Annotated in this window: 53 protein-coding genes and 2 tRNA genes (2 of these 55 running past the window's edge); 5 read left to right on the top strand and 50 right to left on the bottom strand. The window is 54.3% G+C overall.

Annotation, left to right across the window (positions count from 1 at the left end; genetic code table 11):
• From hydE to DW089_RS01020, 11 genes are all read right to left on the bottom strand, one after another.
• Positions 1-534, bottom strand: partial view of a [FeFe] hydrogenase H-cluster radical SAM maturase HydE gene (gene hydE / locus DW089_RS01070; protein ID WP_105326801.1) — the 5' end (the start) only. Its footprint begins 585 nt before the window's first position; 534 of the gene's 1119 nt are visible here — the first part of the coding sequence; it begins with the start codon at positions 532-534; its stop codon lies off the left edge, out of view.
• A gap of 27 nt (positions 535-561) precedes the next feature.
• The gene (locus tag DW089_RS01065) at positions 562-1935 is read right to left on the bottom strand and encodes an MATE family efflux transporter (RefSeq protein WP_105326800.1); all 1374 of its coding nucleotides are present in this window, start codon (positions 1933-1935) and stop codon (positions 562-564) included.
• A gap of 152 nt (positions 1936-2087) precedes the next feature.
• Positions 2088-3395, bottom strand: coding sequence for an APC family permease (locus DW089_RS01060; RefSeq protein ID WP_105326799.1), 1308 nt, complete (start codon positions 3393-3395; stop codon positions 2088-2090).
• 1 nt (position 3396) lies between these two features.
• Entirely contained in the window at positions 3397-4131 is a 735-nt protein-coding gene (locus DW089_RS01055) for a gamma-glutamyl-gamma-aminobutyrate hydrolase family protein (RefSeq protein ID WP_105326798.1), read from the bottom strand.
• Positions 4132-4222: 91 nt separating this feature from the next.
• The gene (locus DW089_RS01050; protein ID WP_105326797.1) at positions 4223-6640 is read right to left on the bottom strand and encodes a homocysteine S-methyltransferase family protein; all 2418 of its coding nucleotides are present in this window, start codon (positions 6638-6640) and stop codon (positions 4223-4225) included.
• Entirely contained in the window at positions 6637-7335 is a 699-nt protein-coding gene (locus DW089_RS01045; protein ID WP_105326796.1) for a vitamin B12 dependent-methionine synthase activation domain-containing protein, read from the bottom strand. Before DW089_RS01045 ends, DW089_RS01050 begins: the two co-directional genes overlap by 4 nt.
• A gap of 12 nt (positions 7336-7347) precedes the next feature.
• Positions 7348-8214 (bottom strand): methylenetetrahydrofolate reductase, encoded by an 867-nt coding sequence (locus DW089_RS01040; protein ID WP_105326795.1) that lies wholly within the window; start codon positions 8212-8214, stop codon positions 7348-7350.
• A 146-nt stretch (positions 8215-8360) separates the two neighbouring features.
• Entirely contained in the window at positions 8361-8912 is a 552-nt protein-coding gene (locus tag DW089_RS01035) for a phosphoribosyltransferase family protein (protein ID WP_105327417.1), read from the bottom strand.
• A gap of 398 nt (positions 8913-9310) precedes the next feature.
• The gene (locus DW089_RS01030) at positions 9311-9619 is read right to left on the bottom strand and encodes a hypothetical protein (protein ID WP_105326794.1); all 309 of its coding nucleotides are present in this window, start codon (positions 9617-9619) and stop codon (positions 9311-9313) included.
• Between the two features lie 152 nt (positions 9620-9771).
• Complete coding sequence (locus DW089_RS01025) at positions 9772-11883, bottom strand: RNA degradosome polyphosphate kinase (protein ID WP_105326793.1); 2112 nt, start codon at positions 11881-11883, stop codon at positions 9772-9774.
• The gene (locus DW089_RS01020; protein WP_105326792.1) at positions 11880-13442 is read right to left on the bottom strand and encodes a hypothetical protein; all 1563 of its coding nucleotides are present in this window, start codon (positions 13440-13442) and stop codon (positions 11880-11882) included. The genes DW089_RS01025 and DW089_RS01020 overlap by 4 nt, the downstream gene beginning before the upstream one ends.
• 135 nt (positions 13443-13577) lie before the next feature.
• Here DW089_RS01020 and DW089_RS01015 point away from each other — a divergent pair, with 135 nt between their 5' ends.
• A complete protein-coding gene (locus DW089_RS01015; RefSeq protein WP_105326791.1) occupies positions 13578-15188 on the top strand; it encodes a Ppx/GppA phosphatase family protein in 1611 nt (536 codons plus the stop codon).
• 110 nt (positions 15189-15298) lie between these two features.
• Here DW089_RS01015 and DW089_RS01010 read toward each other — a convergent pair whose 3' ends face one another.
• The 15 genes from DW089_RS01010 to DW089_RS00940 form a co-directional block, all read right to left on the bottom strand.
• On the bottom strand, positions 15299-16216 hold the full coding sequence (locus DW089_RS01010) for a LysR family transcriptional regulator (protein ID WP_105326790.1): 918 nt from the start codon (positions 16214-16216) through the stop codon (positions 15299-15301).
• Positions 16217-16276: 60 nt separating this feature from the next.
• Entirely contained in the window at positions 16277-17536 is a 1260-nt protein-coding gene (locus DW089_RS01005; protein WP_105326789.1) for an ABC transporter permease, read from the bottom strand.
• Entirely contained in the window at positions 17533-18192 is a 660-nt protein-coding gene (locus DW089_RS01000; protein WP_105326788.1) for an ABC transporter ATP-binding protein, read from the bottom strand. The genes DW089_RS01005 and DW089_RS01000 overlap by 4 nt, the downstream gene beginning before the upstream one ends.
• A 63-nt stretch (positions 18193-18255) precedes the next feature.
• Positions 18256-18690, bottom strand: coding sequence for a hypothetical protein (locus tag DW089_RS00995; protein ID WP_105326787.1), 435 nt, complete (start codon positions 18688-18690; stop codon positions 18256-18258).
• Between the two features lies 1 nt (position 18691).
• Positions 18692-20557, bottom strand: a complete 1866-nt coding sequence (locus tag DW089_RS00990; RefSeq protein ID WP_199614409.1) for an alkaline phosphatase — start codon at positions 20555-20557, stop codon at positions 18692-18694.
• 227 nt (positions 20558-20784) lie between these two features.
• Positions 20785-21453: a phosphate signaling complex protein PhoU gene (gene phoU, locus DW089_RS00985; RefSeq protein ID WP_231085779.1), complete on the bottom strand. Its 669-nt coding sequence runs from the start codon at positions 21451-21453 to the stop codon at positions 20785-20787.
• A 10-nt stretch (positions 21454-21463) separates the two neighbouring features.
• Positions 21464-22249 (bottom strand): phosphate ABC transporter ATP-binding protein PstB, encoded by a 786-nt coding sequence (gene pstB / locus DW089_RS00980; protein WP_105326785.1) that lies wholly within the window; start codon positions 22247-22249, stop codon positions 21464-21466.
• Positions 22242-23114 (bottom strand): phosphate ABC transporter permease PstA, encoded by an 873-nt coding sequence (gene pstA / locus DW089_RS00975; protein ID WP_105326784.1) that lies wholly within the window; start codon positions 23112-23114, stop codon positions 22242-22244. The genes pstB and pstA overlap by 8 nt, the downstream gene beginning before the upstream one ends.
• 2 nt (positions 23115-23116) lie before the next feature.
• A complete protein-coding gene (gene pstC, locus DW089_RS00970) occupies positions 23117-24049 on the bottom strand; it encodes a phosphate ABC transporter permease subunit PstC (RefSeq protein ID WP_105326783.1) in 933 nt (310 codons plus the stop codon).
• Positions 24042-24947, bottom strand: coding sequence for a phosphate ABC transporter substrate-binding protein (locus tag DW089_RS00965; protein WP_118286655.1), 906 nt, complete (start codon positions 24945-24947; stop codon positions 24042-24044). The genes pstC and DW089_RS00965 overlap by 8 nt, the downstream gene beginning before the upstream one ends.
• A gap of 218 nt (positions 24948-25165) precedes the next feature.
• On the bottom strand, positions 25166-26305 hold the full coding sequence (gene nspC / locus DW089_RS00960; protein WP_231085777.1) for a carboxynorspermidine decarboxylase: 1140 nt from the start codon (positions 26303-26305) through the stop codon (positions 25166-25168).
• Positions 26306-26370: 65 nt separating this feature from the next.
• The gene (locus tag DW089_RS00955) at positions 26371-27630 is read right to left on the bottom strand and encodes a saccharopine dehydrogenase family protein (protein WP_105326780.1); all 1260 of its coding nucleotides are present in this window, start codon (positions 27628-27630) and stop codon (positions 26371-26373) included.
• A 28-nt stretch (positions 27631-27658) separates the two neighbouring features.
• Positions 27659-28528: an agmatinase gene (gene speB / locus DW089_RS00950; protein ID WP_105326779.1), complete on the bottom strand. Its 870-nt coding sequence runs from the start codon at positions 28526-28528 to the stop codon at positions 27659-27661.
• Complete coding sequence (gene speE / locus DW089_RS00945; protein ID WP_105326778.1) at positions 28515-29384, bottom strand: polyamine aminopropyltransferase; 870 nt, start codon at positions 29382-29384, stop codon at positions 28515-28517. Before speE ends, speB begins: the two co-directional genes overlap by 14 nt.
• Before the next feature lie 18 nt (positions 29385-29402).
• Positions 29403-30863 (bottom strand): aminotransferase class I/II-fold pyridoxal phosphate-dependent enzyme, encoded by a 1461-nt coding sequence (locus DW089_RS00940; RefSeq protein WP_105326777.1) that lies wholly within the window; start codon positions 30861-30863, stop codon positions 29403-29405.
• A gap of 549 nt (positions 30864-31412) precedes the next feature.
• Between DW089_RS00940 and DW089_RS00935 the strand changes: the two genes are divergently transcribed.
• Positions 31413-31928: a polyketide cyclase gene (locus tag DW089_RS00935; RefSeq protein WP_105326776.1), complete on the top strand. Its 516-nt coding sequence runs from the start codon at positions 31413-31415 to the stop codon at positions 31926-31928.
• Between the two features lie 68 nt (positions 31929-31996).
• On the opposite strand, the gene DW089_RS00930 is transcribed toward DW089_RS00935, so the two are convergent.
• The 18 genes from DW089_RS00930 to DW089_RS00845 form a co-directional block, all read right to left on the bottom strand.
• A complete protein-coding gene (locus DW089_RS00930; RefSeq protein ID WP_105326775.1) occupies positions 31997-33232 on the bottom strand; it encodes a [Fe-Fe] hydrogenase large subunit C-terminal domain-containing protein in 1236 nt (411 codons plus the stop codon).
• Between the two features lie 155 nt (positions 33233-33387).
• On the bottom strand, positions 33388-33576 hold the full coding sequence (locus DW089_RS00925; RefSeq protein ID WP_105326774.1) for a ferredoxin: 189 nt from the start codon (positions 33574-33576) through the stop codon (positions 33388-33390).
• Between the two features lie 209 nt (positions 33577-33785).
• A tRNA-Ala gene (locus tag DW089_RS00920) sits at positions 33786-33861 on the bottom strand.
• Positions 33862-33903: 42 nt separating this feature from the next.
• Complete coding sequence (locus tag DW089_RS00915; RefSeq protein WP_105326773.1) at positions 33904-34347, bottom strand: Rrf2 family transcriptional regulator; 444 nt, start codon at positions 34345-34347, stop codon at positions 33904-33906.
• 121 nt (positions 34348-34468) lie between these two features.
• Positions 34469-35125: a hypothetical protein gene (locus DW089_RS00910; RefSeq protein WP_105326772.1), complete on the bottom strand. Its 657-nt coding sequence runs from the start codon at positions 35123-35125 to the stop codon at positions 34469-34471.
• A 96-nt stretch (positions 35126-35221) separates the two neighbouring features.
• Positions 35222-35297, bottom strand: a tRNA-Ala gene (locus DW089_RS00905).
• Between the two features lie 44 nt (positions 35298-35341).
• Complete coding sequence (locus DW089_RS00900; protein ID WP_105326771.1) at positions 35342-36250, bottom strand: S1 RNA-binding domain-containing protein; 909 nt, start codon at positions 36248-36250, stop codon at positions 35342-35344.
• Positions 36247-36600 carry a ribosome silencing factor gene (gene rsfS, locus DW089_RS00895; RefSeq protein ID WP_105326770.1) on the bottom strand — a complete coding sequence of 118 codons (354 nt, stop codon included), beginning with the start codon at positions 36598-36600 and terminating at the stop codon, positions 36247-36249. Before rsfS ends, DW089_RS00900 begins: the two co-directional genes overlap by 4 nt.
• Positions 36601-36640: 40 nt before the next feature.
• Positions 36641-37621 (bottom strand): LCP family protein, encoded by a 981-nt coding sequence (locus DW089_RS00890; RefSeq protein WP_105326769.1) that lies wholly within the window; start codon positions 37619-37621, stop codon positions 36641-36643.
• Between the two features lie 2 nt (positions 37622-37623).
• Entirely contained in the window at positions 37624-38211 is a 588-nt protein-coding gene (gene yqeK, locus DW089_RS00885) for a bis(5'-nucleosyl)-tetraphosphatase (symmetrical) YqeK (protein ID WP_105326768.1), read from the bottom strand.
• 37 nt (positions 38212-38248) lie between these two features.
• Positions 38249-38860 (bottom strand): nicotinate-nucleotide adenylyltransferase, encoded by a 612-nt coding sequence (gene nadD / locus DW089_RS00880; protein WP_105326767.1) that lies wholly within the window; start codon positions 38858-38860, stop codon positions 38249-38251.
• Between the two features lie 143 nt (positions 38861-39003).
• A complete protein-coding gene (locus DW089_RS00875; RefSeq protein WP_105326766.1) occupies positions 39004-39780 on the bottom strand; it encodes a histidinol-phosphatase HisJ family protein in 777 nt (258 codons plus the stop codon).
• 14 nt (positions 39781-39794) lie between these two features.
• Positions 39795-40904, bottom strand: a complete 1110-nt coding sequence (gene ychF / locus DW089_RS00870; RefSeq protein WP_105326765.1) for a redox-regulated ATPase YchF — start codon at positions 40902-40904, stop codon at positions 39795-39797.
• A 151-nt stretch (positions 40905-41055) separates the two neighbouring features.
• A complete protein-coding gene (locus DW089_RS00865; RefSeq protein ID WP_105326764.1) occupies positions 41056-42228 on the bottom strand; it encodes a type III PLP-dependent enzyme in 1173 nt (390 codons plus the stop codon).
• Between the two features lie 297 nt (positions 42229-42525).
• Entirely contained in the window at positions 42526-43800 is a 1275-nt protein-coding gene (gene serS / locus DW089_RS00860; protein WP_105326763.1) for a serine--tRNA ligase, read from the bottom strand.
• Positions 43801-43865: 65 nt separating this feature from the next.
• Positions 43866-44606 (bottom strand): NAD-dependent protein deacylase, encoded by a 741-nt coding sequence (locus tag DW089_RS00855; protein ID WP_105326762.1) that lies wholly within the window; start codon positions 44604-44606, stop codon positions 43866-43868.
• Positions 44607-44757: 151 nt separating this feature from the next.
• Complete coding sequence (locus tag DW089_RS00850; RefSeq protein WP_105326761.1) at positions 44758-45063, bottom strand: DUF4387 family protein; 306 nt, start codon at positions 45061-45063, stop codon at positions 44758-44760.
• An 11-nt stretch (positions 45064-45074) separates the two neighbouring features.
• On the bottom strand, positions 45075-46430 hold the full coding sequence (locus tag DW089_RS00845; protein ID WP_105326760.1) for an acyclic terpene utilization AtuA family protein: 1356 nt from the start codon (positions 46428-46430) through the stop codon (positions 45075-45077).
• Positions 46431-46568: 138 nt separating this feature from the next.
• Between DW089_RS00845 and DW089_RS00840 the strand changes: the two genes are divergently transcribed.
• The gene (locus tag DW089_RS00840) at positions 46569-47486 is read left to right on the top strand and encodes a LysR family transcriptional regulator (protein ID WP_118286654.1); all 918 of its coding nucleotides are present in this window, start codon (positions 46569-46571) and stop codon (positions 47484-47486) included.
• On the opposite strand, the gene DW089_RS00835 is transcribed toward DW089_RS00840, so the two are convergent.
• From DW089_RS00835 to DW089_RS00810, 5 genes are all read right to left on the bottom strand, one after another.
• The gene (locus DW089_RS00835) at positions 47451-48716 is read right to left on the bottom strand and encodes a hypothetical protein (RefSeq protein WP_105326758.1); all 1266 of its coding nucleotides are present in this window, start codon (positions 48714-48716) and stop codon (positions 47451-47453) included. The two genes, DW089_RS00840 and DW089_RS00835, sit on opposite strands and share 36 nt — an antisense overlap.
• Positions 48717-48866: 150 nt before the next feature.
• Positions 48867-50294, bottom strand: a complete 1428-nt coding sequence (locus DW089_RS00830; protein ID WP_105326757.1) for an FAD-binding oxidoreductase — start codon at positions 50292-50294, stop codon at positions 48867-48869.
• Between the two features lie 361 nt (positions 50295-50655).
• Entirely contained in the window at positions 50656-52095 is a 1440-nt protein-coding gene (locus DW089_RS00820) for a carbon starvation protein A (RefSeq protein ID WP_105326755.1), read from the bottom strand.
• 189 nt (positions 52096-52284) lie between these two features.
• A complete protein-coding gene (locus tag DW089_RS00815; RefSeq protein ID WP_105326754.1) occupies positions 52285-53541 on the bottom strand; it encodes a hypothetical protein in 1257 nt (418 codons plus the stop codon).
• 126 nt (positions 53542-53667) lie between these two features.
• The gene (locus tag DW089_RS00810) at positions 53668-53970 is read right to left on the bottom strand and encodes a LysM peptidoglycan-binding domain-containing protein (RefSeq protein ID WP_199614407.1); all 303 of its coding nucleotides are present in this window, start codon (positions 53968-53970) and stop codon (positions 53668-53670) included.
• 214 nt (positions 53971-54184) lie between these two features.
• Here DW089_RS00810 and DW089_RS00805 point away from each other — a divergent pair, with 214 nt between their 5' ends.
• Both DW089_RS00805 and DW089_RS00800 read left to right on the top strand, forming a co-directional pair.
• Positions 54185-54856: a response regulator transcription factor gene (locus DW089_RS00805; protein ID WP_105326753.1), complete on the top strand. Its 672-nt coding sequence runs from the start codon at positions 54185-54187 to the stop codon at positions 54854-54856.
• A 23-nt stretch (positions 54857-54879) separates the two neighbouring features.
• On the top strand, positions 54880-56637 hold the full coding sequence (locus tag DW089_RS00800) for an ATP-binding protein (protein ID WP_105326752.1): 1758 nt from the start codon (positions 54880-54882) through the stop codon (positions 56635-56637).
• A gap of 334 nt (positions 56638-56971) precedes the next feature.
• On the opposite strand, the gene DW089_RS00795 is transcribed toward DW089_RS00800, so the two are convergent.
• Positions 56972-57671, bottom strand: the 3' portion of a protein-coding gene (locus DW089_RS00795) for an ATP-grasp domain-containing protein (protein ID WP_118286653.1). The gene runs 77 nt beyond the window's last position; only the last 700 of its 777 coding nucleotides appear in the window; its start codon lies off the right edge, out of view — the gene reads right to left on this strand; it ends in the stop codon at positions 56972-56974.

Genomic DNA, 57671 nt, shown 5'->3' with positions numbered 1-57671 from the left:
GTGCCCGTCCTGGGGATGCAGGGTGGCGTACAGCCGGGGATTGCTGGTTTCAATCCGCAGCAGGTACCGGTGGGCGCCGGCCTCAAACCAGCGCTGATACGTTTCCGGGGACTGCTCCCCTACGCACAGGGTCAGCCCCAGTTCTCCGTGGGACAGGTCCTTGATGGCATGAATCAGGTCTTCCACCTCTTTGGTAAATTCCTCATCCTGCCGCTCTCCGGATTGGAGAGTCAGAGAGCCGTACCGGTTGTCGTAAGCCCATTTGGCCATGGCCAGGATATCCTCCCGGCTGGTGGTGAACCGCTCCACCTGGGTGTTGTCCCGGCGGATGCCGCAGTACAGGCAATTTTTGATGCATTGGTTGGAAAACTCCAAAAGCCCCCGATAATAGGCCACCCGGCCCACTTCTTTGGCTTTCACTGCATAGGCCGCATTGTACAGGGCCTGGCGCTCCTGGGGTTCCAGGGTGCCAATCAGGGCACTAAGGTCTGCCCGGTCCAGGCTGGGTTTCTTCAAAATCTTTGCAACGGTCATACTTTTCCTTTCGTGTAAACAGCAAACTTAAATCAATTTATGTTTCAAATAGGTACCTTTGAGATAACGGGGCACGTAAATCAGGGCCCGGATCACCCAGTCCAGGAACATGGAAATCCACGCCCCGAACATGCCGGTGCCGCAGTAGGTGCAGAGCACATAGGCGCCGCCCACCCGCATGAGCATCATGCTGGCCACGCCCACCACCATGGCAAAGCGGGCATCTCCTGCCGCCCGGAAGGTTACCGGAAGGGTAAAGGCAAAGGGCCAGATCAGGGTTTCCAGGGTGCCGTGCCAGAACATGATTTCCCATACCAGGTCCATGGTTTCCTTGGGGAACTGGTAGATAAAGAGAATCAGGGGCCAGGCCGCAAAGCTCAAAAGGCTGGTGCCCAGGTTTGTCATCATAATAAGACAAATTATCTTCCGTGTAAAGTACTTGCTTTGGGGAACGTCCCCGGCCCCCAGGCAGCGGGCCACCACAGTGGTCATGCCGGCGTTCATGGCAATCCCCGGCAGTACCTGAAAGTTGGTAAACACGGTGCCTACGGCGTTGGCCGTAATGGCGTTCAGGCCAAAGGTGGTGACAATGCTGACCACCACCACTTTCCCCAGCTGGAACAGCCCGTTTTCCACGCTGAAGGGAATGCCCACCCGGAGCATCCGGCGAATCAGGTCCCAATTGGGCCGCACCTTGAGCAGCGGCGGCAAAGTCAGGGAAAACTTGGCGTGGGTGGCCCCGTACAGCACCACAAATACCGACAGGATTCGGCTGATTACGGTGGACAAAGCCGTCCCTGCCACGCCCCAACCCAGTATATAAATAGCCGTATAGTTCCCAAACACGTTGAAAATATCGGAACCTAGCACAATGAGCATGGGAAACTTGGTATTGCCGGCGGTCCGGAAAACAGAACTGCCTGCCTGGAACAGGGCCACAAAGGGAATGGACAGCCCGATAACCTTGAGATAGGAGTCCGCACTGGAGAGTACCTCCGGGTCACTGCTGCCGTAGAGCTTGTACAGGATCAGAGGCCGGCAGGCGTAGAACAGGGCCATGAGCCCCAGGGAAATGGCTCCCACCAGCCATACCAGCTGCCGCCCAGCCTCTTTGGCCCGCTCCGGTTCCCGGTGGCCCAGGTATTGGCCCATAATGACGGCGCCGCCGGTAGCCAGGGCCACAAAGACCATAATCAGCAGCAGCATAATATTATCAATCAAAGAAATCCCGGATACGGCGGCCTGCCCCAAGGCCGCTGCCATCAAGGAATCCGTAAAACCGGCCAGCACCACCAGGAGCTGCTCCAAGACCAGCGGCAGGAACAGGTGCAGCAGGCTCTGGTTGTCAAACAGCAGCTTGTGCCCCTTAGGGGGTGCCAGCAATTTTTTCACCAAACCCATACTTTTCCTCCCTGCAAAAAAAATAAGCATATCAAAAGGCTCTGCCCAACTGGGCAGAGCCTTCCGTTTTACCGAAAGCAAGGGTGTGTAAAAACGAGTTTTACACACCCACTTTCTTACATTGTATCGGGTAATTCCCAAAAGAGCAAGTCTTACTCTTCCTTTTGCTCCGGAATCAGGCCCATTTTCTTCTTTTTGGCATAGACGAAGTAGTAGGGCAGGATTACCAGGCAGCCGCCCAGACCCCAAACCAGCTGCATGGGTTTGGCGTTGGAAAGCATCCACAGGCTGGTCACCAGGGCCACTACAGGAATCAAGATACCCCCAGGAATGGTATAGCTCCGTTCCCGGTCGGCCCATTTCTTCCGGAATACGATAACGGCCAAAGCCGTAGGCAGGTACTGGGTGAAACGGGATACGGCGGAAATGGCCGCCAGGGTGGTAAAACTGCCGCTCCAGGCCAGCAGGATGCTGCAAACCGCAATGAAGATACTGGCTACGTACGGGGTACCCCAGGGAGTCCGTTTGCTCAGGGCTTCCGGCAGCATGCCGTCTTCAGCCAGGGCCGTGCAGGCCCGGGGAGCGATGAAGGATTCCGCCATGTTGATGCCGCCCATGGACAGCAGGGTCCCGATCAGGATAAAGTAGGAACCCACAGGTCCCAGGATTTTCCCAAAGGCGTCCTGGATAGGAGCCTTATCCGTGGCCAGGCTGGGTCCCAGGATACCGATAGAAATGCCCAGTACCAGCATATAGATAACCGTTACGATAATCATGGTCAGGATAATGGCCCGGGGCAGGTTCTTTTTGGGATCTTTGAAGTCTTCAGCCCCTACAGCAATGGCTTCAAAACCAGTGTAGGCAAAGAACAGGGTAATGGCCGCATTGGCAAAGGCCCCTTCTTCCACGTGAGCCGGGACAAAAGGCGTGAAATTGGCGCCGTTGATGAAGAAAATACCAATGGCAATAAACGCAATTAAGGGCACCAATTTGGAAATGGTCATAATATCGTTCAGAATTTTGGAAGTCTTGACGCCGGCAATGTTCAGGGCGCTGAGGCCGCCAATCAGAATAGCTGCAATGGCATTTTTGGCAAAGTTCCCGGAAACCGCAGGGAACGCAGCCCCCAAGGCAGTGGCAAAGCCTACGGCCATGGTGGACCAGGCAATGATGGTGACCACCAGTTTCAAAACGCCCACCTCGTAGCCCCAGAAGTCGCCGAAAGCGGCTTTGGCATACAGATACGGACCGCCGTTGCGGGTAAAGAAGCCGGAAGCCTCTGCAAAGCACAGGGCCAGGCAGCCAGCCAGAAAGGCGTCAAACAGCAGGATGCCCAAGCTGGCGGGCCCCATCAGGGCGTAGGCCCGGTTTGGCAGCAGGAAAATCCCGGTGCCGATGATTCCGTTGATGCCCAGCAGCACAATGCTGGACAGACCGAATTTTACTTTTTTGTCTTCCATGTTAGTTGTTCCCCTCTGCAGCATGAATAAAATCAGCAAACAATTTCTTGGCATCCCCATTGTTGATGGACATCATTTCCGGATGGAACTGGTACAGCATCAGGTAGGGATACTCCGTGCCTTCCATCGCTTCCACTGTGCCGTCCTTGGCCCGGGCCGTTACGGTAAGGCCCTTGCCCACCGCGTGAACGGTCTGATGATGGTGGGAATTGGTGACCCACTCCGTTTTTCCCAGGATACGGCTTAGCCGGCTGCCTTCGGCAATTTCCACGGTGTGGGTAGCCGTAGCCGGGTCCTGGTTCTGGGAATGTTTTACGTAGGAATTCTTGTCCAGGCTCAGGTCCTGGTACAGGGTGCCGCCCAGGGCCACGTTCACAATTTGCAGGCCCCGGCAGATGCCCACCACGGGAATGCCCCGCTTTTGGGCTTCCTGAAACAGCAGTTGGTCAAAGGTGTCCCGTTCCGGCCACACCGGACCAATCTGCCGGCAGGGTTCTTCCCCGTAGTTTAGGGGGTACACATCCTGGCCGCCGCTAAAAAGTACGCCGTCCACCCGGGCCACCATTTCGGCCACCGCTTCTGCGTCCTGGGTAAAGGGCAGGATTACAGGCACGCCGCCTGCTTCCACTACGGACCGGATGTAGTCATCGTTCACGTAGGCCCGATGGTACCCGGCAAAGGTGCCATGGTCATCCACCATATGGCTGCCGGATACACCAATCAAAGGTCTTTTCATTGTTTTGCATCTTCTTTCTGGTTAGATTTTTTATGCATAAAAGCTGTAAATATGTATTATAGTAACACGGAATGTTATAGCTATCCAACTATTATTTTTTGCCAAACAGGGCATTGGCATAGTGGACGCTGGCCACCGCATTGGCCCCATAAAAGTCGGCCCCGATGCTCTTGGCATACTCTTCCGTCATGACGGCGCCGCCCACCATCACCTTGCAGCCAGGCAGGGCTTTCCGCAGCTGGCGGATGGTTTCTGCCATGGAGCTGACAGTTGTAGTCATTAGGGCGCTAAGCCCCACCAGTTTGGCGCCATTTTCCACGGCAGCCGCCACCACCTTTTCCGGCGGCACGTCCTTGCCCAGGTCGATAACCCGGTAGCCATAGTTTTCCAGAAGCACCTTCACAATATTCTTGCCGATATCGTGGATGTCCCCCTTTACCGTGCATACCACAATGGGTTCCCCGTCTTCGCTGGCGTTCCCGGTCTTCAGGGACTGCTTTAAGATCTCAAAGCCGGCTTTGGCAGCATCTGCGCTGACCAGCAGCTGAGGCAGGAACAGCTTTTTCTTTTCGAACTGCTCTCCCACCACATTCAGGGCAGGAATCATCCATTCGTTGATAATGGACAGGGCGGTCTTGCCGTCCGCCAACAGCTGGTTTACGTCCTTTTCCACCACACTGGGCAGACCCCTGATGATGGCTTCGTCCAGGGCCAGCTCCTGACTGCCGGCGGCTGCTGCCTTCCCGGTGCTTTGGCTTTTGGAGGCCAGGGTCACCTGGGGCAGGTCGGCAAAGTATTCCACATATTTCTTGCAGCCGCTGTCCAAACCGCTTAAAGCCCCGTAGGCGTAGTAGGCCTGCATCATGGCACCGCTGTTGGGATTGATGATACCGGCACTGAGCCCGGCTTCCATAGCCAGAGAGAAGAAGGCACTGTTTACCGCATCCCGGCTGGGCAGCCCAAAGGAAATGTTGGACACCCCCATCACCGTTTTCAGCTGGCGGCTTTTCAGGTTCCGGATTACGGCCAGGGCAATCTGGGCATTTTCCCCGCCGGTACTGATAGTCATGGCCAAAGGATCCAGAAGCATATCCCGGGGCCGGAGGCCGGCCTTTTCCGCCTCCCCGACAATCTTGTCCGCCACCTTTAGGCGCCCTGCGGCAGAGTCTGCAATGCCGTTTTCGTCCAGACACAGCCCCACCAGAGCTGCCCCGTATTTGGCCGCCAGCGGCAGCACTTCTGCCAGATTCTCGGCCTTGCCGTTTACGGAGTTGAGGAGCGGCCGGCCGTTATAGATGCGCAGCCCCCGTTCCATGGCCTCAATATTAGAGGTATCAATCTGCAAGGGCACGGAGGTAATGGACTGGAGGGTCACAATCACCCGCTCAATCAGTTCCGGTTCGTTGACCCCGGGGACCCCTACGTTCACGTCCAGGACCTGGGCCCCCTTGTCCAGCTGTTCCAGGGCCAATTGGCATACGTAGTCCATATTTCCGCTTTTCAGGGCTTCCTTCAGCCGGGGTTTCCCGGTAGGGTTAATCCGTTCCCCGATGATGACGGGCATACCGTCAAAGCCCACGGCACTGCCATAGCCGGCAATGACGCTGGGGGCGCTGTTTCTCCTGGGGGGCAGGGGTAGATCCCGGCAGGCTGCCACCAGCTGGGCAATATGCTGGGGCGTGGTGCCGCAGCAGCCGCCCAAAACAGCTACTCCCAGCTCTGCCACGGGCACCATCAGCGGCGCATAATCCTCCGGCCCAATATGGAATACCGTGTGGCCGTTTTCCTCCACCGGCAGTCCGGCGTTGGGATTCATAACTAACGGAATATCCACGGCCTGCAGGGCCTGGGGCACCAGCTGGATCAGCTGGTCCGGACCCAGGCCGCAGTTAAAGCCCACAGCCGCAGCCCCCAGGGCTTCCGCCGTGGCCAGGGCCGCCGTTACGTCGGCACCGCTTAGGAGCTTCCCATCCTGGTCAAAGGTAAAGGTACACACAAAGGGCAGGTCCGCATTTTCCTTGGCCGCCAGCATGGCCGCCTTGGCTTCGTAGGCATCGCTCATGGTTTCAATCAGGATCAGGTCCGCTCCCGCAGCCGCTCCGGCTTTCACCTGCTGGGCATACAGGGCCACCGCCTCCTCAAAGGGCAGGTCCCCAAAGGGCTGGAGCAGCTTGCCCGTAGGCCCCAGGTCCAGGGCTACAAAGCCTTCCCGGCCTTCCGCCGCAAAAGCAGCCCGGGCATTTTCCACCCCCGCCCGGACCAGTTCTTCCACGTTGGGGGTGCCGTGTTCCGGCCCAAACTTCAGGGCGTTGGCCCCAAAGGTATTGGTCTTTAGAATATCCACCCCAGCCCGGACGTAGGCCCGGTGAATGGCCTGGACCTTTTCCGGGTGAAGCAGGTTCCAGGTTTCCGGCAGTTCCCCCGGTTTAAGACCAGCTTCCTGAAGCATGGTACCCATGGCTCCGTCAAAAAACAAACGCTTCGTATATAATGCTTCCTGAAATTTCATAGTTCCTCCTGACGGAAAGGACAGGTCACGTTGCTGCAGCTGCTGCACTTGCTTTTTTTGCCGCAGGCAGCGGTTTCTTCCCCGCTTTCCTTTCCTGTTTCATCAATGCCAATGACAGCCGTAACCGATTTGGTGGGAGCCATAATGCCCCCGGTGGTAAGGGTCAGGCCAATGGTTTTAGCGCAGTGGAGCAGCCGGAAAATTTTTTCCTGCTCCTCCAGGGCCCAATCCCCATAGCCCGGGGAAAACCGGCTCCGGTAGGTATAGCTGCTGGGCAGCTTACTTTTCCAAACCACTTCCTGGTCGTCACAGTAGGTTTCAATCAGAGCCGCCGCCACAGCCTGGGCTGCAGCCCCCTCGGCAATGCTGCGGACACTGATCCGTCTCAGCCCCGTATCCACCCGAGGCCCCAGGGTAGCCCCAAACAGCAGAAGCGCCGTGCAGCCCGTCAGATGCCGGGCCAGCCCCGAGCTGATAAATTCGGTGCCCCCTTCCAGGACCACCCGTCCCGGCCGGCCTTCTGCTTCCTGGATTACCTGGCAGTTCCATTTCTGGCACACAGAGCGGGGCTGCACCTCGTTGCGCAGCTGCAAAAACGCCCGGTCCACCGTAGCCTGAGCCTGCTGGTCCCCGGGCCGGGCGCCAAAGTAGCGCAGGGCTTCCTTTTCATCAAACCGGATCCGTAACTCCCCCATAGGTTCTCCTTCTTATAACTTGATGATTTCCGACAAATTGTCCCGGATGCCGCCGATGATTTCCGGCTTGTTCATGGTGTAGATGTGGATATTGGTAAACCCATTGGCAATCAGGTCCACAATTTGGCCGATGGCGTAGGCCATCCCTGCCTGTTTCAGGGCTTCCGGATGGTCTGCAAAGCGTTCCACCATAGCCCGGAGGGAAGCCGGCACCGGGGTGCCGCTTAAAGTAAAAATCCGTTCAATCTGCTTTACGTTGGTCACCGGCATAATGCCCGCCACCACTGGCACCTGGATGCCCTTGGCCAGCAGCCGATACATGAAGTTGTAGAACATACTGTTTTCAAAGAACATCTGGGTTACCAGAAAATCACAGCCTGCTTCTACCTTGATTTTCGTATGCTCCAGGTCTTCATCCAGGCTGGCAGCTTCCGGATGGCCTTCCGGATAAGTGGTGCCGCCTACGCAGAAATCCCCGTAGCTTTTGATTTTCCGTACCAGGTCACTGGCGTGGGCATACGCCCCTTCCGGCATGGCGTCCATACCCTGGGGCTTGTCCCCCCGCAGGGCCAGCACGTTTTCCACGTTGACCTGCTTCAGGCTGTCCAGTACCCCTTCAATCCGATCCTCGGTAGCCCCCACACAGGTAAGGTGGGCCAGGGCCGGCACCCCGCAGCGTTCAATTTCTCCTACCAGGGCCACGGACTTGCCCACCGCAGAACCACCGGCGCCGTAGGTCACACTCATATAATCAACGCCATGGTCCGCAATAGTATGAACAATATTCAAAGCATTTTTCAGGTCATTTCCTTTTTTTGGAGGAAACAACTCACAGGATACACAAATCTTAGGACTTTTCAGCAGATCAACAATTTTCAACTTCTTTTCCTCCCTTGTTCCCGAACGATATAATACTACTATTTTATAGTAAAGCCCACCGTTCGTCTAGGAAAAGGTTAAAAAAACAGAGCAATTCCCAAAAGAACTGCTCTGTTGTATGCTTCTTTACAAATCAATGCCCGGCCTTATTCCGCAGGGAACAATGGCAGGTTGGCCAGCACCGTAATATCTTCCCGGCCAATGGAATCCCCTTCAGCCAAAATGGCTATCTTGCCCACCACTTTGCCGCCAGCATGGTCCACCAGCTCTTCCAGGGCTTTCATGGAGCCCCCGGTGCTGATTACGTCATCTACCAGCAGGACCTTTTTGCCCCGGACCAGATCAATATCTTCGTCCTGGAGGCAGAGGATCTGCTTACCCTGGGTGGTAATGGATTCATCTTCCACCACCAAAGGATGTTCCATATACGCTTTTATGGATTTCCGGGCCACCACATACCGGTCCATTTTCAGGATCCGGGCCATGGCATGGACCAGGGGAATCCCTTTGGTTTCTGCCGCCATCAGGACATCCACGTCGGCCGGCACCTTTTGGGCCAGGGCCTCCGCAGTTTTTTCCACCATTTCCACGTCTCCCAAAATCACAAAGCCGGCAATAGCCAGGGTAGAAGAAATGTTGATTACCGGAAGACGCCGGGTAAGTCCTGCTACCTTTAATTCATAAAAACGATCTGCCACAATACAGCCTCCTTGCTGGTATTTGATTCCCGGGCAAGCCCGGTTTTTCACTGTTTATCTGCTGTTTTCCCCAAGTTTCCACCGGGTTATCCACAAGCTTTATCCACAGTGCCAAACCCCCGCTGTGGATAAAGGCGCCCGCCGCCAGCCCTTTTTCCGGCCCCGTACAGGGCAAAAGGAAAAGTGGCCAAAAGCCGCATACAGCGGGGCTTTTTCCCAAAATCATTCAGGTTTGTTTCCCTTTTTGCAGGTCAATTTCCCTCTGGGAAAACAAACTTTCCCCAGGCTTTATCCACAGCCTGTGAATAAGAGCCCAGGGACTTTTCCACATTTTCCCCAGAAGTTATCCACTGATTCCACAGGCACAGTGCTTATAGTGGATAACTCTGTGGATAAGTTCATAAATCGTTGGTCATACGGGGCGGCATGCTCCATTCCACCAAAACACCTGTATGTACCCACAGACGGGTCAGCACCTGTTCACATTCCTGCCAGCTGTTTTTGGCATCCACCGTTACCGGTCCAAAATGGTAGGTACATTCATCTGTGGGAACTTCCATGGTCTTGGGTTCCGCCAGGAAGTCCCGGACCCGCTGGGCCGCTTCTTCCGCGTCGGGAATGAAGACCGTCATCTCCTTGGTTTCTTCGTTATAATCCAAATAGCCGTAATGGCCTTCGTAGTTAAGTGTTACGCTTTGAATTGCCATAGCTTGTTTCGCACCTCTTTCTATGATGGGGACATTATATCACATTTTTTGGTCAAAAGAATAGAGGTACTGCCCCAGGCGGCCGCTCCAGGCGCTTCTGGCCCAAAAAGAGAGCTGCACCAACGGGGGTGCAGCTCCTGGAAGGTTTCCTGCTATACATTTTCCTTATGGTACATGGGCTTCAGCCGCTGTTCCATGGGCATTTCCTTTTTGGGGGCATTGTCCTTGGCCCGCTTCATCAGGGCCGCCTGCACGCTGATTTTCTGTCTGCCGTGGGGGTAAGCCCGGCGGTAGGTGCCATTGGAGAGCATAACATGGGCCCCTACATTGTCCCTGAGGCACAGGTCCAGGAAGCTCTTGATCCGGTCAATATGGACCCGCCGCTCCACCGGGAACAGCAGTTCCACCCGGTCGTTCAGGTTCCGGGGCATCATATCCGCACTGGACAGGTACAGTTCTTCTTCCCCGCCGTTGGCAAAATAGTACACCCGGCTGTGTTCCAGGAACCGGCCAATAATGGACCGGACGGTGATGTTTTCGCTGACTCCGGGAATCCCCGGTCTCAGGCCGCAGATACCCCGGACAATCAGATCGATTTTCACCCCGGCCTGAGAGGCCTCATAGTACTTCTGGATAATGGGCTGGTCAATCAGGGAGTTCATCTTGGCCACAATGTGGGCTTCTCCCCCTCTTTTGGCCACTGCGATTTCCCGCTCAATCAGTTCATTCATCTTTTCTCTCAGGCCCAGGGGTGCCATCACCAGCTTGTTCATGGCCGGAGGCTCCGAATAGCCGCTGATGACGTTAAAGAAGCTGGAAGCGTCCTGGCCGAATTGGTCATTGGAGGTCAAGAGGCCCAGGTCCGTGTACAGCTTGGCCGTCTTGTCGTTGTAGTTGCCGGTGCCCAGATGGACATACCGCTTGATGCCGTCCGCTTCTTTCCGGACAATCAGGATAATCTTGGAGTGGGTCTTCAGGCCCATGAGTCCGTAGATAACGTGGCAGCCGGCCTGCTCCAGGCGTCTTGCCCAGACAATGTTGTTTTCTTCGTCAAACCGGGCCTTCAGTTCCACCAGGGCCGTAACCTGTTTGCCGTTTTCTGCTGCCCGGGCCAGGGACGCTACCAGGGGCGAATTGCCGCTGACCCGGTACAGGGTTACCTTGATGGCCAGGACCGCCGGGTCCTCTGCCGCCGTGGCCAGGAGTTTTACAATGGGGTCAAAGCTTTCATAGGGGTGGTGGAGCAGGATATCGTGCTCCCGGATTTTGCCAAACAGGTCCTCATAATCCGGCAGTTCTTCCGGCTGCTGGGCCGTATACGGGGAAAATTTCCACTGTTCCATCCCCGGCAGGTCGATGAACTTATTGAGGAAAGTCAGGTCCAGAGGGCCCTTGATTTCGTACACATCGTCCCGGTCCAGTTCCAGGTTCTGCATCAGGAATTTTTGCAGGAACTGGCTGTCCGTGGGGTTGATTTCCAGCCGGACGGCCGCCCCTCTTTTCCGTTTCCGCAGGGACCGTTCGATTTCCTTCATCAGGTCCTGGGTGGCATCTTCTTCCACTTCCAGGTCCGAGTCCCGGGTAATCCGGAAGGGAACCATATCCACAATGGTCAGGCCTTTGAACAGGTCCTGGCAGTGGGCCATGATCAAATCTTCCAGGAACACAAAGCTCCGGGCATTATTTTCTTCTTCCAGGGAAATGAAACGGGGCAATACAGAAGGCACCTGGATAAAGGCAATTCGCTGTTCTCCGTCCTTGTTCTTCAGTTCAATGGCCAGGTTCAGGGAACGGTTGGCCAGGAACGGAAAGGGCCGGGCCGCATCCACCGCCATGGGGGTCAGCACCGGGAACACCATATCCTGGTAATACCGTTCCAGTTCTTCCCGCTGGGCCGGGGTTACATCCTTTACCCGGCGGAACTTGACGGCGTACTTTTCCAGCTCATTGAGCAGGGCAAAAAAGTAGCGGTACTTTAATTTCATTTCGTTGTGGGCCGCCAGGGAAATCTGCCGCAGCTGGTCGGAAACGCTGAGGCCAGCCGCATCCAGCCGTTCGTCCCCGGCTTCCAGCCGGTCAATGAGCCCGGCCACCCGGACCATGAAGAATTCGTCCAGGTTGGAGGCAGAAATGGCCACAAAGCGCAGCCGCTCCAGCAGGGGCAGATTTCTTACCCCAGCCTCCTTCAGTACCCGCAGGTTGAATTTCAGCCAGCTGAGTTCCCGATTGACATAGTATTCCGGTTTATTTAAAGCTGTTATCATTTTCCACTCCCCGCTTTCTCCAGCACCAGGTGCAGTCCAAAGACTTCCTCAAAGAAACTGCCCCTCCGGCTGAACGTCCATTCTTCCAACGCCAAATCTTCCCGGCTTTTTACCGTCACCTTCAGTTCATCCCCCTTGATGGACATGGTGCAGTCTTTGATTTTCTGTTTGCCACTGACGTCCAGGGAATCCGCTGCCCGAAGAATGGCGGCCAGTTTGGCTACCTGGGGCGTAATCTGGGGCGCCAGAGGCAGGATATCCGAGCCCTGGAGCTCCGGCCGGTTCAAGGTGTACAGGTAGGTAATCTGGGCTACAATCCGGCACTGCTCCTCACTAAAGCCCAGAATATCCGCCGTGCTGATCAAATTGTAGTTGTACACATTGTAGTTGCGCAGGGACACGTACTTGCCGATATTGTGCAGGTAGGCTGCCGTCTGCAGCAGCACCTTGTCCACTTGGGTCAGGCCCTGGGACGGAGCCAGTACATCAAACAGCTGGCTGGCCCGTTTTTCCACCCAGGCAGCGTGGGGTGCATCATAGTAGAAGCGGCTGCCCATGCTGCGCACCAGACTCATCTGAAGTTCTTCCATAGCCTGAAGGAAGGGATCCTGCAATTGCCGGGCAATATAGAGAATCTTCATGCCATCAATGAACCGATCCTGGGGCATAATCACCTGCCGGGCCCCGGACAGCTGCATCAGCTGGCGGCACAGGGCGGTAGCCGGCAGGGCCGTTTCCCCTTCTTCCCGGTCCAGCTTAAACAGTTTGTCCAATTGGGCTTCGCTGAGCCGGTGGATCCGCTGGTAAAATTCTTCCACCTGTTCGGCCGTAAAGGAGGGGATTTCATGCCCCCCAGCCGCTTGGGCAAACATATCGAACAGGGACTGGCTTTCCGTACCGGTCAGCACCAGGGTCACAATATCTTCCTTGGCCAGTTCTTCTGCCACGGCCACCAGCCGGGCATGGATATATTCGTTCAGGGCCCGCTCAAAATGACTGCTGGACCGCTCGTTCCGGGTAAACTGTTCCTTCATTCGCACCAGCCCCACATGGAGGTTCTGCTGGAAGCGGATTTCCCGGTTTTTCAGCAGGGTCAGCCCCAGCCCGCCGGAAGAAATATCCGCTAAAAGAATGCCGTCCCGGGGCAAGCTCTGTTCGTCCTCCACCCCAATGGTGCGCACCAGGGAAGCCAGTTTGGTGTAGATTTCCTGGGACATATTCACCACTTCAATCTGGAAGCCCGTCTTGATCTGGACCTGATCCAGGAAGAACTGCTGGTTTTGGGCTTCCCGCACCGCTGTGGTAGCCTGGAGGATATAGTCCGTCACCCCAAAGTCCCGCATCAGCTGCCGGTAGCCCTGGAGAATCTCCACAATCTGCCGGGTAGTGCCAAAAGAGATTTTCCGGGTCTGGAAAGCCTCCTCCCCCAGCCGTACCCGGTGCCGGACCTCATCCACTACCCGGATATCGTTTAATGTTGTATATTCAATAATCTGCATGGTAATATTTTCAGACCCCAAATGGATTACCGCTGCAGAGCGCAGTTTCTTTTTTGTCATATGTCCTCCTCTGCTCTGGCCATACCCCGTTTTTATTACCACCTGGGCCAGCAATCGTGTTATACTTATTTTAGTTTATCACTAATAATTATAGAAAAAAACAGCATTTTTACTCTACAGAAACCGGGGGATCCTATGAAACGAATTGCCATCATCGATGTGGGCTCAAACTCTGCGCGTTTGGTCATTATGGAAGTCCACACCTTTCAGGCCAGCAACCTGATCTACAATCAGAAAGATCCGCTGCGGCTGGCACTAAAAACAGATCGGAATGGCTATCTGACGGAAGAAGCCTTTTCCGCCACCATTACCTGCCTGAAGAACTTTGCCTCCATGTGCCGGGTTTTTCATGTAGATGAAACCATTGCCGTAGCCACTGCTGCCATCCGTAATGCCCCCAACGGGCTGAAGCTGGCCAAGGCAGCTTCAGAAGCTTCCGGCATTTCCCTGGAAATCATTTCCGGGAAAACCGAAGCCTTCCTCAGCTATTTGGGCGTCATCAACACCATTCCTGTGAAGGATGCCCTGGTCTTTGACTTGGGCGGTGCTTCTACAGAAGTGATTTTGGTGAAGGACCGGAAACTGGTGGATTCCATCAGCCTGCCCATTGGCTGCGTCAACCTGACCAAAAACTTCAAGCTGAACAATACGGCGGATCCTGCCGCCCTGAACAAAATGCGCCGGGCCATTGCCGAGCAGATGGAGAAAGCTCCCTGGCTGGCGGGCTGCGGCCTGCCGCTGGTAGGCGTGGGCGGTACGGCCCGTTCCGTAGGGAAGATTGAGCAAAAGCGGGTGAAGTATTTTTCCTCCAAGCTCCACAATTACCAGTACCCTATCCAGGACTTCAAAGAATGGTACAAGACCCTGCCCAACACCACCCTGGCCATGCGGCGCCGAATTCCCGGCCTCAGCAGTGACCGGGCGGATGTGATCATCGCCGGCTCCACCATTATCAAAGCTCTGGCCGACCGGAGCAAAGCCCGGAAGCTAGTAATTTCCGGCTGCGGGCTGCGGGAAGGGCTGTTCTCGGAATACCTGCACCACAATACGGACCGGGCCCTGGTAGATCCGGACATTCTGGAAACCAGCCGGGAAAACCTGCTGCACCTGTACGCCCAGGACGAAGACCACTGCCGGCAGGTAGCCCGGTTTGCCACCAAGCTGTTTACGGGCTGGCAGTCCCTGCACCAGCTGGAGCCTGCCAAATGGCAGCCCCTTTTGGAAACGGCTGCCCTGCTCCACGATATCGGCATTGCCATCAACTACTACAACCATACCCGGCATACCGGCTATCTGATTGAAAACGGCCGGCTCTTTGGTCTGGACCATATGGATGTGGTCTACACCGCCATAATGGCCGCCTGGCACCACGGTATCAACCGGGGGTACCTGCGCAACAAGCCCTACCGGAAATACATCCCAGAAGTGGATATCAAGCGTCTCAGCACCGGTGCCCTGCTGCTGGCCCTGGCAGAATGTCTGGATTATACCCAGACCAGCGCTATTTCGGAGATTGAAACCTCCATTGTCAGCGGTTCGGCCATCCTGACCATTACCGCAGAACAAACGCCGTCAGTGGAACTGCACCAGCTGTCCTTCCTGAGCAAATGGTTCCGCAAATCCATGGGCCTGCCGCTGACCGTAGTGGTCAAGGAAAACGGCACCGCCTCTGGTGAGGAACAGCCTCCCAAGGCCATTCCCTCCGACCTGTCCCTGCTGCCGGCGGATTCTTCCGTAGAACCCTAAGCGGCCATAACACAAAGGCATATTGTCCCGACGATTCAACAGGAGCATACAGCTGTATGCTCCTGTTTTTTGCTGTTTTTTTGTTTTTCCAGCACTGCCGCCGGCCTGGGTCAGTGCCGGCCCTGGTACCCGGCAATATACCGTTCCAGGGCTTCCACGTAGTAGCGGCCCAGCCGGCTGAGCCGGCTCTGCTTATGGGTCAAAAGGCCAATGTGCATATTGCCCTCCTCCCGCAGGGGTACGGCAATAATGCTTTTCCCGTTCAGGTCCTGGTCGATGACCCCGCTGCATACGGTATAGCCATTGAGCCCAATCAACAGGTTGAACAGGGTAGCCCGGTCGGTTACCCGGATATTTTTGGACCGGATGACCGTGCTGAAAATTTCTTCCGAGAAATAAAATGCATTGTGTTCCCCCTGGATATAGGATAAATAGGGGTAGGGGGCCAGCTCCTCCATGGTAACTGACTTGCGGTCCGCCAAAGGATGGGAAGCATTCAGAAACACATGGGGGCGGGCCACAAACAATTCCTGGAACACCAGGTCGTTGGCCTTAAAAATTTTTTGCAGCACAGCCTTGTTGAAATCGTTGTAGTAGAGAATCCCGATTTCGCTGCGCAGGTGGGCCACATCATCGATAATGGTATAGGTCTGGGTTTCCTGGAGACTAAAATCGTAGGTATCTCCCCCGTACTCCTTGATCAGGTCCACAAACGCATTGACGGCAAAAGAATAGTGCTGGGTGGACACGGTAAATTCCTGCTTGCCCCCCACCTGCTTCTTGTACCGGGATTCCAAAAGGGAGGCCTGCTCCAGCACCTGCCGGGCATACCCCAGGAAGATTTCCCCTTCCCGGGACAAATGGACCCCCTTGTTGGTCCGTTCAAAAATCTGGATATTCATTTCCCGCTCCAGCTCCCGGACGGTCTTCGTCAGACTGGGCTGGGTAATATATAGTTTTTTGGCGGCCCCGCTGAAGGTTCCTGCCTCCGCAATGGCCACAATGTAGCGTAATTGCTGCAGTGTCATTTTTCCGCCTGCTTTCTCTAAGGTGTGTATGATTATAACATGGTCCGACTGTTCAGTCACCTACAAATACGGGGTAATATCCCGTTTCCGCAAAAGCCACAGGGGAATCACCCCGCCCAGGGTACCGACGGCAATCAGCAGCACCGGCGCCAAAACGCCCTGCCATAGCGGCAGCTGGGTCATCTGGATGGCGGATTGGGTATCCACCGCCCAGCCGGCCAAAAGGCTTCCGCCCCAGCCCAGCAGCCAGCCGGCCCCGGCCCCTGCGCAAAGCAGCAGGAACTGCTCCGCCAAAAGGAGCTTCATTACCTGGGTAAGGGGAGCACCCAGGGCCTGGAAGACGGCCCATTCCTCCATCCGGGAGGTGCCGTCCCAATACAGGGCCAAAAGGGTCACCAGGACCGCTGCCAAAAGCATACCTCCGGACAGGACCACCCAGAAGTGGCGGCTCTGCCCCACCATGGCGTACAGGGCTACCAGGTTCTGGGCTGGGAAAATCATTTGAGAAGGACTCTGCCGTCTGTTCTGGTACTGGCTCAGCAGCTGAAGGGCCTGCCCGTAGCCCACCGGACGCACCAAAATGGCCGTTACATCCCCCTTGGCTTCGCTCTGGTGCCCGGCTTGAACTTCATGCTCTTCATGCTCTTCATGCTCTTCGTGTTCACTTTCCGCCGTTTCCCCGTTGTGCTGGTGCTCATGTTCTTCCCACACATCCCCAAGAGGAATCAGGATTACACTGTCGTAGGGCCCTCCCACCTTTTTCAGGATGCCCACCACCTTAAAGGGATGGTGATGCTCGTGGCCCTTCAGGGCAAAGCCATGTACCGAGTTGAAGCTATCCCCGATTTTCAGGCCCGTAAGCCGGGCGGTCTCCGCCCCCAGCACGGCTTCGCCCGGGCCGGCAAAAACCCGGCCTTCCTGGGGCTGCAGCCAAGGCGTCCGGGACCCTGGATCTGCGTAGGAGAACATCTCCTGCTCTACCCCGCAAATCCGAAATCCCCGGTAGCTGTCCCCGAAAGCCAGGGGCAGCACCTGGGCTGCCTTGCCGCTTTCCCGGAGCCGGTCCACTTCACTGTAGGGAATATTGCCGATGGGCCGGTCCTTCAAAAACACCGTATTGAATACCAGCTGATAGGGGGAGCCTTTGGCCCCCACCAAAATGGGAAAAGGTGCTGTAGCCCGGTTCAGGCCTTCATATAGGCCCCCTGCCAGCTGGATGACAAAAACCGGAAGGGCACAGGCTACGGCGGTTAAAAGAATCAGCAGCCCATAGCGCAGGGGCCGCCGCCACAAAGACAGAAAAGCCAATTTCCAGGTCATCGTACCGCCTCCTTATGCAGCTCCAGTTTCTTATGAAACCGGTTTTGCACCGTCTGGTCATGGCTGGCACAAAGCAGCATACAGCCAGACTCGTTTTGGTATACCAAAAGCAGTTCCAGCAGCCGCTGACTGTTGGCGGCATCCAGACTGGCTGTTGGTTCATCGGCCAGAAGCAGTTTGGGCCGGCGGATCATGGCCCGAACAAAAGCAGCCCGCTGCCGTTCCCCGCCGCTCAGTTGTTCCGGTCTGCGGCTCCCATACCCGGAAAGCCCTACCTGGGAAAGACGTTTTTCCACTTCCTGACTGTCCACGTTTCTTCCTGCCAGAGAAGCAGATAATTTGATGTTTTCTTCAATGGTGAGAAAAGGCAGGAGCTTTGCTTCCTGAAATACATACCCCAAATTTTGGGCCCGCCATTTGGCCCGTTCCTGATCCGATAGCTGCCCCAGTTTTACCCCATCGATGGTAATTTCCCCTTGGGTTGGCGTCAGAATACCGGCCAAACAATGAAACAGCGTAGATTTGCCGCTGCCCGAAGGACCAGTTACCGCACAGGCTTCCCCCGTTCTCAGCTGGAAGGAGGGCAAGGTCACTCCCCGGACCACCTGCCCATCACCGTCCTTGTAATCACAAATTAGGTTCTGGATTTCAATCATTTGTTCTCCTTTTTACCCGGACAAAAAGCGGAGCTGCTGCAAAAGCTGCAGCAGCTCCGTTTTTTAGTCCTCGCTTACTGAATCTGCATCGATTCTCAGCTGGCTCACAAACCCTGTTTCTTCATCGACTGCACTGCCCAGTTCCAAGGTCCCCGTTACGGTAATGGGGGCATCGTAAGGAAGTGCCGTTACCGGTGAAGACAATTTCACCACCACAATGTCGTTGGGCCAATCTGCATCACTGGAGCAGAACGGACAGACCGACATGGGAACAGCGGTCAGGACAAAGAAACGGATGGTCGGGGTCAGCGGCGGTGCCATGTACCCTGTCATGGTCACAGTAGATCCCTCCAGGGACCGGGTTTTCTCTGAAAAAGCCAAGCCCTCCGAAGAATAGCCGCTGTACAATTCATCGAAAGCTAAGTCTGCTGCCAGTGCCGGCACCGCAAAAGCGAATACCAGACACAGGCAGAGCAGGCCTTTTCTCAGCCACTTCATCTTATTTCTTCACCTTGCTGTAATCCACTTTAGTTTGGTTGGCATCAATGCCCAGGGCGCGCAGCATGCCAAAGAATACTTCGGTATTATCCATGGTACCCTTGAAGTATTCGGAACCGGGGCCGCCGGCGTTCAGCAGGATGTCATCTGCACTATGGCATTCCTGGGGATCGTCCTTAGGCGTATTGGCCGGCATCAGCTGTACAGGGTCTCCCTGATGAATACGGGCCGGGTTGGCCTTGGAGCTGCTGGTGGTCACTTGATGGAATTCCACTTTGTCGCCGATGGTGCTTTGTTCCTGTTTGGTTTCCGTTACGGACAGGGCCGGCGGGGTGGGTTTCTTCATAAAGTGGTAGTTGGAGTAGTATTCAGGATGGTTGGCGTACTGCACAGCCAAGGTAACATCCGGATCCGGATTATCCGGGAACCCATCCTTATCCTTGTCTTCGAAGGTGGGGAATACGGAGTTCTGGTATACCCGAACGGCTTCCGTGCCCTTCTTGCCATCGTGTTCATGGTAGGTACCGCTGATGGAAACCCCATGGGCATGGTCAGCCAGCACGATAATCAGGGTATCGTTGCCGTGTTCCTTGTTCCATTTTTCCGCATATTCGATGGCTTTATCGAATTCAATGGTATCGTAGGCGGCTCTCTGCCAATCCATGACGTGGAGCTGCTTATCGATGGAAGCCCCTTCAATCATGGCAAAGAAACCGTTGGGGTTCTTGGACAAGATGTCCAGGGACTTTTTGGTCATATCCATCAGATTGGGCTGGTCCGTGAAGCCCTTCAGTACAGAAGGATCCTTCAACATTTCCCGGTCCAGGTACACATTCATGGTGCTGGTATGGTACAGGCCCAGCAGGGGCTTGTCGCTGGGAGCATTTTTCATCTCCGTGGCAGTACCGGCAAAGGTGTAGCCCAAATCTTTAAAGTCTTGAATAATGTTGTCCTGGTCCTTCCGTTTGGAGCCGGGGGTGGACTGGGGCAGGTAACGGGAAGAACCGCCGCCCATGATGACGTCAGGACGATGGTAGGCGTCCAGGTAGCTCTTGGCCAGGAAGTCCTGGTTGGCACGCCGGCGGGTATGGCCAATCATGGCAGCCGGCGTAGCATCGGTGGATTCTGCCTGGGTGATGATGCCCACGGACATTCCACGGGTCCGTTTCACGATTTCGGAGATATTTTCCACCTTGGGATCATCAAAGGGATCCTTGGTGGAATCTTCGTAAACGCCCATAGCGTTGACTACGGATTTATGGCCGGTGGCATAAGCGGAAGCGGAGTTGGCGCTGTCGGTTACCAGGGAGTCATAGCCGCTGGTGGTAATAATGGCATTGTGGTCCAGTTTTTCCATGGCCAGCAGGTCATTGTACTTGCCGTTGGTCATGCCCTTGGACAGGATTCTGGCGATTTCCCGCGCTTGCAGGGACATACCATCACCCACGAACAGGATAACGTTTTTGGCCCGTTTGGGAGCCTTTTCGTTCACCACGGTATAACCGGCGGAGGAAACACTGTTGCCCAGGCTGTCCTGTGCCGTTACCTTAATGGCATAGGTACCAGTTTTGGGGAAAGAAACCTGATTGGCCCGGTAAGAGGTGACACCGTTGCCCAGGTCCTTCTTTTCCAGGGACTTGCCAAAGAACTTGTCTGCAGGCTGGCCATTGACCGTAACTGCCACATTCTTCAGCTGATCCGCTTGGGATACTTCCACATCAAAATCAAATTTGGCACCTGCCCAAAACTTGGCAGTGTCCACAGGCAGAATCCGGATCTGCGCCGCATCTGCCGGCATTTGGAAGCCCATGAGAGAGCCCCCTGCAATCACGGTGAGAATCGCCCGCTGCAGCCATTTGTTCTTCATAAACCATACCTCCTGAACTTGAGCGCCCTTCCAGGGAAGGGCGTAAGCGTTCTGTTTGATTTTTTCTACGGGAATAGCATACAAAAACTTTGTCATATTAAAATCAAGAGTATGTATAATTTGTGTCAAATTTGACCAAATTTATCGTATTCACAGGCTTTCCATATCTTTTGCCACATAACAAAAAACCGGGTGAGCCCATGCCCACTCGGTTTCTTATTGATTCCTTAATCCTTATCCGGACGGTCCCCTTTTAACAGGTTCCGTTTCTGGTATACGACCCAGTTGCCAATATTGGTGCCATGGTCCGCAGTCCGTTCCATGTACTTGAGGATCAGCACGTAGTCCACATAGGAGGCCACCAGATCGGGATTTTCCCGGATCAGGTCCATCATCACAGGCAACAGACGTTCAAAGTCCGCATCCACCACATCATCCTGGTCCCCAATATACTGGGCTTTTTCATCGTCTCCCTGGAGATAGCAGCGGAAACTTTCCTCCAGCAGGGACTGCATGTCGGCGTACATTTCGGCAAAGCCTTCGGGTGGCTTTACCTTGGGATTCCGTTCCAAAATGCGCACCGTATAGGTAGCAATATCGGAGCAGTGGTCCGCAATCCGCTCCAATTCGCTGAGTACCCGGAAAGTACCCACCAAATTCCGCCAATCATTGGCCACCGGGGATTGCAGCACCTGGATGGTCAAATCATGCCGCATAATGGTGCGGATCATATCATCAAATTTTCCGTCCCCATCCCGTACCTGCCGGGCCAGGTCAATATCCTGGGTAAACAGGGCACGGCGGGTATTGTTCAAAGCTTCTTCCAAAGCATCGATCAGCACCCGGACACTTTCCATAATTTCGTTTAAAGACCGTACGTATGCGTCTCTCATCATGACCCCTTTCTCAGCCGAACCGGCCCGTAATATAGGACTCTGTTCTGGGTTCGCTGGGATTCGTAAATAGCGTTTCCGTGTCGTTGAATTCCACCAGTTCTCCCAAGAAGAAGAAACCGGTTTTGTCAGAAATACGACTGGCTTGCTGCATATTATGCGTCACAATAACGATCGTATAGTCTTTTTTCAACTCCAAGGCCAAATCTTCGATTTTCTGGGTGGAAATAGGATCCAGGGCAGAAGTTGGTTCGTCCATTAAGATTACGGACGGCTGGGCTGCCAAAGTACGGGCAATGCACAATCTCTGCTGCTGCCCGCCGGACAGACCCAGGGCACTTTTGTCCAGGCGGTCCTTCAGTTCATCCCAAATGGCAGCCTGCCGCAGGCTGCGTTCCACAATCTCCGCCAGCTGGGCTTTGTTGTTGATACCCTGCACCCGAGGCCCGTAGGCCACGTTGTCAAAAATGCTTTTGGGGAACGGGGAAGGCTGCTGGAATACCATACCCACCCGGTAACGCAGGGCCAGGGGATCCACTTCCTTAAAGATATCCTTGCCTTCAAACAAGATGGTACCTTCCACCCGGCAGCCGGAAACCCAGTCGTTCATCCGATTCAGGGTTTTCAGCAGGGTGGATTTGCCGCAGCCGGAAGGCCCAATCAGGGCCGTAATCTCATTTTTCTTTACTTGCATATTGATATCTTTCAGAGCCTGGTGAGCGCCGTAGTACAAATCCAGGTGCTGGATATCAAAAATCAGGTCAGCAGCAGAAGCTGCTGGCTTCTGGTTATCAGTCATTGGTGACACCCTCCATCTTCTTTTCCAGGCGCCAGCTGACATACCGGGCCAGAACATTAAATACAACAACTGCAGTCATCAGAATGGCGGAAGTTACCCCGGCAATCTGAGCCGCATCCGGGCTTAAAGCTTCCGTTCTCATAACCCACACATGGAGGGCCAGGGTTTCCCCAGGACGGAAGGGGTTCAAGGGGCAGGTACTGGAAGCCAGGTCCCAGTTGCTCCAATCAATATCCGTAGACATCCCTGCGGTAAACATCAGGGCGGCTGCTTCCCCGAAGCCACGGCCAGCAGCCAGAATCAGCCCGGTCATAATCCGGGGCAGACAGGCTGGCAGCAGCACGTTCCAAATGGTCTGCCATTTGGAAGCCCCTAAACCCAAGCTGCCCAGAGTATATTCCGGTGGCAGATCCCGCAAAGCGTTCTCTGTTACGGAAGTCATCAGGGGCAGGGTCAAGATGGATACGGACAGGGCGCCCGCCATCAGGTTCCACTGGGAACCGGTCATCACAATAAAAACCAGGTAGCCGAACAAACCGACCACAATGGAAGGCAGGGAAGACAGGGTTTCCACCGCCATTCTTACCCAGTTGGTCAAACGGCCTTCCTGGGCGTATTCTGACAGGTAAACCCCGGCGGGAATCCCCCAGAGGGCACTGAAAACCAGGGCCAGGAATACCAGGTACAGGGTGTTGAAGAACATATCCTGAATGCTGTGGAGAATCCGCAGGTTTACAAAGGAAACGCCCTGGCCTACCACAAACAGGATAAAGGCAAACAGCAGCAGGGAGGCTCCCACCGCACCGGCCGTAAAGATGCCGCTCATAATCCGGTTCATCATTTTCTTGCGTGCTAAACCGTTCATGCTTAGGCCTCCTTTGCCGGGCTGGAACCCAGCCGCATATTATGGATCATAAAGATTAACAGGAAGGACAGCAGGAACAAGAGCAGTGCCAGCGCCCACAGGGCTGCACTGTATTCGCCGCCCTCCATGGCCCCGCCCATGTCGTTGGCAATCACCGTGGTCATAGTGCTGGCCGGCATAAACAGGGAGGTGGGGAAACGCTTCATCTGGCCGATTACCATGGCCACTGCCAGAGCTTCACCCAAAGCCCGGGCCATACCCAGTACAATACCGGTAAAAATGCCTCTGTGGGCCGCCGGCAGAATTACCTGCCGAATGGTTTCCCACCGGGTAGCCCCCAAGCCATAGGAAGCGTCCCGCCAGGTTTTAGGCACTGCCAGCATGGCATCTGCGGCCATGGTGGTGATTACCGGGAAAATCATGACGGCCAGTACCAGAGAAGCCGCCAGTACGGAAAAGCCAAAGGGCATGGGGAAAATCTGCCGCAGGAAGGGTACTAGTACGGTAAGGCCGATCCAGCCGTAGATAACGGAAGGAATACCGGTAAACAGTTCCACAATGGGGCGCAGGAAGCGCTGTTGGGCAGGCGTTGCCATTTCCGACATATAGATGGCCGCCGTCAGGCTCACCGGCAGGGCAAACACCAGGGACAGGAGGCAGGTCACCAGGGAGCCGGCAATAAACATGGCCGCCCCTACCTGTCCGCCCCCTTCCATGCTGTCGCTGGGACTCCAAACAGGAGAAAACAGGAATTCAAACACGCTATGGTGAAATTCCCAAAAGGTACCGCTTCCCTTCACAAGAAGGAAAGCGGCCATCAGGAAAGGCAGGAGAGCCGCCCCGATCCCACAGGCCACAATGAAGGCCTGGGAGATCTTTTCCTGACGGTGCACCTGTATTAAGTTGTTGCTTTGTACTGCTTTTTCATTATTCATGAGCTGTGTCTTTAACTTGCATCTTGCTGCTGACTCCATAACCCAGTTCCTCGATTCTCTTGCCGTAGTCAGCAGACAGCATGTAGTCGATGAAAGCTTTCACTGCTGCTTTCGGGCTCTTGTTGGTGTAAACGTGTTCATAATCCCATACATTGTACTTGCCGCTGTAGGTGTTTTCCAGGGTAGGAGCTACGTTGTTGATGGCGATGGTGCCAACCGTATCATTCTTGGTCAGGTAAGGCAGGGCTACATAGCCGATGGCGCCTTTGTTCTGGGCTACGCTTTGCAGCAGCAGACCGGAGTTATCGGTTTCCAGGGATTTGTTGGAAGCTTCTTCAGCACCGTTGATAGCGTATTTGGCAAACAGAGCGCGGGTACCGCTGGTCTTAGGACGGGTTACCAGGGTAATGGGTTCATCCGGGCCGCCTACTTCTTTCCAGTTGGTTACTTTAGCCGTGAAGATGTCGGCCAGCTGCTGATTGGTCAAGCTCTTTACCGTAGCAGCAATGTCCTTGTTCACGATGGTAGCTACCGTCATGACGCAGATCTTATGGTCTTCCAGTTTGTCAGCTTGTTCCTTGGTCAGTTTGGTGTTAGCCGGCACATCGGAGTTCCCCATATCTACGGAACCTTCAGAAACCTGTTTCAGGCCCATACCGGAACCACCTGCGTTCAAGCTGATGCTTACGTCCGGATTCTTTTTCTTGAAGGTTTCTGCAGCATCTTTTACCAGAGGCAGCAGGGCGGAAGAACCAGAACCCGTAATGTTCCCCTTTACGGCAGCCGGTTTGCTGTCGGTAGCAGCATTGTTGCTGGAGCCGCAGCCCATTGCACCAATCACAATACCCAATGCCATTGCGGTTACTGCCAATTTTTTCCATTTGCTTTTCAAATTCATCTTTTCATCGCTCCCTTGAATATCTAGTTTTCACTCTTATAAACAATTTCGGTATGCCTATAAGATATCAGGACAATGTAAAAACTAAAGACAAGGAATTGTAAAGAATTGTAAAATCTGAACAAATTGCGTCCGGAAAAATTCAAGACCCGCAGACTGCCTGGATTGGGGCAAAAAAAGAAGCACCTGCCGCAGCACGGTGCTTCTCACAATAAATATTACAATCTCATCTTAAAATCGGCGTAGCCAAAATGCTTCAGATTCTCCACGCTCCCGTTTTCCCGGAGCACGTTGATATCCGGCAGGGGCATGCCGTTAAAGGTATTGTTCTTGCAGGTGGTGTAGATGGCCATATCCCCAAAAAGCAGCAGGTCGCCTACCTGCAAAGGCCCGTCAAAGCTATAGTCCCCCACCACATCTCCGGACAGGCAGGTTGCACTGCCCAGCCGCCAGGTTTCCGCTTTTTCCCCTGCCTTGCCGGCCCCGTACAAAGGCGGCTGGTAGGGCATTTCCAGTACATCCGGCATATGGCAGGCGGCACTGGAATCCAAAATAGCCAGCTTCACGCCACTGTTTTCCAGTACGTCCAACACCCGAGTGGCCAGGTAGCCGGCGTTCAGGGCACAGGCTTCCCCCGGTTCCAGATACACTTGGACCTGCCACTTGTCCTGGGCATAGCGGATGCATTTTTCCAGCTGCTCCACATGGTAGCCGGGCCGGGTAATATGATGGCCCCCGCCCATATTCAGCCACTTCAGCCGGGGCAGCACAAAGCCAAATTTCTCATCTACCGCTTGCAGGGTCTTTTCCAGGTCATCGGCATCCTGTTCGCACAGGGTATGGAAATGGAGCCCGTCCAAAAGGTCCACCAGGTCCGGGGTCATCCACTTCTGCCACTGTTCCAGGGTGGTGCCCAGCCGGCTGCCGGGAGCGCAGGGATCATAAATGGCATGGCCCTCCTGGGTAGAACATTCCGGATTGATCCGCAGCCCTACACTTTTGCCGGCAGCTTTGGCCCGAGGGCCAAAGGCTGCCAGCTGCCGGGGAGAATTGAACACCAGATGGTCCGCATAGCGAAGCATTTCTTCCAGCTGGTCCTCCCGGTAAGCGCCGCAAAATACATGGACTTCCTTGCCCGGCATTTCTTCCGCCCCCAGCCGGGCCTCGTAAAGACCGCTGGCTTCCGTGCCGGCCAGGTACGGGGCCAGCACCGGGTACAGGGCATAGTCGGAGAACGCTTTCTGGGCCAGCAGCACCCGGACCCCCGTACGTTGGGCCAAGCCGGCCAAAATCTCCCCATTATGGCGGAGAGCTGCCTCGTCCAGGATATAACAGGGAGTTATCAGATTCCCAAACATTTTTTCTGGGGAGTTTCCCCTTAGGCCGGCGAAAGCTGGCCGATTTTCTTTTTCCTTTGGTTCCATTATTTTACCAGTACCGGATTGTGGTTTTCCTGTTTGGGCAGGCCGTATTGGTCCAGGGCTGCCAGGAACGGATCCGGATCCATTTCTTCAACCGTATGCACGCCCGGTTTGATCCATTTGCCGGTGAGCATCATGAGAGCGCCGCACATAGCCGGTACACCGGTGGTGTAGCTGATGGCCTGGCTGCCCACTTCTTTGTAGCATTCCTGATGGTCACAGACATTGTAGATGTAGTAGGTTTTTTCCTTGCCGTCTTTCTTGCCGGTGAAAATGCAGCCGATGTTGGTCTTGCCGTGGGTACGGGGACCCAGGCTGGCAGGATCCGGCAGCAGGGCTTTCAGGAATTTGATGGGGACAATTTCGTGGCCTTCAAATTCCACCGGGGTGGTGGACAGCATGCCCACGTCTTCCAGACAGCGCATATGGTCCAGATAGCTCTGGCCGAAGGTCATAAAGAAGCGAATCCGCTTCACTTCCGGAATGTTTACCGCCAGGCTTTCGATTTCCTCGTGGTGGAGCAGGTACATATCCTTTTCCCCTACCTGGTCAAAATTATATTCCCGTTTGATGCTCATGGCCGGGATTTCCACCCAGTGGCCATTTTCCCAGTAGCTGCCAGGAGCAGAAACTTCCCGCAGGTTTACTTCCGGGTTGAAGTTGGTGGCGAAGGCATAGCCGTGGTCGCCGCCGTTGCAGTCCAGGATATCGATGGTATCGATGGTATCGAATTCATGTTTTTTGGCATAGGCACAGTAAGCCTGGGTAACCCCCGGGTCAAAGCCGCAGCCCAAAAGCGCCGTCAGGCCAGCCTTGGCAAATTTTTCCTTGTAGGCCCACTGCCAGCTGTAGTCGAAGTAGGCGGAGAAGCCTTCTTCCTTGCAGCGTTTTTCGTAAATGGCCCGCCATTTGGGGTCATCGGTATTTTCCGGCTCATAGTTGGCCGTATCCATATAGTTCACGCCGCAGGCCAGGCAGGCATCCATAATGGTCAGATCCTGATAGGGCAGGGCAATGTTCATGACCAGCTCCGGCTTGTAGCTGTTGATCAGGTCAATCACCTGCTGTACATCGTCCGCATCTACCTGGGCGGTGGTCACTTTCGTCTTGGTTTTGCCTGCCAGTTTGGCAGCCAGAGCATCGCATTTGGCCTTGGTCCGGCTGGCAATGCACAGTTCCGTAAATACCTCATCCAGCTGGCAGCATTTTTGAATGGCTACCGAAGCCACACCCCCGCAGCCAATTACCAGTACTCTACTCATAGTTCAAGCTCCTTTCGTCCTAACCTGCTTATTTCAGATTCTTTTTTTCCAGGGCCAGCAGCAGTTCCCGCACCACTTTGCAGGCCACTGCCGTGGAAGCCCCGCTGGCATCCAGCATGGGTGCCAATTCGTTGACATCACAGCCTACTACCCGGGTCCGGCTTACCAGCCGCAGGGCATTCAGCAGCTGCATAAAGCTGACCCCGCCGGCTTCCGGCGTACCGGTTCCCCAGAACACCGAAGGATCCAGGCAGTCCAGGTCGATGGTGAAATACACCGGCACCTGGCTTTGTTCCAGTTCCCGGACCAGTTTTTCCAAACCGCCGAAGCTGAAAGGATGCAGGTCCGTATGTTCCCTGGCAAAAACCCACTCGGAGCGTTCCCCGCTGCGAATGGCAAACTGATGGATTCTTCCATCTCCTATCATATCATAACAGCGGCGGATTACACAGGCATGGCTGAGTTTTGCCCCCAGATAATCCTCCCGCAGGTCCGTATGGGCATCAAAATGAATGATATGCAGCTCCGGATACTTTTCCTGTACGGCCCGGAAAGCTCCTAACGTCACCAGATGTTCCCCGCCCAGCATAAAGGGCAGTTTCCCGTCCTGGACAATGGTCCGAGTCCGGTCCTCAATATCTTTCAGCGCCGCTTCGGAACTGCCAAAGCATAATTCCAGGTCCCCGCTGTCAAAGACCTTGCAGTCTTCCAGGTCCGCGTCCTGGTAGGGGCTGTAGGTTTCCAGCCCAAAGCTTTCGTGGCGGATAGCCGCAGAACCAAAGCGGGCGCCGGGCCGAAAGCTGGTGGTAGAGTCAAAGGGTGCCCCAAACAGGACGATTCTGGCTTCTTCATAGGGCGTATCACAGGCCAGGAAGGTTTCTACATTAGTCTTCAGCATCTTTATTCTCCACCTCCTGCAGCATTTCCTCCAGGAAGGCCGGCAGCCAAAATGCGCCTACGTGCAGCCGGGTGGTATAGTACCGGGTGTGCATGTTCAGGGCTTCCCAGGCCGGGGCATCCAGGTCATTGATGGGATGGTACTTCTTGCTGGCAAAGCCAAAGGTCCAGTAGCCGGCTGCATAGGTGGGGATATGGGCCTGGTACACCTTGCTGATGGGGAAGGTGCTGACAATCCGCTGGTGGCTCCGCTGCATGGCAATGGCATCTTCCTTGTAGAAGGGACTGCCCTGCTGGTTGACCATAATGCCGTCCTCCCGAAGGGCGTTGTAGCAGCTGCCGTAAAATTCCCGGGTAAACAGCCCTTCCGACGGGCCAAAGGGGTCCGTGGAATCCACAATAATCAGGTCGTAGGAATTTTCGCAGTGGCGGATGAATTTCAGGGCATTTTCAAAATAGATATGCACCCGGCGGTCATCCATCCGGCAGGCGTTGCCCGGCAGGTAGTTCCGGCAGGCTTCCACCACCATGGGATCCATTTCCACCAGGTCAATCTTCTGCACCCGGTCGTAGCGGGTCAGTTCCCGGACCACGCCCCCGTCCCCGGCGCCGATGACCATGATATCCTTGATGCCCTTGTGCACCGCCATGGGCACGTGGGTAATCATTTCATCGTAAATAAATTCGTCCCGTTCGGTGAGCATCACGTTTCCGTCCAGGGTCAGTACCCGGCCAAATTCCGGGGTTTCAAAAATATCGATTCGCTGAAAATCACTCTGCTTGGAAAACAGGTGACGGTTGACCCGGATGCTGTGCTTCACGTCCGGGGTATGAAATTCGCTAAACCACATTTCCATAATTGCGCTCCTTCTGGCTTAGGCCAGTACATTCAGGTGCTTCAGCTCCGGATCTTCAGACCCGGTCATGCTGCAGCCCTTCTCTTTGGCGTACTCAATATGCCGCAGGATTTCTCCTGTAATTTTTTCTCCAGGGGCCAAGAGAGGAATGCCCGGAGGATAGCACATCACAAATTCGCTGCACACCCGCCCTTCGCATTTTTCCAAAGGCAGGCTTTCCTTGGGGGCGTAGAACGCTTCCTGGGGGCTCATCACCACCACCGGCTCCACATATTCCTGGCTCAGCATGCCGTTAGGATCCTTCTGGTAGCGGCGGCGGATTTCCGCCAGGGCGCTGACCAGCCGTTCCAATTCCTGGATTCGGTCCCCCATGGACAGGTAGGCCAGGATGTTGCCGATATCCCCAAACTCTATCTGGATATCGTACTCGTCCCGGAGAATATCGTACACTTCGATGCCTGCCAGGCCAATATCCAGGGTATGGATGCTCAGCTTGGTGCTGTCAAAGTCAAAAACCGAATTGCCGTTCATCAATTCCCGGCCAAAAGCATAGTAGCCGCCAATCTGGTTGATTTCCTGCCGGGCGTATTCCGCCATATCCACCACCTTGTGGAAGATTTCCTTGCCCTTCAGGGCCAGCCGGCGACGGCTGATATCCAGGCTGGACATAAGCAGGTAACTGCCGGAGGTGGTCTGGGTCAGGTTGATGATCTGCCGCACATAGCCGGCATGCACCTTGGGCCCGGTCAAAAGGAAGCTGGACTGGGTCAGGCTGCCGCCGCTTTTGTGCATGGAAATGGCTGCCATATCGGCCCCGGCTGCCATGCCGGACACCGGCAGGCCGCTGCCAAAATAAAAGTGGGTGCCGTGGGCTTCATCCACCAGGCACAGCATCCCCGCCTTGTGGGCCATATCCACAATGGCTCTCAGGTCGCTGCAAATGCCGTAATAGGTGGGGTTGTTCACCACCACGGCCACTGCATCGGGATTTTCCTGGATGGCCTTGGCCACCGCTTCCCGCTTCATGCCCAGGCTGATGCCCAGCCGCACATCCACATCTGGATTTACGTACACCGGAATAGCCCCGCACAGCACCAGGGCGTTCAGCATACTTTTATGGACATTTCGGGGCAGGATAATCTTATCCCCCCGTTTACAGGTGGAGAGAATCATGGACTGCACCGCGCTGGTGGTACCGCCCACCATCAGGAAAGCCTGGGCTGCTCCGAAGGCATCGGCAGCCAGCTTTTCCGCTTCCCGGATGACGGAAACCGGATGACACAGGTTGTCCAAGGGCTTCATACTGTTTACATCCACCCCAACACACTTTTCTCCCAGAAATTCCGTCAGTTCCGGATTGCCCCGGCCCCGCTTGTGGCCAGGTACATCAAAGGGAACCACCCGCATTTTTCGAAAGCGTTCCAGGGCTTCGTAAATGGGCGCCCGATTCTGATCCAACTTAGTCTTTTTTTCCAACATGTTTTCCCTCCCCTGGTATTTCCTCAAAACAAAAAAGCAAGCTGCCCCCTTGGCAGCTTGCGTGAATTTCCTGCAGCAAAAAATTTACGAAAGACAGAGTCCCTGCAAATTCAATCGGTTTCAGGACGGAGATCAGAGTCTATATAGCAATTCAACTTTTACTACTCTTATTGACCGTTTCACAAGTCTGCGCACAGACGCATTGCGGTTATGAAGTAACCAACTTATAAAATTTGAGCTTTCAACTCAATCAATAAGGCTGCAAACCAGTTGCCGCCAAAATCGGCAGTGGACCCGGCTGTCCGTATGGCCTTAACCTTCCAGGAAGGTGGTCCTAAAAATTGCTTTGAAAAGACTCTTTCGGTTCCTTTCAAATTGTTAAAATTGTAGCATAAAAAAATAGTTGTTGTCAATTATTCCTTTTTCTATAGTATCTTTTTAGGTACTATCATACAAAAAAGTGCATTCTTCATTTTTATAAAGTTTTGCGCTATGATACTTCCAGAAAACCTACAGCCCCCTGGGCTGCCCTATAAGGAGGAAATTATTATGCTGCATGAAATTCAATGGCCCCAGGACTACCTGCCCGGCACCACGGACAACTTTGCTTCCAACGAGGTCATCGTCCAAAATCTTACCGCTGCGGAAGTCTTCTCCACCCTGTTGGATACCAGTCTGTGGAACAGCTACTACAAAAACGCTTCCGACGTCCACTTTTACAATGAAGCCGGCCCTCTCCTGTCCCCCCATACCCGCTTCTCCTTTAAGACCTTCGGGTTCCCCATTGAGGCGGAAATCGTCGAATTCGCTGCTCCCAGTGAGGGGCAGCCCGGCCGTCTGGCCTGGCATGGCTGGGCTGAAGGGGATGCCGCCCATCGCCTGGATGTAATCCACGCCTGGCTTATTGAAGACCTGCCCCAAAACCGGGTGCGGATCCTGACCCAGGAATCCCAAAAAGGCGAACCCGCCAAAGAGCTCCACAACTCCGAACCCGACACCATGAACATCGGTCACCAGGACTGGCTGAAAGGCCTGGTCCGGACGGTCCAGGCCGCCCACAAATAAAACCAGGTAGTCCCCACGGACGCAGCCCAAAAAAGCACCTGCCGGCTTTCGCCAGCAGGTGCTTTTGCTTAGTCCATTTTCCGGTCAAACAAATCGCTCTTGGTCAGGAATTCCTCTACTGTGGGGAAACCCAATTTTTTCAAAAGCTCAATCACGTAGGGATTATCCCCGGGAGTCTTGGCCATGGCCTGGCGCCCATAGGCTTCCACATTGGCCTTGCCTTCTTCCTTGCTGATAAGAGCCTTGGGGCCGCCTACGCAGCCGCCCTTGCAGCCCATACCTTCAAAGAAGTTTCCTTCCCGGTTGCCCTTCAAGATATCGTCAATCATGGCCCGGCATTCCGGCACACTGTCGGCCCGGCGGGTCTTGATCTGGATTTTCCGGTTGGGGTTCAGCTGATGGACCGTACGGGATACCGCTTCCGCCACCCCGCCGGCAAAGGCATAGCAGATGCCCGCCCGGGAAGCATGGGGTACATCTTCTTCCGGCAGGCTGGCCAGATCCAGTTCCGTAGTGGAGAACAGATCCCGGAGTTCCTCGTAGGTAAGCACGTAGTCAATGGCGCCCTTCAGGTCGGGTTCCTTCATTTCCGCTTTTTTGGCCATGCAGGGTCCAATAAATACCGTAATGGCATCGGGATGGAGCACCTTAATGGTCCGGCCCCCGGCAATCATGGGAGAAACAGAACCGGGCACATTGGGCAGCAGCTGGTGGTACAGCCGCTTGATCATGGCAATCCACATAGGGCAGCAGCAGCTGGTCAGCTGGAAGTCGTCCTCACTTTTGATTTTCTTGTCAAATTCCAAGGCTTCCTTCAGCGTCAGGATATCCGCAAATACCGCCACTTCCAGCATCCCGGAAAAGCCCAGGATCTTTAAGGCCGTGCGCAGCTTGCCCGGGGAAACGTCCGGACCAAACTGGCCGGAAAAAGCCGGTGCCACCAGGGCATAAATGGGGGTCGTAGCCTTTTTCAGGGCTTCCACCACCGGAATGATGTCCTTTTTGGTTTTCAGGGCTTCCAGCTTGCAGGCGTCCACACAGGCTTCACAGCCCACGCATTTGTCATCGTTGACCTGAACGCCGTCCGGGCCCTTTTCCAAAGCGCCCCAGGTGCAGCGGTCCGTACATTTGTCCTGCTCCTCCGGAGGGCACAGGCAGGGCTTGGTCCGCCAAACCACCGGGGTATTTTCAGGATGGGCCAGGCAGGCAATCATCCGGGGATCCCCGTTGTCCACCTTTTTGGGATCCTTGCCTTCGGCGGCCCGCTTCAGCATTTCCTTATATAATTCGTCCAATGTAAGCATGTGTCTTTTCTCCTCTTATTTGCTAACCAACCTTGGTTTCTCTTATTATACCTAATGCCGCCCTCCAGCACAAGAAAAAGGGGCCGGGAGCGCAAAGCTCCAAGCCCCTGGGGCGGAAAACTGCTTTCTGCCCGGGTATGCGGTTGGGTTTCCCCTTAGTCCACTTGTTCAATGGCCCCAGCAGGACAGCCGTTCATGGCATCCTGGGCAGCCCCTTCCTGATCTGCCGGTACGGCATCCGGAATGGCCTCAGCCACACCTGCATCCGTCATATGGAAAACGGCGGGACAGGTTCCTTCACAAAGACCGCAGCCGATACAATTTTCATTGACTTTAAATTTCATAATAACACTCCCCTGTTTCTTTCCTGGTCAGCAGGACCGCTTCCCCGTGGAGGCTGCCGCCCTGCCCTTTTGACTGTAGCTTAACAGACTCCAGGGGGAAAGTACGTTGTTTTTACAACATTTTTAAAAATTTCCCCAGGAAGTTCCAAGCAGCTTTAGGCCAAATAAAAAAATCCGCTTCCCTCGGAAACGGATCTTGCCACCCAAATTGGTGGAGCATAGGAGGATCGAACTCCTGGCCTCAAGATTGCGAACCTTGCGCTCTCCCAGCTGAGCTAATGCCCCATGAGCCCTATTATAATACGAAAAAAACAGCAGCGCAAGGGATTAGCCTTGGGCTGCTGCCATTTTCTGCAATTTCTGCTTCTGTTTTTCTACCAGGTCTGCCAACGTGGTATGGTCCACAATGGTGTCCACTGCATCCTGAATCTCTTTCCACAGGTCCAGGGTAACACATTGCTCTGCCCGGCTGCAAATTTCGTGGCCCGGTTCCAGACAAGCCACCGGCGCCAGGGAACCTTCCACCGCCCGGATGATTTCTCCTGCCGTATAGTCCTTGGGTTCCCGCACCAGGCGGTAGCCGCCTTGGGCCCCCCGGGCGCTTTTTACCAATTTTGCCCGGGACAGTTGGGTGATAATCTGTTCCAGATATTTTTCTGAGATTTCCTGCCGCTGTGAGACACTTTTGATAGGGACATACGAATCTGTGCCGTTGAGCGCCAGGTCAATCATCAGGCGCAGGGCATACCGCCCTTTAGTTGAAATTTTCATAATGCCTCCCTTAGGCTGCCAAACAGCCTTGCTATTTCCTATAATCTTACTATATAATTCTCCAAAAGAAAAGAGAGAATTGCCTAATGTTTACTAGGAATTCTCTCTTTTTCTTATATTGTTATTCTACGACTTCCAGGGGCATCTCCTGGAGGGCTGCCTGACGGGCTGCTGCCCGGCTGCGGCTTTTTTCTCCGGAGGTAACCGTTTTGGGCATGCGCTGGGCGATAATCTCACTGATTCTTTGATTGGCCTTGTCCACCGCTTCCATGACCACACCCCGGTTGCCTATGCCGCCAATAAAGGTGGTGCTGTCCGCCTTGATGGACAGCCGGCCGCTGTACAGGTACTTGTCCCCGGCCACGTCTACAATCTTAAAGGGAACCTGGGTGGTCATTTCAATACCGTGGCTGAACCAGGAGCTTTTTTCCTTCCGAATGAAGGGCTGGGCTTCCGCGTAAAGCACGTAATCCACCGGTTCATTGCCCAGGGCCCGGATAATGTCGCTGCGCTCAGCGGTGTAGATATCGTCGATGCCCTGTTCCTGAAGCTTTTTCATCACGTTTTTCCCATCCACCCACACGTAGGTAGATGCTGGCAGGGCCGCCTTGAAGTTTTTCATAAACTTCTTGTCGATAGCCTTATTGTAATCGGTTTCCGCATGGTTCTGGTACAACACCACCACAACGGGTTTGCGGCTAGTCCGTTCAGCGGCAAAGGCCAGGCTGCCGGCAATCACCAAAAGAGCCGCTGCCAAAAGAGCAATACGCTTCCACATGGTATCCCTTCTTTCCTTACAGATGCCGGGATGCCCCGGACTTTTTCTGGTACAAAAAAGGTGCTGTGATCATTCACAGCACCCTGATTTTTTCATTGGTGGAGACAAGGAGGATCGAACTCCTGACCTCTTGCATGCCATGCAAGCGCTCTCCCAGCTGAGCTATGCCCCCAACGACTTGCTTATTATACAATGCACTTTCGTTTTTTGTCAAGCCTATTTTTTAGAATCTGGCTGAATCAGCGTGGTCCAGCCATTCTCCTGCTTTACCTTGCCTTCCTTCATCAGCCGGCCCAGAGCCCGCTTGAAGGCAGCTTTGGAAATAGAGAAGGCAGCCTGGATAATTTCCGGCGGCGTATCGTCCGTGTAAGGCATGGTTCCCTGGCGTTTTTCCAAAAGGGCCAGGATCCGTTCACTGTCCGTTACCATGGCCTTTTCCTTAACTTCCCGCAGTGACATGTCCACCCGTCCGTCCTCCCGGACGAAGGTAACCCGGCCGGTAACCTTTTGGCCAAAGTCCAGCCGCCCCCCCGGCACCTCATCCCGGTGGATGAAGGCCAGGTACCGCCGTTCCGTCAACAGGAAGAACCCTTCCGGCAGGATGTTGTACACCGTCCCGGTGAGCTGGTCCCCAACTTTTACGTCCTTGGCAGGCACGGAAGCCCGAATCATGTCGTCTTCCACCCGCATGGTAACGGCCTGCCGGCCGCTTTTGTCCCGGTACAGTTTTACCCACACCAGCTGCCCCGGAGACACATGGCCCCGCATTTCGCTGTAGGGCAGGAAAATGCCCCGTTCAGCCCCAATGTCCACAAAGCCGCCCTTCCGGGTTACGGACAGGACCTTCACGTACCCCAGCTGGCCTTCCCGCATTTTGGGAAGCTTCATGCTGGCGGTCATTCTCCCCTTGGTATCCAGGTACAAATACACCTTTACCACATCTCCGGCCTTAACCGGAGCCGTCTGCTGGTGCTTATGCAGCAGGATATCGTCGGAGGTATTGCCGGTGCCTGCATCCAGAAATGCGCCGGCTTCGCCAATCCGCACGGCCTTCATTTCGCATACATCACCTACCCGGTAGCGGCCAACGGTCTTGACCGTTACGGGTTCTTTCTTGTTCATCATGCTTCTGTCTCCGTATAACTTTCGCTGGGAGCATCTGCCCACAGCTGTTCCAGGTTGTAGAAATTCCGTTCTGCTTCCCGGAAAATATGGGCTACGCAGTCGCCGTAATCCAGCAGAATCCAGCTGCCTTCGGCATAGCCTTCCTTATGCATGGGCAGGCGGCCCTGTTCGGCCAGCTTGTCCTCAATATTGTCCGCAATGGCCCGCACCTGGGTGGTGCTGGAAGCGGAACAGATCATGAAATAATCCGTTACCGGGGAAATTCCGGTCATGTTCAGCAGCAGGATATCCTGTGCTTTTTTGTCTGCAGCAGCTGCCGCAATCTTGTTGGCCAATTCTTTTTCTGTCATACAATCACTCCTTACTTCACTTCTCGCATCCATCATCACATTAATCTTCAGTAATCCGCTTATGAGGGATTTTCAGTTCATCCAGGGTTGCCCCAATCTTGCTCCGGGTAGTCACCCAATAGCTCACCCCGCCAATGGTGGCAAAATCGCCTTCCAGACTGGCAGACTGGACCCCGTTTTCGCCAAACATTCTCAGACAGTTGGCTGCCTTCACCATGCTGAGGAAATCCATATCCGTATGGACGTAGCGGGTAGCCGTGGAAATCAGCATGGGCATCTTCATCATGTTGCCCATGGTAAAGGCCTGCTTGGACAGGGCCTTCAGGAACTTCTGCTGCCGCTCCACCCGGCCAATATCGCCCATTTCGTCATGCCGGAACCGCACATACTCCCCGGCCTTTTTCCCGTCCAGGTGCTGGAAGCCCTTGTTCAGGTGGATTTCCAGGTCCGCATAGGGATCCTCGTAGTTCATATTCTTTTCCACGTCCAGGTCCACACCGCCCAGCATATCCACCACTTTGATAAAGCCCTGCCAGTCCACCTGCATATAAAAATCGATGGGCACCTGGAGCAGGTTGGAAACCGTCTGCTTGGCCAGCTTCACCCCGCCGTAGGCATAGGCGGCGTTGATTTTATCATAGCCGCTGTGGCCGGGAATATGCACCCGGGTATCCCGGGGCAGGCTCAGCACGGACACCCGGTTCCTCGCCGGGTCAAAGCTCACCAGCAGCATGGCATCCGTCCGCTTGGGGGCATTCTTGTCAAAGTCTTCGCTGTCCCCATCATCCGTACCCAAAAGCAGCAGGTTGATGCGTTCAGAAAAGGCTTCCTCGGACAGGTGGTCTTCCTTTTCTGTCTGCACCGCCACTGGATCGGTCCGAAAAAAGCGGTTGTAGATTCTCATGCCGGCAGCAAAACAGCTGCCAAAAAGGGCCAGAATCAGAACAAGGCAAAAAAACAATCGCCCTTTACGCAGCCGCTTCTTGTAATGCGGCTTGCCAGCATTGTTCTCTTCTGTCATAGTCAACTCCTGTTATTCTTTGGTTTTTTCAGCTGGATGGCCAGTTCGTTGTAGCCGGCCAGGCAGTCCGGGTGAATCAGCAGCTGGGAACCCAGCAGGTATTCCATGGTATTGGCGTAGGCCGCCAGCATGGTAGTTTCCAAGCTCTTTTTGGCCATTTTCCGCATTTCCTCCACTTTGGGGAAATCCCGGGCCGGCTCCAATAAATCCGCCAGGTAGATGACCATGCACAGGGGGCTCATATGGGCAGCGCCTGTGGTATGGTACCGGATGGCATTCAAAATATCCGGATCCGTTACCCCAAATTCGTGCTGGGCGTAGTATTTGCCCAGTTTGGAATGGATCAGGATGGGCTGACAGCGTTCAATTTCGTCCAGGTCAATGCCCAGTTCTTCAGCCTTGGCGATAAAATCCCGGGTGGGAATCTGCCGCCCGCTGTCATGGATCAGGCCGGCAATGGCGGCCTTCTTTTCGTCCACCCCGTGAATCCGGGCCAGGCGGATGGCGGTTTCACAAACTGCCACACTATGTTTAAACCGTTTTTCCGGCAGCTCTTTTGCCAGCCGCCGCTTCATTTCTTCCAGTTCCATATTGCCCTCACTTCCTTATAAAGAAAGACAGAGACCCCTACCCCTGGTAGAGCTCTCTTTGTCTGATGTAATCGGCTACTGCCTGGGGAACCAGGTCCCCAATGGCTTGTCCTGCCCGGACCCGCTGGCGGATCTGGGTTGAAGAAATATCGATTTCCGGCGTATCCACCCACACAAGCCGGGTAAGGCCCTGCCGGGCCAGCGCTCTCGTCACCTTTTCCTTGTAAGGGGCAAAACCAGGCCGGGCCGCTGCCGCAAAAATGCTGCAGCGCATGGCCTCCCGAATCCGGTGCCAGGTAGGCAGCTGTTCGGCGGAATCCGCCCCAATGAGAAAGTACAGGTCATAATACCTATGGTAACGGCGGTACAGCTGGTGCAGGGTGTCCACCGTATAGGAAACGCCCCGCCGGCGCAGCTCCCGGTCCGAAACCGTAAAAAGCGGATGCCCCTGAATCCCTAATAGGGTCATGGCCAGGCGATCCGGCGAAGGGGAACACTGCTGCTGCAATTTGTGGGGCGGCAGGTAATCCGGGATAAACAGGATTCGGTCCAGCTTCAGCTGCTGCTGCATGGCTTCAGCAATTGCCAGATGTCCCTTATGGATCGGGTCAAAGGTCCCGCCAAAAATTCCCAGCCGCATACGGCCCATACACTTCCCCACCTTTTAAACAGGATGATACTAGTGTATTATATCAGGCTAGGCCCCGTAAAACAAGCAAGGAGCCGTGACAATTGTATGGCAGCAGCCAAAAATGGCAGAAAAAAACAGGGACCCGAAGGCCCCTGCTGCTTTTATTCTTGGCAAAGCTGCCGTTTCCGTTCTTTGTAGTATACCAGCTGCAAACCTGCCGCATCGGCAATGGCCTTGCCCACCGCCAAATCCCGGCCTACGTGCTCCGGATAATGGGCATCGCTGCCCAAGGTAGCGTAGCGGCCCCCCAGCTGGGCAAACCGGTTGTACAGCTCCTGCAAGGGCGGAATCACCTGGGGGTTGCCCAGACGCCGGGTGTTGATTTCCAGGGCCTTGTCCTGCTCAATCAGCAGGGTGAAAACCTTATCCCACAGCTCCGGATTGTCCTTGTAATACAGATTGGGATCCGGGTAGGGCATATACCGGCAGATATAGTCCAAATGGCCGTAGGAATCAAAATCCGGGTGCAGCTCTAGGCAGCGCACGGAGTCTTCCAGATAATCCCGGACGGCCTGCTCCTTGGTCATTCCCTCATAGGTGGAAGGTTCGTACATATCCTTCCCCAAAAAGCAGTGCATGGACCCCACCACCTCGTCAAAGGGATGGGCGGCGGTCATTTTCCGGTCTTCCTCAATGGCCTGGGGCTGAAGGCCCACTTCGATGCCCAGCAAAATCTGTTCCGTCCGGTAGGGGGTATTCTTCCGGAAATAATCGTCAATATCGAACAGGAACATTTCCGGATTGGTGGGGTAATACCGGTCCCAGTGCTCCGTCAGAATGAGCCCGATATTTAACGCCTTGGCCCGTTCGATGGCCTGGGGCAGGGTCATCTCTGCATCACAGGAATAGTCGGCATGGGTATGGGTATCATACAGCATGGTTGTCATCTCCCTTATACGTTAAAGCGGAATTCCACCACGTCCCCATCCTGCATGATGTAGTCCTTGCCTTCCAGCCGTACCAGGCCTTTTTCCTTGGCAGCCTGTTTGGAACCGCATTTAACCAGATCCTCGTAGGAGACGATTTCCGCCCGAATAAACCCTTTTTCAAAATCGGAATGAATCTTACCAGCAGCCTGGGGAGCGGTAGAGCCCTGGACAATGGTCCAGGCCCGGGATTCCATTTCCCCGGCGGTAAGGAAAGTCTGTAAGCCCAGCAGCTTAAAGCCGGCTTTGATCAGCCGGTCCAGACCTGCTTCCGTCAGCCCTTCCATTTCCAGGTATTCCTTGGCTTCCGCTTCCGGCAGTTCGGCAATTTCTTCTTCCACCTTGGCAGAAATCACGATAACCTGGGCATGTTCCTGGGCCGCATAATCTTCCAGGGCTTTCACATAGGGATTGCCGGAAGCATCAGCCGCTTCTTCCTCGGACACATTGGCTACGTACAGAATGGGCTTCAGGGTCAAAAGATCCAGTTCCTTTACCGCGTCCTTTTCGTCCTCGGTGAGTTCCATCCGGCGGGCAGGCACGGCGTCGCCCAGGCCGGCAGAAATCTTTTTCAGCACTTCTGCCCGGGCAGCGGCTTTCTTGTCCCCGGATTTCATCAGCTTCTGAACCTTCACCAATTGCTTGTCCACGGAATCCAGGTCCGCCAGGCACAGCTCCGTATTGATGATTTCCACGTCCCGGACCGGGTCAATGGAACCTTCCACGTGGGTAATGTTTCCGTCTTCAAAGCAGCGCACCACTTCAGCAATGGCGTCCGTCTGCCGGATGTGGGACAGGAACTTGTTGCCCAGGCCTTCTCCCTTGGATGCACCTTTCACCAGCCCGGCAATATCCACAAAACGCATGCCGGCAGGCACAATCTTCTTGGAATGGAACATCTCGCTGAGCACCTTCAGGCGCGCATCCGGTACGTCCACCACCCCTACGTTGGGCTCTATGGTACAGAACGGGTAGTTGGCTGCTTCAGCACCTGCCTTGGTAATGGCATTGAATAGTGTACTTTTTCCTACGTTGGGCAACCCTACAATACCCATTTCCAAATTGGTAGAACTCATGAATCATCTCTCCTTATTTCTATCTGTTATGATTGATCTCCGATACAGATGCTACTATTGTAACACAAGAATGGCAAAGCCTCAAAAGAAACCCGAAAACAAAAAGCCCTTTCTGCCGGATACTTCGGCAAAAAGGGCTCTAGGGGAAAGCTTATACCGCCAGCTGCATTTTTTCCAGGCCCAGCTCCGCCTGGACTTCTTCCCAGACCACAATCCGGGCTTTCTTAAAGCCATTGAAGGTGGTGGCGGAAGCAGAAGTATACGCCCCGCATACCGGCACCAGCAGCAGATCCCCCACTTCCAGGGGTTCCGTCAGCTTTCCCCGGAACATAATATCCAGGGAGTCACAGCTGGGGCCGGCAAAAGTAGCCGGAATCTTTTTTCCGCTGTTTTTGAAGCTGATCAGTTTGAAATCCCATTGGTCAAAGATTACCCCGGAAAACGTGCCGTAAATGCCGTCGTCCAGGAAATACCAGGTCTGGCCATTGCGTTCATTGACGCCGATAACCCGGGTAATCAGGTTCATGGCCGTACCGCACAGGTACCGGCCCGGTTCGGCCCAGATTTCCAGGTCGGAGAAGTCTTCATTTAGCCGGGCTGCTATCTGGTCCAGCAGAGCGGACAGGTTGTAGTGGACGCCGGTTTCCGGAATGGGCATACCTCCGCCAATATCCAAAATGCGCATGGTAAGACCCTTGGCCCGGGCCTGCTGCATGAGTTTTTTGGTAATATCCAGGGCCAGCAGATAGGGATCCGCCACCACCGTCTGGCTGCCCACATGGAAGGCCACCCCGGCCATATCCAGGCCCGCAGCCTGGGCCTTCAGCATCAGGTCCAGCGCCTTTTCCAGGGGTGCGCCAAATTTCTTGTTCAGGTCCACATGGGCCTTGGGGTTATCGATGCGCAGCCGCAGGAGAACCGTGGCTCCCGGGCAATGCTGGGCAATCTTTTGGATTTCCGATTCACTGTCAAAGGTCATATGGGTTACACCGGCATCGGCACAGGCCTTAAAACCGGCATCAATCTTAATGGGGTTGGCGTAGATCATCCGGTCCCCGGCCACGCCCAATTGGGAAAGGGTGCGGATTTCCCCGTCACTAGCTACGTCAAAACTGGAGCCTTTATTGATCAGCAATTCCAGGATCCGCAGATCCGGATTGGCTTTCATGGCATAATGAATTTTTAGCTGCGGAATATGAGCCTGCAGCAGATCATAGTTTTTCTCCACCTGGTCCAGGGAAAGCACCAGCAGCGGAGTCTCAAAACGTTCTGCCAGACTGGTTACGGCTTCTTGGGACAATTGGAAAAAACTTTGTTCGTTCATGTAACATCCCCCTTTGGCCCAGCAGGGCCTGTGCAAATTTCGTTATCATTATACAGCAAATCAGGGAAAGTACAAGAGGAAAATTGAGGAAAACAAAGGAGTTTTGAGGACTTTAAAGGAGTTTCACGAAAAATATGCATAGTTCATTTTTAAGTCACTTAATACCCTTAAATGCGTAAATTCCTCGAAATAGCGCATAAGAAGAACTCCGAGGGCGTCCTACCTCCCCTAGAAGAAAAAACAGCGCCTGCCCCGGAAGGCAGACGCTGTATATTTATCCAATTAGAAAATTTTTGCTCAGATACCCTTAATGACGTCGCAGCCCATGTACGGACGCAGCACTTCCGGCACCACCACAGAACCATCGGCCTGCTGGTAGTTTTCCAAAATGGCAGCTACGGTACGGCCTACTGCCAGCCCGGAGCCGTTCAGGGTATGTACGTATTCCGGTTTGGACTTGCTGTCCCGACGGAAGCGGATATTGGCTCGTCTGGCCTGGAAGTCTTCCGTGTTGGAGCAGGAAGAGATTTCCCGGTATTTGCCCTGGGCAGGGAACCAAACTTCAATATCGTAGGTCTTGGCAGCGGAGAAGCCCAGATCGCCGGTGCACAGGCAAACCACATGGTACGGCAGTTTCAGGGCTTGGAGGATCCGCTCAGCATCATTGGTGAGTTTTTCCAGCTCGTCATAGCTGCTTTCCGGAGTGGTATATTTCACCATTTCTACCTTGTGGAACTGGTGCTGACGAATCAGGCCCCGGGTATCCCGGCCGGCAGAACCGGCTTCAGCCCGGAAGCAGGGGGTCAGTGCCGTTACGTAGATGGGAAGCTTGGACCCATCAATGATTTCGTCCCGGTAGTAGTTGGTCAAAGGTACTTCGGCGGTAGGAATCAGGTACATATCCTGGTTTTCCACCTTGTACATATCTTCCTTGAATTTCGGCAGTTGGCCCGTACCCGTCATGGTAGCGGCGCTGACAATGTACGGAGGAATCACTTCCGTATAGCCGTCCTTCTGGGTATGCTGGTCCAGCATGAAGTTGTAGACCGCACGTTCCAGATGGGCACCGGCACCCATATAGTAATAGAACCGGGCACCGGAAACCTTGGCAGCCCGTTCAGCATCCAGGATGCCCAGGTTTTCGCCAATTTCCCAGTGGTTTTTCGGTTCAAAATCGTATTTCGGCAGTTCGCCCCATTTCCGCACTTCGGGGTTTTCACTATCGTCCTTGCCTACCGGAACATCTGCTGCAGGCATATTGGGAATGGTCAGCATAATGGCGTGCAGACGGGATTCCACATCCTTCAGCTTTTTATCGCCTTCGGAGATTTTGTCACCCAAAGCGCGCATGGCCAGGATTTTCTCCGTAGCATCTTCTCCGTTTTTCTTCATTTGGCTGATCTGGGCGCTGACCGTATTCCGCTGGCTCTTGTCAGCTTCTACTTCCTGCAGCAGGTCTCTGCGCTCTTGATCCAATTGTTTGAATTCGTCCAAGTCCATCTTCGATTGACGATTTTTGATGGCTTGAAGTACTTTGTCCGTATTTTCCCGAACAAATTTCAAATCTAGCATAGTTATACCCCCAAAATAATTGCGTCATTTCTCCCATTATAGCACAAAAGCCTAGGAAAAATCACCTATTCCGGCAGTGCGGACAGGACTTTCCCAATGCTGGCGGGAATAATCAGGTTGGCCGTACTGTCGTAGGACGTACTGCCTTTGTTGATCAGGATCAGCTTATGCCCCTTGTAATAGCGGATCAGCCCAGCTGCCGGATACACCACCAGCGAGGTACCGCCTACAATCAGGACGTCTGCCTGGGCAATATAGGCCACAGCCTTTTCCAGCACGTCCATATCCAGTCCTTCCTCGTAGAGCACCACATCCGGCTTGATTAGCCCGCCGCAGGCATCACAGTAAGGCACTCCCTGGGCCGCCTTCATATAGTGGGCATCAAAGAATTTGCCGCATTTGGTACAGTAGTTCCGGTGGACACTGCCGTGAAGTTCCAGCACATTTTGGCTGCCCGCTGCCTGGTGCAGACCATCGATATTTTGGGTAATCACAGCCTTGAGCCGCCCGTTTTTCTCCCACTGGGCCAGCTTCAGGTGGGCTGCATTGGGTTTGGCCTCCAGGGCCAGCATCTTATCCTGGTAAAACCGATAAAATTCCTCTGTATGTTCCTGAAAAAAAGTATGGCTCAAAATGGTTTCTGGAGGATAGGCATATTTCTGGTTGTACAGTCCATCCACACTGCGGAAATCCGGAATACCGCTTTCCGTGGAAACTCCGGCGCCTCCAAAAAACACAATGTTATGGGATTGGCTCACCCAATCCGCCGCCGTTTCAATATTCTTTTGCAGTTGTTCCTGCTCCATACCAGCGCCTCCCGTAGCATATTTTTCAGATACCTTGCTTGCATATCATATTTCCATTATACGGCAATTCCTCGCCAATGGGAAAATTCTTTTTGAAGGCACAAAAAAACGGAAGTTTTTATAGAAACTCCCGTTTTTTATCACTAGTTGTTTAGACTTCCAAATCCAATAGGCTTACATACTGCTGGCCGCCGTGCATATCCCGTTCATCCCGGGAACCTTCCACCGGCCGGCGGGGAAAACTCAATTTCACCACCTGAATCTCCGGCAGGGCAAAAATTTTGATTAGGTCCGGGGTTACCGCAAACATCTTGGCAATGGTTTCCCGATTCCGGGTAAAGCAATCTGCCACCCGGTCCGTATCCTCCTTGCTGCAGCAGAAGGCATCCACGGTCAGCCAGAAAGGGCCGGCATTTTTGCTTCTTAAATATCTTACTGTTTCTCCAAGAGTAGCCATAGAATCCTCCTTTATGCCTCAGTTTCCTGGAAGGTGACCAATTCCAGCGGGTCCTCCAGGGAAACCGTGTGGTACAGCTTAAATTCGTAAATCTTGCCCCGCTCTATTTCTGCCGGGGAGAAGGCAAAGCCAAAGGAAGGCATCTGCCGCTCCGGGAACAGGTTGTAGTGGAGCAGGAGCGGGTTAAAGGCCTTGGCCACCTGGGTGGCAAGTTCCTGGGTATCCGCCGTTACCGTCAGCAAAAGGCCAATTTCTTCCGGCACATAGCCTTCCTTTACCGGCTGGCCGGATACGGCGTTATAGCCATAGGGTTTCAGGTTAATGTGGTAGGACGCTGCTGCCACCCCCATGGAGGTCAGCTTAGAGGTACCTTCCTGGCGGATGGCTTCCACAAAGCGCAGGGGATCCTTCAGGATTTCCCGGTCCCGGATACCCACCAGGGAAATGGTCTGATAGCCCACGGCGCCGGAGCCTTCCAGTTTCATGGTATAGGGCTTGTGGGTCAGTACCGTGCCTTCCACCCGCACGGTCTTTTCATCCACAGCAGTGTAGGTGGTATGGGAAGCATCAATCTGGATTCCTGGTTCCGTAAGATGGATGGGATCCGCATTCTCATACAGCAAATGGGCGGAAACGGAGTAGGGCGTTACCGTGGCTCCAGGAGCAATGGCCCGGACGGTGAAGCCCTTGTCATCCAGTTCCAGGAAGGCGCAGCCCTGCAGCCCGGCCGAAGTGCACAGGCCGCCGCATTCCGCAATTTTGGCGGCGTGCCAGCAGCTGGCTTCGTGGCAGCCCTTCAGCAGCGGATAGAACGCCATAATGGCCGTATCCGTGGAGCGGCCGCAGACAATGATGTCCGCCCCCATTTCCAGGGCTTTTTGGAAGGGTTCGGCTCCAGAGAGCGCCACAATGTGGTCGCATTCCCCAAAGGTCTCCGCGGTAATTTCCGGAGCCCCGGCCAGGGCCTGGACCTTGCCCGCCTTGTAATAGGCTGCCATTTTGGCCGGCTCCTGTTCCGTGTAGATTTTCACGATTTTCTTGCCATGGATATTTTCTTCCTGGCAGATTTCCTGGATCAGGCGGACCGCTTCATCCACCCCGGCGTTGCTGCCGCAGGTTCCGGCTGACCCAATGGCCATGGGCACACCCAGGGCATGGGCTCCTTTTACCATCCGGCGCAAATCCCGCTTTACCGCCGCCGTCATATACTTGCCCTTGCCCGTCCCCAGGTAGTAGGGGCCAGAATCCGTGGACCCGGCGTCGCAGCAGATAATATCCGGCTGCAGAGCCAGGCCATTGGCAAAAGCCTCGTCCGAACAGTTCAAACCAACAGCTCCGTAGGGAACCAAAATCTTTACATGTGCCATGCTCTTTCCTCCTGTTTCTCTTGCTTTCTGGTTTTAGTATACCGCCCCTATACAATAATGTAAAATTCCATTATAATCATATTACCATAGTATTTATGTTATGTTTCTTGCAAAACAAAGCCCTATGAAGGAGGAACCATGTTTAACGAAAAACAGCTGGAGTACTTTGTAAAAACCGCCCAGACAGGGAATATCACCACGGCCGCCCGGCAGCTGTTCATTTCCCAGCCCGCCCTGAGCCGGGTCATCCGGGACCTGGAAACAGAAGCCGGGGCAGAGCTGTTCATCCGGCGGCAAAGCGGGGTTACCCTGACCCAGGCCGGACAGGTGTACCTGACCTGCTGCCAAGCCATGCTGGAACGGCACCAGGAAGTCCTCCGGGAAATCCAGGATATGCGGGATTCCCAAAAAGGCCAGATTCGCCTGGGGCTGTCCGCCATTTCCGGCCAGTACCTGCTGCCCCAAATTTTGGAAACCTTCCGGGCCAAATACCCCAAGGTGGAGCTGCTGCTGACGGAAACCCAGGTCCGCAAGCTGGACGCAGCCCTGCTGCGGGGAGAAATCGAACTGGCCCTGACCTATTTCACCGATGTGCCGGAACTGGCCTACACCAAAATCCTTACAGACAAAATTTACCTGGAAGCGCCCCCTTCCTTTCCGACCAACAAAAAACACCGGGGAACCGTACCCGGTGTACTCAGCGATTTGCGATTTTTGGAGGGCGCCCCCATGATTCTCCTAAAGCCCGGCCGGGGAATGCGGAAAATGGCCGACGCACTTTGTGAAAAATGGCAGGTTACTCCCAAAGTCATTTTAGAAACAGACAGTATTGAGCTGGCCCACAAACTGGTGCTCCACAATGCGGGTTTCACTTTCGTACCAGGGATTGCCCTGCCTTCCCTGGACCGGGAACAACCGGCCTATTTCTACGATTTTGCACCCCAGTCCCTGACCCGTACCCTGTATCTGGCGCACCGGCCGGCCCTGTACCTGACCAAGGCCATGCAGGACCTGATTGCCCTATTGCAGACGGCCGCTCTCCCCCTCCAGGCGTAAACTGTTGACCGAGTGGTCGATGATGGCCTGATTATCGGTATTTTCCAAGGCAACGTAGTCCAGGGACAGCAGTTTTCCGTCCAGCAGGAACAGGTACCCCAGGCTGGTTTCGCCGCCGCCCCGGGTCTTTTCCACCAGGCAGGTTCGCCCTGCGGCTTGGGAAAAATAGGTGGTGTTTTCTTCCAACGGAACCCCGGGGTGCAGGCTTTCCCACTGGTCCTGCCGGCCCTGGGTCAGCACCCGGCACAGGTTTTTCCGGTCCACTTCTCCCAGATTCTCGTAGCGTTCCGGCAGCACAGCGTAGGTCAAATCCTCCTGCAAGGGATGGTAAATCACCCCAGTCAGCAGCTTATCATCTACGTGCATCTGCATTTGGATATGGGGGTCTCCCGGTTCCTTCAGTTGCAGCTCATCCACACCCCCGTAGGGGATTTCGTAGGACAGGGAGCTGCCCGGAATGGTCACCCGCTCATAGGGCGTGGGAATCTTCAGGGTATCCAGCATTTGGGCAATGGCCGGCTGGAGCGCCTGATTCTCCTCCGCCGTAGTGAGAAAGCTCAGGGTATACAGGTTTTTGCGGTCCGCAAAAAAGTACCGGTCCGCCAGCTTGCCCTCTTCTTCCTGACGAATATGGAAGCCTGGCTGGGTGCCAAAGGTTCCCAGCTTGGCTGCCAGCACCGGCAGCTTTTTTTCTGCCGCTTCCTGGAGGTAGGTTTTCAGGGACAGCTTCAGCATGGAATCCCGGGTATGGAAGGGCTGGTTTTCCTTTTTCCCAGCCTGGGACAGCATGGCCCCATTGGCCGTGTACACAAAAATCCGGTCCCCGTCCAGGGCCCGCATCATAAGGTCCCCCTTGCCATTTTTCTTGGCATAGGTGCCCTGGCTGATAAACCCAGGAGGCAGGGTAAAGCTGACCCCATTCCGGGGATCCCGGTAGTCTTCCCCCTTTTCCGGGAGCGCTGCCTCCTTTACGGCAGACAGGACTGCCTCCTTCGCCGCAGTCTTGGGGCTTGGCAGGGCCTGTTGCTGCGCCGGGACCCCTTTCCCCTTTCCCGCGGCCAGGGCGTCCGGCTTTGCCTTAGCTCCAGCCGCCCGCTGGGCTATTTGGGGTTGGGCGTTTTCTGCCAGAAGTCGGGGCGCCGTTTCCGCTTCTGCGGGGCGTACTTCAACTCCGCTAAGCCCCGCTCCTGCCAGCAGTCCTATTACCAGTAGTCCCAGCCATTTTTTCATGGTTCTTCCCCTCCGTACCTGATAGTCTCTTTTATTATAAAGCAATTCCCCCTTGCTTGCAGGATTTTTTAGCAAGGCGGAAGGCATCCGGCCCCAGAGCGTAAAAAAAAGACACGTAAACCGCAGTTTACGCGTCTTTTTTTACAGGTTTCAGGCAATAAAATCGCCGTTCATATCCACCAGTTTCCCCGGGTTCATGATATTGTTGGGATCCAGGGCGTGCTTGATGGCCTTGATCAGTTTCACTTCCCCTTCCGGGGTGCAGCGGGCAAATTCTTCCAGTTTTTTGTAGCCGATGCCGTGTTCGCCGGACATCTTCCCGCCCAGGGCATATACCCGGGGAAACAGGTCCGCATGAAAGGCCTTGATTTTCTTGAACCATTCTTCCGGCGGCAGCCCTTCCTTGTTCAGGGGCAGCACGTGGATATTCCCATCGCCGATATGGGCGCAGGTCACGCAGTACAGGTTGTATTTTTCCCGCAGTTCCGGAATCTGGGCGGTCATTTCCGCAATCTTGTCCAGGGGCACTACGAAATCTTCGGTCTGGAACATTCTGTCCACGTCCCGGGCGGCTTCGGCAAATTCCTTCCGGACCTTCCAAATCCGGTCATCTGCTTCAAATTCGTCCAAGGAACCGTTTGCTTCAGCCAGTTCACAGAGGCGCTCCATTTTCCGGTCGCTTTCTTCCTGGTCAAAGCTTTCCACGGTGACAATCACGTAGCTGCAGCCTTCATTTACATGGGGCATTTCCATATTGTCCAGATATTTGCAGGTCATGACCAGGGCTTCATTGTCCATGAATTCCAGGCTGGTAGGCTCAATGCCGGCCTTCAAGATCTTGTTGGGCAGGGCAAAGGCTTTGGCATCGTCATCAAAAACGCAGACCATATTGAAGTTATAGGGAGGCAGGGGCCAAAGCTTTACGGTAATTTCCGTAATGATGCCCAGGGTCCCTTCGCTGCCGGCAAACAGCTGCTCCAGGCACAGCCCCGTGGAGCACTTCTTCAGCCGGGCGCCCACTTCCACAATATCCCCCAGGGGCGTAACTACCTTCAGGGCGTAGATCTGGTTCCGGGTGGTGCCGTAGCGGACGGCCTTGTTGCCCCCGGCATTGTTGGCTACGTTGCCGCCAATCTGGCTGCTGTCGGCGCTGGAAGGATCTCCAGCGTACAAGAGACCATGTTTCTTGGCTTCTGCCTGGAGCTGACCGGTAATGACGCCGGTTTGCACCACTGCGTACAGGTTATCCGCATCCAGGGTCAGGATCTGGTTCATCCGTTCCAGTTCCACCACCATGCCATGGTAAATGGGAATGGCCCCGCAGGCCACGTTGCTGCCGGCGGACCGGGGCGTAATGGGCACCTTATACTGGTTGGCCAGTTTCACAATGGCAGCCACCTCTTCCGTGGAGCCAGGAAATACTACCACTTCCGGCTTCTTGAAGAAATGGGGATTCCCCTCTTCATCCGTCTGATACTGCTGCAGATATTCTTCGTCGGTCTTTACGTATTTATCCCCCACTACTTCCTGCAGGGCCTGAACCAGTTCCGGCGTAACTGGATTGTACATATTTGTCATGAATTTTCTCCCTCTGTTCCTTTTTTGTTCTAGTTTTTTGCTCCCGCTTTTTTTCTGCGTTCACGAGTATGTTTCCTAGTATACCACATTTTGTATACAAGTAAAGACTGCTTTATGTATAATTATTAATAAAAATTTTATATTCACGCTTTATATGCACTTTTTGCCGGATAACTGTAACGAATTTAGTATTTTTACCCTTTATTTTTGCATAATTATCATTTGCAATATTTTCTTGTACAGTTTTTTCTTCCTCTCCCATTGGACAAAAGTCCAAATTTGTCCAATGGTTAAAGAAAACCCGGAAGCGGCCGCTTCCGGGTTCTCTTTAAGGGAATAAATCTTAAATTCTAAGAAAGCCTTAGCCTTCCACAGGTTTATCTGCCAGATCCAGGGTGCCATTCTTAATCTTGTTGGCGCGTTTCCAGAACAGGCAGAAGGCCAAGATAGCGAAGATAATGCCGGCAGGATAAGCAACAGTCGTGCTCAGCTGCAGACCTTCTTGGGCTACCAGGATGTAGGTGCAGCTTACGGCACTCATGAAGGTTGCCGGGATAATGGCAATCCAGTAGTTGCCTTTATTGGCATACAGGTACATACCGCCGGACCACAGAACGAACATGGCCAGGGTTTGGTTGGTCCAGGAGAAATATCTCCACAGGATGGTTACGTTAACCTGAGTCAGGATCCCGCCTACCAGGATAATGGGGATACTGAGTTTCAGACGGCTGGCAATGGTGTGCTGGTCAATCTTGAACCAGTCGCAGATGGTGTAACGAGCACTGCGGAATGCCGTATCAGCAGAGGATACAGGGCAGGCAATTACGCCGATCATGGCAATGATGGTACCCACAGGTCCCATCAGGCCGGAGCAGATGTCGTACACAACGCCGCCGGCGCCTTTGTAGGTAACAAAAGCAGCGGACAGGCCGGAAGTACCATGGTAGAAGGAGCAGCCGGCAGCAGCCCATACCAGGGCGATGATGCCTTCGCAAACCATAGCGCCGTAGAAAATCTTGTGGCAATCCCGTTCACTCTTGATGCAGCGAGCCATCAGCGGGGACTGGGTGGAATGGAAACCGGAAATGGCACCGCAGGCTACGGTAATGAACATGATGGGCCAAATGGGGGTTCCTTTGGGGTGCATATTGGTCAGGGTAATTTCCGGAATGGCATAACCCTTCACAAACAGCATGGTACCAACACCCAAAGCCATGAAAATCAGGCAGAAGCCAAAAATAGGATACAGCTTGCCGATGATTTTATCAATGGGAAGGAATGTAGCACAGAAATAATAGAGCAGTAATACAGCAAGCCAGAAATTGAAGCTCATGGGAGTGATTTTCATCAGCAGACCAGCAGGGCCCGTGGTGAAGGCAACGCCCACCAGAATCAGCAGCACAACAGAGAAACCGCGCATTACGCTTCTCATCATGTCGCCCAGGTATTTCCCTACGATTTCGGAAATGCTGGCACCGTCGTTCCGTTCGGACAACAGGCCGGAAATAAAGTCATGGACACCGCCGGCAAAAACCGTACCGAAGGTAATCCACAGAAATACTGCAGGGCCCCACATAGCACCTGCCAGAGCACCGAAAATCGGGCCCAGGCCAGCGATATTCAGCAATTGGATCAGGAACACCCGTCCATTGCCCATGGGAACATAGTCAACACCATCCTGCAGCCGATAGGCCGGAGTCTTTCTGTCGTCAATGGGAGGCCGAAAACAGCTTTCCACATAGCCGCCATAAATGAAATATCCGGCAATCAAAATCGCCAAACATACAAAGAAGCTTATCATGGTGAAACCTCCTTCTGCGAACTCCCTTAATTCGCATTGTATTGTCGACTGTATTATAACCCTTTTGACACTAAAAATCCACAATTTGACATTTAATCGTTAGTGAATTCGCATGTTTTTGTAAATTAAATTAGGAGGATGCAAGCATCCTCCTAAAATTGTATACATGATATCTTATTGGCAATACAATTATTTTTGCAGGCCCCAATGGGTTTTGATGTGCAGCCCATCGGCTTCCGGTACCAGGCCCGTCAGACGTACCAGGTCGAACAGGTTGAAGTTCTTGATCTTGGTTTGGGCCAGCTTGCTCTTGTTCACCACTTCCGTAAAGTCCACAGTCAGGGACTGGCCGCTAAAGGTGCAGATCAGGTCTTCCCGGTTCACCACGGTCATGTTGAACAGGGCATTTACCAGGGACATGATGATCCGGGTTCCCAGGAGCCGTACCAGCAGTTCGCCCAGCTTGTTGTCGGCCACCGCAAAGTCGTGGATTCGGAACCGGGCAAAGGAGGCCGTGTTGTTCAGGGTCATGGCTTCAATTTCCACCTGGGCCGTTACCGTACCGTACTTTTCGTGTTCCACGGTAATGTCCAGCAGATTGTCCCCATGGTAGCAGCAGTCCTTGAAGGTAAATTCGCTGTCCTTCATGGCTTCTGCCAGGCCCGCGGACAAATCCGTATAGGGCACCACCACTTCACCCCGGCGCAGCTGTTCCCAGGTCTGGGCCGTAATCCAGCGTTCTGCCGCTTCCTTAAAGGGAGCAGCCATTTCCGTGATATTTTCTGCCATGCCGTTCATATTGCCGGCCACTTCTCCCAGCTTGTCCGCTGCTGCGTCCGCTTTTTCCTTCACGGTATCAAACAGGGGCGCTGCCTTTTCCATAACTTTCTTGGTTTCATCTCCCAAGGGAATGTTCTTGTTGGGGTTTTCCGTAAATTCCTTGAACCGGCGGGACCCTTCTTTCCGGGCTTCTTCAAACATTTCCTTGAATTCAGCCAGGTCCTTAGGCCGGCCAGCTTCCAGCCAGGCGTTGGCAGCCTTGCCCACGGCGTAGGTGATGCCTACGGCAGCGGGAACCTGCAGGGGCGGGAAGGGAATAATGGTGAACAGGGTCTGTCCCACAAAGGAAGCCCCCAGAGAACCAATCAGGCCGGCAATGGCCCCCGTTTCCAGTTCAATCCCCCGCAAATCGCTGAGCCGGGTAATCATATACACTTCGTTGGCCATAAGGGCCAGGGATCCCAAAAACGGCGTCATCACAATAACGCTGGCCCGGGCTGCACCCCAGCGGATAATCCGTTCCGACTCTGCCTGAATGTCCACCGGCTCCAGGGCCTCATCCCTTGCTTCCTGGCTTTCCGTTTCATCCATGGGACGGGTTTCCGCCTCTTCTACGGTTTCTTCTACTTTTTGATCCTGTTCTTTTTTATCAGCATCTTCCAGCATGAATATCCCTCCTACCCTGCTCCAGCTGCCATAAACGCCGGAGGAGATTTTTCTTTTAGTATATCATATTTGACAGGATGAAAGGAATAAAAGTTCAACTGTGCCGCTTCCCCGGCTCGGGTTGCCTTAGGGCCGGCTGGCCAGCTGGCCCTTTTCTCCCGCTTCGGCCCGTACCGGAACTACCAGTACCTGCCCCGGCTGGAGGGCTTGGTGCAGATCCAGGTGATTGGCCTGGGTAATCCGGTCCAGTACCGCCCGGACGTCTTCTTCCGGTCCCGCCGCCTGGCTGGCAATGCCCCACAGGGTATCCCCGCTGTAGACCAATACCTGCTTTTTATGATAAACCACAGGCTCCCGGTCCAAATCCAGCACCATTAAACCTGACAAAAGGAATAATCCCGCCAAAAACAGCCCAAATATCGTTTTCATCGTTTATCCTTCCTTTCGAACTTTTGTTCGTTTTCTGTATTATAATATGGCTATGGTTTTATTTCAAGATGCTAACGAAAATTTGTTCGCTTATTTTTTGCACTTTTGTAATATTTGTGTAAAGACAGTATTCTTTCTCCTGTCAGCCCTGTTGCAAACTTTCCCTTCATCGTATAATAAGCCTATAGAAGGGAACACCCTAAAGGAGGTAACCATGGCCCTAATCTATTGTGTAGAAGATGACGAAAATATCCGCGAGCTGGTGCGCTATGCCCTGGCCAGCCAAAACTTTGAAGCCCAGGCTTTTCCCGATGGTGCTGCCTTTTGGAAAGCCCTGGAAAAACAGATTCCCAATCTGGTACTGCTGGACATTATGCTGCCGGAAGAAAGCGGCCTGGAAATCCTGAAAAAGCTTCGGGAAAAACCAGCCACCCAATCCCTGCCCGTCATTATGCTCACCGCCCGGACCGGGGAATACGACATTGTCAAAGGACTGGATACTGGCGCCGACGACTATATGACCAAACCCTTCGGAATTATGGAGCTGATCAGCCGAGTCAAGGCTGTTCTACGCCGGGGCGGCTCCCTGCCCCAGGACCAGGATACCCTGGTGTGCGGGGACATTCTCATGGACCTGAAAAAGCACCAGGTACTGGTAAAGGGCCAGCCCTGCGTCCTGACGGTTAAGGAATTTGACCTGCTCCACTATCTCATGGCCAATGCGGGCATTGTCCTGAGCCGGGATCAGATTATGGAAGCCGTCTGGTCCTTCTCCTACGCCGGGGAAAGCCGGACCATCGACATGCACATCCGCAGCCTGCGGCAAAAATTAGGAGACGCCGGCAAGGTGATCCAAACGGTCCGGGGCGTGGGCTACCGAATTTAGCGGAAAAGGAGCCCTGACTGCCCATGAAAAAAAGAATTTATCTTCACCTGCTGCTGGTAGGCGTGGTCTGCATCTTGCTTACCGCCCTGGTCTGCGCCTTTGCCTATTGGCAGACCTCCAAGCAGGAAACCGGCTACTACCTGGAACAGACAGCCTCCGTGCTGGGTTCGGAATTGACCCGGCAGGAAAACCCCCTGGAATTTCTGGACCATACCAGCAAAGCCAGTCCGGATTTACGGATTACCTGGGTGGCGGAAGACGGCCGGGTCCTGTACGATTCCATGAAAAATGCGTCGGACATGGATAACCACAAGGAACGGCCGGAAATCCTCCGGGCCCTGCTAAAGGGCCGGGGTACCGATGCCCGGGAGTCCAGCACCCTGGGGCAGCTGAACCTGTACTCCGCCCTAAGGCTTACCGATGGCAGTGTGCTCCGGGTAGCCTGGACCCAAAAGGATCTGTTCCGGCCCCTGGCGCTGCTGCTGCCCTGGTGGCTGCTGGCCCTGGGCGTACTGATGCTCATTTGCCTGTTTACCGTGCGCCATTTTACCAAGGATTTAATCAAGCCCCTGGACCAGGCCACCCTGTACCTGTCCCGGATTGGCAACAGCCAGGAACAGCTTCCTGACACCTTGTTTCAAAATTCCTATGATGAACTGAAGCCCTTCCTGAACACCATTCGCCAGCAGGGGGCCCAGCTGGACCAAAGCATGCGCCAGCTTCAGGAAGAACGCAACACCATGCGGTTGATTACCGATAATCTGACAGAAGGCGTCTTTCTGCTGGACGACCAGCTGCGGATCCAGTGGGTCAATGCCTGGGGCAGCCGGCTGCTTTTGGCCGGAAACCCTTCGGCCACTGCGGGCCGGGAACAGCTGACGGACAAGTTTCTCATGGCCCTGCTTCCCCAGGACGCCCGCATCAAACCGGAAATTCTCCAGGACGGGGAACCCCATACCTGGCTGATGAAACACCAGGCCCACCAGTACCGGCTGCTGCTGCGGCCCCTGGAGACGCCCCGGGAGCGGGCCTCCCAGCTGCTGATTATCCGGGATATTACGGAGGCCCGGGAACGGGAGCAGCTGCGCCGGGACTTTACCGCCAACGTTACCCATGAGCTGAAAACTCCCCTGACCTCCATCAGCGGCTTTGCAGAACTGATGGCTGCGGGAATGTACCAGAAAAAAGAAGACATTGCCCACTTTGGCCAGCTGATCCGCCAGGAAGCCAAAAGGCTCCTGGAAATGATTAACAGCATCATCTTCCTGTCCCGGATTGAGGAAGTCCCTGCCGGTACCCTGAAAGAAGCGGTGCCCCTGGGTGACCTGATCCGGACCGTGGTGGATTTTATGGACCCCTTCTGCAAGGAAAAGCAGGTGACCGTCCACTGCCAGCTGACCCAGGACAAGGTCCGGGGCAGCGGCAGCCTGCTAAGGGAAATGGCCATGAATCTGATTGACAACGGGGTAAAATACAACCGTCCCGGCGGCCACGTGTACGTTTCTATGAAGCGGGACGGAGCCTGGGTCCAGCTTACCGTCCGGGATACGGGCATCGGCATTCCCGACGCCGTTCAGGAGCGGGTCTTTGAACGCTTCTACCGGGTAGAAGAAAGCCGTTCCAAGCAAAGCGGCGGCAGCGGCCTGGGACTCAGCATCGTCAAGCACATTGTGGAGCAGCACCAGGGCCAAATCAGCCTGGTCAGCCGGCTGAACGAAGGCACCACCATTACCGTGCGCCTGCCCGCCGAGGGTCCCCAGGAAGAAACGCAAAACGCCTGATAAAAAAGAGGCTGTGAAATAATACTCCTGAAAGAAAAAACGGCTTGCGAGCTTAAAAGACTTCGCAAGTCGTTTTTATTGTTCTTTATAACCGTATCCTAACAAACTTCCTCTGTCAGCCTTGCAGGCTGCCAGCCCCTACAACACTTTGCGGCCGCATCCAAACAGCCCGACAAATTATGCAAGTGGCTGTTTGGTCAATAAGGCCCACGCGATAGCCGTCCAGGAGTCAAGCCTGAAAGGTGACGACTGGAGCACGGCGAACCGCTAAGGATGTGGGACCTGAAGGGCCTCGGAGGAAGTTTCATTTTTTTCACAGCCCCTATTTTTTATTTCAGCAGGTAAAGTGATAGGCGTCCGGTACACCAAGAAGCTGGCTCCACCGGGCGGAAATCAATTTGGCATAGGGCAGAGCCCTTAGGCCATAACAGCCCAGTGCATAGGCATCATTGCATTCCACCAAGACTGTCCGCCCGTCCCCAGTTACGCCAATATCCATGCTGCAAGCCCACGGCCGATCTTGCCAGGTACGGAAAGCCGCCAGCATTTTCAGCAGCTGCTGCGGATCATAGTGGTACAAATAGCCCTCGCCCATTTGATAGGGCCGCACATCCACCAACTGGGCATAGATGATAAAACAACGCCACTCCTGTTTCAGTTCCAGTGGTTCACTGACCAGCACCGCCAGGTCTTCGTTTTCCTGTCCGCAGCCTTCCAAATCCGCCAGGGATTGGATAATTTTCCCGGTAAAAGCTTTGTCCTTCACAGGTTTTACAAAGTACCCGGCCTGCCACAGCTTCTCGTCACTGGCAATATGGTTCAGGGTATCGGACCAGATTTTCCTTCCCAGAAAAGGCTGCAGCGGCTCTGGATAATCCGGTAAATAAGGGTGAATCCCAAATTTCTGGAAGATTTCCTGGCATTGCTCAATATAATCCAAGACAATATCCTCCCGTTCCACCTGGTCATACACCTCATCCAAGGAATGATACGGAATTACTTCCGCGCCCATTTCACCAAACCCGTACAGGGCA

Source organism: Acidaminococcus sp. AM05-11, from assembly GCF_003472805.1.
GTDB lineage: Bacteria > Bacillota > Negativicutes > Acidaminococcales > Acidaminococcaceae > Acidaminococcus > Acidaminococcus hominis.
Note: the sequence above shows the minus strand (reverse complement) of the source record. Positions and strands in the feature narration are given on the sequence as shown.

Coding starts and splice junctions, on each gene's coding strand:
- DW089_RS00965 (WP_118286655.1), bottom strand. CDS start 24,947: ATGAATTTGAAAAGCAAATGGAAAAAATTGGCAGTAACCGCAATGGCA.
- DW089_RS00855 (WP_105326762.1), bottom strand. CDS start 44,606: ATGGAGCAGGAACAACTGCAAAAGAATATTGAAACGGCGGCGGATTGG.
- DW089_RS00990 (WP_199614409.1), bottom strand. CDS start 20,557: ATGAAGAACAAATGGCTGCAGCGGGCGATTCTCACCGTGATTGCAGGG.
- ychF (WP_105326765.1), bottom strand. CDS start 40,904: ATGAGTTCTACCAATTTGGAAATGGGTATTGTAGGGTTGCCCAACGTA.
- DW089_RS00815 (WP_105326754.1), bottom strand. CDS start 53,541: ATGCTGGAAGATGCTGATAAAAAAGAACAGGATCAAAAAGTAGAAGAA.
- DW089_RS00930 (WP_105326775.1), bottom strand. CDS start 33,232: ATGCTTACATTGGACGAATTATATAAGGAAATGCTGAAGCGGGCCGCC.
- DW089_RS00835 (WP_105326758.1), bottom strand. CDS start 48,716: ATGAAAAAATGGCTGGGACTACTGGTAATAGGACTGCTGGCAGGAGCG.
- nspC (WP_231085777.1), bottom strand. CDS start 26,305: ATGTTTGGGAATCTGATAACTCCCTGTTATATCCTGGACGAGGCAGCT.
- yqeK (WP_105326768.1), bottom strand. CDS start 38,211: ATGGAACTGGAAGAAATGAAGCGGCGGCTGGCAAAAGAGCTGCCGGAA.
- DW089_RS00935 (WP_105326776.1), top strand. CDS start 31,413: ATGCTGCATGAAATTCAATGGCCCCAGGACTACCTGCCCGGCACCACG.
- DW089_RS01065 (WP_105326800.1), bottom strand. CDS start 1,935: ATGGGTTTGGTGAAAAAATTGCTGGCACCCCCTAAGGGGCACAAGCTG.
- DW089_RS00865 (WP_105326764.1), bottom strand. CDS start 42,228: ATGAACGAACAAAGTTTTTTCCAATTGTCCCAAGAAGCCGTAACCAGT.
- DW089_RS00850 (WP_105326761.1), bottom strand. CDS start 45,063: ATGGCTACTCTTGGAGAAACAGTAAGATATTTAAGAAGCAAAAATGCC.
- pstA (WP_105326784.1), bottom strand. CDS start 23,114: ATGAACGGTTTAGCACGCAAGAAAATGATGAACCGGATTATGAGCGGC.
- DW089_RS00910 (WP_105326772.1), bottom strand. CDS start 35,125: ATGTGGAAGCGTATTGCTCTTTTGGCAGCGGCTCTTTTGGTGATTGCC.
- DW089_RS01010 (WP_105326790.1), bottom strand. CDS start 16,216: ATGACACTGCAGCAATTACGCTACATTGTGGCCATTGCGGAGGCAGGA.
- rsfS (WP_105326770.1), bottom strand. CDS start 36,600: ATGACAGAAAAAGAATTGGCCAACAAGATTGCGGCAGCTGCTGCAGAC.
- DW089_RS01045 (WP_105326796.1), bottom strand. CDS start 7,335: ATGGGGGAGTTACGGATCCGGTTTGATGAAAAGGAAGCCCTGCGCTAC.
- DW089_RS00805 (WP_105326753.1), top strand. CDS start 54,185: ATGGCCCTAATCTATTGTGTAGAAGATGACGAAAATATCCGCGAGCTG.
- pstC (WP_105326783.1), bottom strand. CDS start 24,049: ATGAATAATGAAAAAGCAGTACAAAGCAACAACTTAATACAGGTGCAC.
- DW089_RS01020 (WP_105326792.1), bottom strand. CDS start 13,442: ATGACAAAAAAGAAACTGCGCTCTGCAGCGGTAATCCATTTGGGGTCT.
- DW089_RS00810 (WP_199614407.1), bottom strand. CDS start 53,970: ATGAAAACGATATTTGGGCTGTTTTTGGCGGGATTATTCCTTTTGTCA.
- nadD (WP_105326767.1), bottom strand. CDS start 38,860: ATGGGCCGTATGCGGCTGGGAATTTTTGGCGGGACCTTTGACCCGATC.
- DW089_RS01025 (WP_105326793.1), bottom strand. CDS start 11,883: ATGATAACAGCTTTAAATAAACCGGAATACTATGTCAATCGGGAACTC.
- pstB (WP_105326785.1), bottom strand. CDS start 22,249: ATGACTGATAACCAGAAGCCAGCAGCTTCTGCTGCTGACCTGATTTTT.
- phoU (WP_231085779.1), bottom strand. CDS start 21,453: ATGATGAGAGACGCATACGTACGGTCTTTAAACGAAATTATGGAAAGT.
- DW089_RS00800 (WP_105326752.1), top strand. CDS start 54,880: ATGAAAAAAAGAATTTATCTTCACCTGCTGCTGGTAGGCGTGGTCTGC.
- speE (WP_105326778.1), bottom strand. CDS start 29,384: ATGGAAATGTGGTTTAGCGAATTTCATACCCCGGACGTGAAGCACAGC.
- DW089_RS00875 (WP_105326766.1), bottom strand. CDS start 39,780: ATGCTGTATGATACCCATACCCATGCCGACTATTCCTGTGATGCAGAG.
- DW089_RS01030 (WP_105326794.1), bottom strand. CDS start 9,619: ATGGCAATTCAAAGCGTAACACTTAACTACGAAGGCCATTACGGCTAT.
- DW089_RS00940 (WP_105326777.1), bottom strand. CDS start 30,863: ATGTTGGAAAAAAAGACTAAGTTGGATCAGAATCGGGCGCCCATTTAC.
- DW089_RS01000 (WP_105326788.1), bottom strand. CDS start 18,192: ATGATTGAAATCCAGAACCTAATTTGTGATTACAAGGACGGTGATGGG.
- DW089_RS01015 (WP_105326791.1), top strand. CDS start 13,578: ATGAAACGAATTGCCATCATCGATGTGGGCTCAAACTCTGCGCGTTTG.
- DW089_RS01050 (WP_105326797.1), bottom strand. CDS start 6,640: ATGAAATTTCAGGAAGCATTATATACGAAGCGTTTGTTTTTTGACGGA.
- DW089_RS01060 (WP_105326799.1), bottom strand. CDS start 3,395: ATGGAAGACAAAAAAGTAAAATTCGGTCTGTCCAGCATTGTGCTGCTG.
- DW089_RS00890 (WP_105326769.1), bottom strand. CDS start 37,621: ATGACAGAAGAGAACAATGCTGGCAAGCCGCATTACAAGAAGCGGCTG.
- DW089_RS00820 (WP_105326755.1), bottom strand. CDS start 52,095: ATGATAAGCTTCTTTGTATGTTTGGCGATTTTGATTGCCGGATATTTC.
- DW089_RS00840 (WP_118286654.1), top strand. CDS start 46,569: ATGTTTAACGAAAAACAGCTGGAGTACTTTGTAAAAACCGCCCAGACA.
- DW089_RS00955 (WP_105326780.1), bottom strand. CDS start 27,630: ATGAGTAGAGTACTGGTAATTGGCTGCGGGGGTGTGGCTTCGGTAGCC.
- DW089_RS00845 (WP_105326760.1), bottom strand. CDS start 46,430: ATGGCACATGTAAAGATTTTGGTTCCCTACGGAGCTGTTGGTTTGAAC.
- speB (WP_105326779.1), bottom strand. CDS start 28,528: ATGCTGAAGACTAATGTAGAAACCTTCCTGGCCTGTGATACGCCCTAT.
- DW089_RS01055 (WP_105326798.1), bottom strand. CDS start 4,131: ATGAAAAGACCTTTGATTGGTGTATCCGGCAGCCATATGGTGGATGAC.
- DW089_RS00925 (WP_105326774.1), bottom strand. CDS start 33,576: ATGAAATTTAAAGTCAATGAAAATTGTATCGGCTGCGGTCTTTGTGAA.
- serS (WP_105326763.1), bottom strand. CDS start 43,800: ATGCTAGATTTGAAATTTGTTCGGGAAAATACGGACAAAGTACTTCAA.
- DW089_RS00915 (WP_105326773.1), bottom strand. CDS start 34,347: ATGAAAATTTCAACTAAAGGGCGGTATGCCCTGCGCCTGATGATTGAC.
- DW089_RS00900 (WP_105326771.1), bottom strand. CDS start 36,250: ATGATGAACAAGAAAGAACCCGTAACGGTCAAGACCGTTGGCCGCTAC.
- DW089_RS01005 (WP_105326789.1), bottom strand. CDS start 17,536: ATGACCTGGAAATTGGCTTTTCTGTCTTTGTGGCGGCGGCCCCTGCGC.
- DW089_RS00995 (WP_105326787.1), bottom strand. CDS start 18,690: ATGAAGTGGCTGAGAAAAGGCCTGCTCTGCCTGTGTCTGGTATTCGCT.
- DW089_RS00830 (WP_105326757.1), bottom strand. CDS start 50,294: ATGACAAATATGTACAATCCAGTTACGCCGGAACTGGTTCAGGCCCTG.